Here is a 56,577-nt window from a genome sequence, read left to right as displayed (position 1 = left end):
GGCGACAAGGCTTCGGAGGCCTTCCTGTCCGAGATCGTCGGCGCCGCACCCTGGCCCGGCCAGCGTCACTGGAACATGGAATCGATCTACGAATATGGCGCGCGCGCCGGCTTCTGGCGATTGCTGCGCCTGTTCACCGAGGCTGAGGTGCCGGTCACCTGCTACGGCGTCGCCACCGCGCTGGCGCGTTCGCCTGATCACGTCGCGGCGATGCAGGAGGCCGGCTGGGAGATCGCCTCGCACGGGCTGAAATGGATCGACTACCGCGACCATGCGCCGGAGGACGAGCGCCGCGACATGGAAGCGGCGATCCAGCTGCACTATGAGGTGACCGGGGCACGGCCGACCGGCTGGTACACCGGCCGCACGTCGATCAACACCGTGCGGCTGGCGGCGGAAGAAGGCGGCTTCGACTATGTGTCGGACACCTATGACGACGAACTGCCTTACTGGTTCGAGCATGATGGGCCGGATGGGTCGGCGAAGCCGCAGCTCATCATCCCCTATACGCTCGACGCTAACGACATGCGTTTCGCCACGCCGCAAGGCTTCAACTCGGGCGACCAGTTCTTCGCCTATCTCAGGGATAGTTTCGACACGCTCTATGCCGAGGGCAACGCAGGACGGCCGCGCATGATGAACATCGGCCTGCACTGCCGCCTCGTCGGCCGGCCGGGCCGGGTCGCGGCGCTGAAGCGCTTCGTCGACTACGTCAAATCGCACGACAGGGTCTGGCTGGCGCGGCGCATCGACATCGCCAGGCACTGGCAAGAGACCCATCCGTTCCGGCTACCGGCGCTGCGCCCGTCGAAAATGGAATTCGAGGCTTTCGTCCAGGCTTTCGGCGTCGTGTTCGAGCATTCGCCGTGGATCGCCGAGCGCGCCTACGAGCTGGAGCTCGGCCCGGCGCATGACAGTGCCGGCGGCCTCCATAATGCGTTGTGCCGTGTCTTTCGCGGCGCCAGCGAGGCCGAGCGGCTCTCCGTGCTCAACGCCCATCCCGACCTTGCCGGTAAATTGGCTCAGGCCAAAAGGCTGACAGCGGAATCGGCCAGAGAACAGGCTTCCGCCGGGCTCGACGCACTGACCGATAAGGAGCGCGAGCTGTTCTCAAAACTTAATGCGGCCTACGTCACGTCCTTTGGCTTTCCCTTCATCATCGCGGTGAAAGGCAAGACCAAGGCGGAAATCCTGGCGGAGTTCGAGGCGCGCATCGGCAACAGCCGCGGCGTCGAATTCGACACCGCCTGCAAACAGGTCGAGCGCATCGCACTGCTCCGCCTCAAGGACATGCTTCCGCAATAGGCTTGGCTTCCACAATTGGCTTTGCCTTCCGCAATAGGCTTTGAACTGATGGATATGAAAATGGCCGACCGAACCTATTACGCGCCGCAAGGCGGCCACCCCGGCCAGAGCGAGCTGCTGACCGGCCGCGCCGTCTTCACCGAGGCCTATGCCGTCATTCCCCGGGGGGTGATGCAGGACATCGTCACCAGCGCCTTGCCGTTCTGGGACAAGACCCGCATCTGGGTGCTGTCGCGCCCGCTGTCCGGCTTCGCCGAGACGTTTTCGCAATACATCGTCGAGGTCGCGCCCGGCGGCAGCAGCGATCGGCCGGAACCGGATGCCGGCGCCGAGGCCGCCTTGTTCGTGGTCGAGGGCGAGCTGACCGTTTTGCTGGCTGGCGAGAAACATGTCCTGCAGCCGGGCGGCTTTGCTTTCCTGCCGCCGGCAACCGGATGGACCGTTCGCAACGAGAGCGGCGCTGCTGTCCGCTTCCACTGGATCCGCAAGGCTTACGACGCCGTCGAGGGCATCGATGTCCCGCAAGCCTTCTTCGCCAACGAACGAGACATCGCGCCCACGCCGATGCCGGGCACCGAAGGCAGATGGGCGACGACGCGCTTCGTCGACCCGGCCGACATGCGCCACGACATGCATGTCACCGTCGTCACGCTCGAGCCGGGCGCGGTCATTCCCTTCGCCGAGACCCATGTCATGGAGCACGGTCTTTATGTGCTGGAGGGCAAGGCGGTCTACCGCCTCAATCAGGACTGGGTCGAGGTCGAGGCCGGCGACTATATGTGGCTGCGCGCCTTCTGCCCGCAGGCCTGCTATGCCGGCGGTCCAGGCAAGTTCCGTTACTTGCTCTACAAGGACGTTAACCGGCATGCCAAGCTTGGCGGCGCCGGCGTCGCGAGGCGCGCGCCATGAGCCGCATCGTGGCGCGCCCGCTGACCCGCGAGAACTTCGCTGAATTCGGCGACGTCATCGATATGGGCGGTGACAACCACTATCCGATCAATGGCGGCAGAGCGGAACGTTACCATGGTCTCGCCACCGTCGAAGCGCAGGGGCCGAATGCATGCGTGCTGGTCTCCATGGTGCGCGGCACGCCTTACGATTTTCCGCTGAAGCTCACCATGGTCGAGCGTCACCCGTTCGGCAGCCAGGCTTTCATCCCGCTGTCGCCGCGGCCGTTCCTGGTTATCGTTTGCCATGATGGCGACGACGGTCCGGGTGAGCCGCGCGCCTTCATCACCGCGCCTGGGCAAGGCGTCAATTACCCACGCAATCGGTGGCACGGCGTGCTTACGCCGATCGGCGAGGCCCAGGATTTTCTCGTCGTCGATCGCGGTGGCGACGGCTCCAATCTCGAAGAGTGCCATTTCTCGCACGCTTACGAGATCGATCTCCCCGATGGGACCGCATGATGACCGAAATCTCGCTGATCGACCGACTGCTCGACGTGATCGAGCACGAGATCGTGCCGAAGACGGCCGAAGGCGTCGCCTATGGCAACAAGCTGTTTGGCGCAGCGATCCTGAGAAAGGACGACCGCTCGCTGGTGCTGGCCGAAACCAACAATGAGACGGAAAACCCGCTCTGGCATGGCGAGGTGCACTGCCTGAAGCGCTTCTACGAAATGCCGAAGGCCGAGCGCGTCGATACCAAGGACGCCATTTTTCTCGCCACGCACGAACCCTGCTCGCTCTGCCTGTCGGCGATCACTTGGACCGGCTTCGATAATTTCTACTATTTGTTCAGCCACGAAGATTCGCGCGACAGCTTCGCCATCCCTCACGACTTGAAGATCCTGAAGGAGGTCTTCACCCTCGACCCCGGCGGCTACAATGCCGAGAACGCCTATTGGAAGAGCTTTTCGATCCGCAAACTGGTGCGGTCGCTGCCCGAGGCCGAGCGCCAGCGGCTGGAAACGCGGATCGGCAATATCTCGGCGCGTTATGACGAACTGTCCAGCGCCTACCAGGCGAGCAAGGCCGAAAACGACATTCCGCTGAGTTGACGCGGATTGACCAGCCGATTTCGTTGGCTGGCCCACGACGCACCGGCAGCGGCTCCATCATGTGGCCGCATGAAAACCGTCACAGAATTTCCCCGCAAGGTCGTCGAATTTCCGGACATGGGCATCGTCATGCCGGATGGCTGCCGGCTGTCGGCGCGGGTATGGATGCCGGCCGATGCTGCCGAGGATCGGGTGCCGGCGATCCTCGAGCACCTGCCTTACCGCAAGCGCGACGGCACGATCTTTCGCGATCAGCTGACGCATCCCTATTTCGCCGGCCAAGGCTACGCCTCGATCCGCGTCGACATGCGCGGCAATGGCGATTCCGAAGGGCTTATGGATGACGAATATTCCGAGCAGGAATTGCAGGACGCCTGCGACGTGATCGCCTGGGCGGCGGCGCAACCCTGGTGCAACGGCAATGTCGGCATGATGGGCATCTCCTGGGGCGGTTTCAACTGCCTGCAGACGGCAGCCAAGCAGCCGCCGGCACTGAAGGCGGTCATCAGCCTGTGCTCGACCGTCGACCGCTACGCCGACGACATCCACTACAAGGGCGGCTGCCTGCTGATCGAGAATTTCGGCTGGGCCTCGACCATGCTGTCCTATTCGTCGCGGCCGCCGGATCCGCTGCTGGCCGGCGACGACAGGTGGCGCGACCTGTGGCTGACCCGGCTGGAGAACCAAGCGTTCCTGGCGCCGCTGTGGCTGAGGCACCAGCACCGCGACGCTTATTGGAAGCGCGGCTCTATCTGCGAGGACTATTCCGCCATCCGAGCCGCCGTGCTGTCGATCGGCGGCTGGCATGACGGCTATCGCAACACCATTTCCCATCTCGCCGCCAATATCGAGGCGCCGGTCAAAGGCATCGTCGGCCCGTGGATCCATAAATACCCGCACTATGCGGCACCCGAACCGCGCATCGGCTTCCTGCAGGAGGCGTTGCGCTGGTGGGACCGCTGGCTGAAGGACATCGACACCGACGTCGAGGCCGACCCCGCCTATCGCGCCTATGTCATGGATAGCGTCCGCCCCGCACGCTGGCATCCCGAGCGGCCGGGCCGCTGGGTCGCGGAACCGGTGTGGCCGTCGCCTGATATCAAGATGCAGGAAGTCGAGCTGATCCCAGAAAGCAGCAAGCCGGTCATCGTCGCTTCGCCGCAAAGCTGCGGCCTCGCCGGCGGCGAATATTTTCCCTTTACCTTCGGCCCGGAACTGCCCGGCGACCAGCGCCCCGACGATGCGCTGTCGGTGTGTTTCGACCAGCCGGTGCTCGCCGAGGCGATCGACATTGTCGGCGCGCCTGAGGTGCGGGTCCAGGTCTCGTCGGACCGGCCGCAAGCGAACATCGCGATCCGGCTGTGCGACGTGCATCCCGACGGCGCATCGGAGCTGATCTCCTACGGCGTGCTCAACCTGACGCATCGCAATTCGCACGAATTCCCCGAGGCTCTGGTGCCAGGCGAAACCGTCGGCGCCCGGGTGGTGCTCGACCAATGCGCCTATCGCTTGCCATCAGGTCACCGCCTGCGTATTGCCGTTTCGAACGCCTACTGGCCGATGATCTGGCCTTCGCCGGAGCCGGTCCGGCTCGACCTGTCGGCGGCAACGCTGAAGCTGCCGTTGCGCTCGCTGGCGCAAGGCGATGAAGTCACGTTCCCCACTCCCGAGGCAGCCGCGCCCTGGGCAACCGAAAAGGTCCGCGCCGCCAATTCAGAACGTCATATCGATCGCGACGAAAAGACCGGAATCGTCACGCTTTCCATGGTCGACGATTTCGGCGAGGTGCGCGATCTGGAGCATGGCCTCGCCAATGGCAGCATTGCCCGTGAGACATGGGCGATCCATCCTGACAATCCGCTGTCGGCCTCGGGCAAGACGCACTGGACCCAGACGCTGTCGCGAAATGGATGGTCGGTGCGCACCGAAACATCAGCCGAGATGCGGTGCGACGCGCAAAACTTCATGGTTAGCGCCAGAATCGAAGCCTATGAAGGTGAGAAACTGGTTTTCGAGCGCAATTTCGAAGAGAAAATCCCGCGCGCTCTGCTTTGAGCGCTTATGCGGATTGGTCCAATTGCGACGTACGATTTACGCCACGGCATGTCGCATTCGGTCTTGCTTACGGCGTTCCCTTGCGGTCATTATTCTCCTCACAAGAAACCATAAAAAACGACCATAAGGTCCCAACAGAGTGAGGAACTCAACATGTCGAACGAACTTGAATTTCTTAGCCGGCGCGTCGCATCCGGCAAACTGAGCCGTCGTGATTTTCTCGGCCGGGCGGCAGCGCTCGGCGTCACCGCGACCTTCGCCAACTCGATGCTTTCAAGTGCGGCACGCGCCGCGGGTCCGGTCAAGGGCGGCACGCTGAAGGCCGGCCTGGTCGGCGGCGAGTCCACCAACAGCCTCGATCCGGCCCTGTTCATGACGCAGGTGCCGTTCGCCTTCGGCAAGATGTGGGGCGAACTGATCGTCGAGCTTTCCCCGGAAGGCACTCTCGAGAACCGCATCGCCGAGGAGATCGGCTCCTCGGACGACGCCAAGGTCTGGACGCTGAAGATTCGTGACGGCGTCGAATTCCACAATGGCAAGACAGTGACCGCCGAGGACGTGGCCGCCACGCTCGAACGCCATTCGGACGAGAAGTCGAAGTCGGGCGCGCTCGGCTATATGAAGGGCATCGAGAGCATCAAGGCCAGCGGCAAGGAAGTCGTGCTGACCTTGAAGGAAGCCAATGCCGACCTGCCCTATCTGCTCAGCGACTACCACTTGATCGTCCAGCCCAATGGCGGCAAGGACAAGGCCGACGCCGGCATCTCGGCCGGACCCTACAAGGTCACCACCAACGAGCCCGGCGTGCGCCATGGCGGCGAGCGCTTTGCCAATTACTGGCAGGCCGACAAGATGGGTCATGCCGACCAGATCGAGATCATCGTCATCAACGACGCCACCGCGCGCACCTCGGCGCTGCAGGGCGGCCAGGTCAACATGATCAACCGCGTCGAGCCGAAGATCGTCGACCTGATCAAGCGTCTGCCGGGGGTCACCATCCGCAACCATGCCGGACCCGGCCACTACGTCTTCATCATGCATTGCAACACGGCGCCGTTCGACAACAACGATCTGCGCATGGCGCTGAAGCTCGCGATCGACCGCGAGGAGATGCTCGACAAGATCCTGAGAGGCTATGGCTCGCTCGGCAACGACTTTCCGATCAACGCGTCCTACCCATTATTCTCCGAGGACATCGAGCAGCGCAAATACGATCCCGACAAGGCCAAGTTCCACTACAAGAAGTCGGGCCATGACGGCGCCGTCCTGCTCAGGACGTCGGACGTCGCCTTCCCCGGCGCTGTCGATGCTTCGCAGCTCTTTCAGCAGAGCGCTGCCAAGGCCGGCATCACCCTCGAGATCAAGCGCGAGCCCGGCGACGGCTACTGGTCGGAAGTCTGGAACAAGCAGCCCTTCTGCGCCTCCTACTGGGGCGGACGCTCGACGCAGGACCAGATGTATTCGACCGCTTACCTGTCGACGGCGGACTGGAACGACACACGTTTCAAGCGTCCGGATTTCGACAAGATGGTGCTGGCGGCGCGTGCCGAGCTCGACGAGGCCAAGCGCAAGGCGATGTATCGCGATATGGCGATGCTCGTCCGCGACGAGGGCGGCCTGATCCTGCCGATGTTCAACCAGTTCATCGACGCGACAGGCGCCAAGGTCGCCGGCTGGGTCGACGATCCGCATCAGGAGCTGATGAACGGATACGCTCTGGCAAAGTGCTGGCTCGAAGCCTGAGCCCGGCCTTGCGGATATGTCCTCACCCATCGTGAAACTGGTGGCCCAGCGCATTGCGCTGGGCATCCTCTTGCTGTTGGCCGTATCGGTCCTGATCTTCGCCGGCACCCAGATCCTGCCCGGCGACGTCGCGCAAGCCATTCTCGGACAGTCGGCAACACCGGAGTCGCTCGCCAATCTGCGCGAGCAGCTCGGCCTCAACGATCCGGCCCTTATCCGCTATTTCCGCTGGCTCGGCGGCGTCGTGACCGGCGATCTCGGCACCGCCATGTCGAGCGGGCAGGATATTGCGACGTCGATCAAGGGACGGCTATGGAACACGCTGTTCCTCGCCTTCTGGGCGGCGGTCGTGGCCGTGCCGCTGGCGATCATCCTCGGCCTGATCGCAGTGCGCTACCGCAATGGCTGGGTCGACAAGCTGATCTCCGGACTGGCGCTTGCCTCAACGTCGTTTCCCGAATTCTTCATCGGCTACGTGCTCGTCTATTTCTTTGCCGTGAAATACCAGATTTTCCCTGGCATCTCGACGGTCTATGACGGAATGCCTTTCGGCGAGCGCATGCAGGCGATCATGCTGCCGGCGGCGGCACTGACGCTAGTAGTTCTGGCTCATATGATGCGCATGACGCGCGCCGCGATCCTCAATGTCATGCAGTCCGCTTATGTCGAAACCGCCGAGCTCAAGGGGCTTTCGGCATTCGCCGTCATTCGCAGGCATGCCTTTCCCAATGCGATCGCGCCGATCATCAACGTCGTCATGCTCAACCTCGCTTATCTCATCGTCGGCGTCGTCGTGGTCGAAGTGATCTTCGTCTATCCCGGCATGGGGCAATATCTCGTCGACCACGTCACCAAGCGCGACGTGCCGGTGGTGCAGGCGGTCGGCCTGATCTTCGCCGCCGTCTACATCAGCTTGAACATCATTGCGGACATAGCGGCGATCATCGCCAATCCGCGTCTCAGACATCCGAAATAGGGGAGCGGGCATGCTCGACATAAAACGCATCCCCATCCCTGCGCTGATCGGCTTGGTGTTGACTGCGCTGTTCGTGCTGGCGGCAATCTTCGCGCCGTGGATCGCGCCGTATGGCAATGGCGAGATCGTCGGCGATGTCTGGGGACCGATGTCGGCGACACATTGGCTGGGCACCGACAATCTCGGCCGCGACCTTCTTTCGCGCATGATCTACGGCGCCCGCGTCACGCTGTTCATCGCGGTGCTGGCCACCGCGCTGTCGTTCTCGCTCGGCGCCATCCTCGGCTTCTCGGCGGCGGTTTTCGGCGGCTGGTTCGATACGCTTATGTCGCGCCTCGTCGATCTCCTGATGTCGATCCCGACGCTGATTATGGGCCTCGTCGTGCTCTCGGTGCTTCCGACCAATCTGGTGACGCTGATCCTGGTCATGGGCATTCTCGACTCGACCCGCGTCTACCGCCTGTCGCGGGCGGTCGCCGTCGACATCAATGTCATGGATTTCGTCGAGGCGGCCAAGCTGCGCGGCGAAGGCAGCACGTGGATCATCTTCCGCGAGATCCTGCCCAATGCGTTGTCGCCGCTGGTTTCGGAACTCGGCCTGCGCTTCATCTATGCCGTGCTGTTCCTGTCGACGCTGTCGTTCCTCGGGCTCGGCGTGCAGCCGCCTAGCGCCGACTGGGGCGGCATGGTCAAGGAAAACAAGGACGGCATCGTCTTCGGCATCGCGGCGGCACTCATCCCCGCGGCGGCGATCGCGATGCTGGCGATTTCCGTCAACCTTGTCGCCGACTGGGTGCTCAACCGCACGACAAGCCTGAAGGGAGGGCGCGGGTGATGGCTGACCAGCGAGCAAAGTCCATGCTGCTCGACATCCGCAATCTGCGTATCGAGGCCACGGTGTTCCCGCCGGGCGAGGCGCCGAAGAACATCGTGCTTGTCCACGACGTCTCGCTGACACTCGAGAAGGGCAAAGTGCTCGGCCTGATCGGCGAGTCCGGTGCCGGCAAGTCGACCATCGGCCTGGCGTCTATGGGCTACGGCCGCGGCGGCGTGCGCATCACCGGCGGCGAGGTCATCCTCAACGGCCGCGACATCCTCAAGGGCGGCAAGGAGGGCTTTCGCAAGCTGCGCGGCTGCGAGGTCTGCTATGTCGCGCAATCGGCTGCCGCCGCGTTCAACCCGGCGCACAGGCTAATGGACCAGGTGGTCGAGGCGACGCTGCTGCACGGCACGGCGACGCGGGCCGCGGCCGAAAAGCGCGCCATCGCGCTGTTCAAGAAGCTCAGCCTGCCGAATCCCGAAAGCATCGGCGAGCGCTTTCCGCACCAGGTGTCGGGCGGTCAGCTGCAGCGCGTGATGACGGCGATGGCGCTGTGCTCCGAGCCCGACCTGATCGTCTTCGACGAGCCGACCACGGCGCTTGACGTGACGACGCAGATCGACGTGCTGGCGGCGATCAAGGACGCTATCCGCGACACGCATGTCGCGGCGCTGTACATCACTCACGACCTTGCCGTCGTAGCGCAGGTCTCGGACGAGATCATGGTGCTGCGCCATGGCCGGCTTGTCGAATGGGGCGGCACCCGCCAGATCATCAAGGAACCGCGCCAGGAATACACCAATGCGCTGGTCTCGGTGCATGAGATCGAGCACCAGGAGCAGAAGCCCGGCACGACACCGTTCCTGTCGGTCAAGAACATCACCGCCGCCTATGGCCGCAGTCATATCAAGGTGCTGAAGAACGTCTCGGTCGACATCTATCCGGGCCAGACGCTGGCCGTGGTCGGTGAGTCCGGTTCGGGCAAGTCGACGCTGGCGCGCGCCATCACCGGCCTTTTGCCACCCGAAGAGGGCACCGTCACCTTCGATGGACGTCCGCTCGCCAACCGGCTTGCCGATCGGCCGAAAGAGGATCTCCGGCAATTGCAGATGATCTACCAGATGGCCGACGTGGCGATGAATCCGCGCCAGACCGTCGGCACCATCATCGGCCGGCCGCTTGAATTCTATTTCGGTCTGCGTGGGAGGCAACGTGACGCCCGCGTCGCCGAGCTGCTCGACAAGATCGAGATGGGCAAGGGTTTCGTCGACCGCTACCCGGCCGAGCTTTCCGGCGGCCAGAAGCAGCGCGTCTGCATCGCCCGCTCGCTTGCCGCCAAGCCGAAGCTGATCATCTGCGACGAGGTCACCTCGGCGCTCGACCCGCTGGTCGCCAATGGCATCCTGAAGCTGCTGCTCGAGCTGCAGAAGGAGGAAAACGTCGCCTATCTGTTCATCACCCACGACCTCGCCACGGTGAAGTCGATCGCCGATTCGATCGCCGTGATGTATCGCGGCGAGGTGGTGCGCTACGGCGCCAAGAGCCAGGTGCTGGCGCCGCCCTTCGATGCCTACACCGACCTTCTCTTGTCCTCAGTCCCCGAAATGGAGATCGGCTGGCTGGAAAAGGCGATCAAGGGACGGCGCATGGCCAGCGCGGGGAATTAGACACCCCGGTGGCGCTGAAGACAAAACTTCTGCTGATCATCCTCGACGGCGTGCCTTATCGCAACTGGCGCCGGCTGATGGGCAATCTCGAAGGCTGGGTGCTATCGGGCGAAGCGCGCGTCTGGAAGATGCGCTCCGTGCTGCCGTCGACCTCGGCCTGCTGCTATGCCTCGATCCACACCGGGGTGGCGCCGCAGGTGCATGGTATCCTGACCAACGAGAACCGGTTCCGCGTCGAGCAACCGGATATTTTCTCGGAGGTCAGCAAGGCCGGTGGCAAGACCGGCGCGGTCACCCATTCCTACTGGTCGGAATTCTTCCGGGCCTATCCTTTCGACCTGGTCGAGGACATGGAGTTCGACGAGCCGGGCGGGCCGATCACGCATGGCCGGTTCCACACCATGACCGGCTACAATGCCCGCAACCAAATGACGCCGAGCGACGTCGACCTGTTCGCGACGCTGACCATGCTGACCAGACGCCACGGCATCGACTACGGCATCCTGCACACTTGCACGCTGGACTCGATGGGCCACCGCTTCGGCCACAACTGCCATGAGATGGACCAAGCCGTCTATGCGATGGACGGCATGCTCGCCGCCTTCCTGCCGCGCTGGCGGGAAGCCGGCTACGAGGTGATCGTCACCGCCGATCACGGCCAGACCGATCGTGGCCATCATGGCGGCCATGACGACGAGATGCAGGATTTTGCGCTTTACTATTTTGGCCCAGGCAAGGGGCCAGAAGCCGATACGCTGCTCGACCAGCTGCAGCTTGCGCCGACGGTGCTTGCGCGCCTCGGCGTGCCGGTGCCGGCCACGATGAAGGCCAGGCCGTTTCTCGACTGAACGGGTGACTGGCCCGCTTGCTTGCGGAGAACATGAAGCCCAGGGGGATGCGCGAGGCCAATGGAGGCTGGATACAGCAGTTAAAGTTCGAGACAGACCTTGCCAAAATGCTTGTGGGACTCGTAGTGCTTGAAGGCATGGACGATCTCCTGCAGCGGAAAACCGCGGTCGATAGCAGGCTTCAAACGGTTGGCCTCTATGGCACGAATCATGTCTTCTTGGTCTGCCCTGCTGCCAATCGAGATTCCGCTGACCCTAATCTGATTGGAAAACAGGGCCGGAATCGAAACTTGTCCGGCAAAGCCAGTCAAGACTCCGATCAGTGCGATGTGGCCGCCCATCCTGCAAGCTGTTATCGACTGCGCCAACGTGCCGGGCCCGCCAACCTCGATCACATGATCGACGCCGCGTCCGTCCGTCAAAACCCTTGCGTTCTGGCCCCAATCCGGCACTGCCTTGTAATTGACGACAATGTCGGCTCCAAACCGCTTGAGCTTCTCCAGCTTCTCCTCCGATGAAGAGGTGGCAATAACCCGAGCGCCCGCAATCTTTGCGAATTGCAGCGCGAACAACGATACACTTCCCGTGCCAAGGACCAGCACCGTATCACCGGGCTTTACCTGGCCGCACACCATAAGGGCTCTCCAAGCGGTGACCCCGGCGCAGGTAAGCGTTGCCGCCTCCCTATGTGTGAAATCGGCCGGTGCCTTTGTGAAAGCATGCGAGGGCATGCACACATATTCGCGGGCATAGCCGTCAACATCATCTCCCAATTCGCCCCTCTTATTGGCAGGCGTCGGATCGCCGGCCAGCCAATCGGGCCAATATGTGCTGACGACGGCATCTCCGACCTTGAACTCGTGAACATCGTCTGAGACCGCAATCACGTCTCCGGCGCCATCGGACAGCGGGATACGGCCATCGGCGCACGGTTTCTTTCCCAGCGCCACCATGCTGTCGTGGAAATTCAACGAACACGCCCGGATCCTGACCAGCAACTCACCCGGGCCTGGTTCCGGACAATCTTCTTCGAGCAGCTTAAGATTTTCCAAGCCACCCGGCGCTTTCAGCCTAATCAGTCTCATGGAAAGCTCCTTCCGACCGCGCAAGGCTTCATGCGCCCCACCAATCGCGTGGATGCTTTGACCGCGTCGACACCGGCATCGGCAATCGATCCACGAGAATCGCGGCCGCAAAGCTGTTGTTGGTCATGACATTCGGCTTCTTCAACTGGGTTGTGGTTGCGATCGGGACCTTAGTCGCCCGGCAGCGGACCCGGTGAGTTACAAAACTGTCGGGACTCCCTGCGCGGCGGTGTCGTCCAATGACGCTCCGTCCGAGGCTGATCGACTGCACCTGACCCGACGCGCATGAGCCGCCTCATGGCCGCCTTTTTGCTTCGCGCCCCTGACTCGGCTTTCGAAATTCCGGGCGGAAAGCGGTGAACCTTTTTGGGCCGATCGGCGACAGAGCAGACAGGAGCCGGGCGGCTCGACCGGCCATGACGGCAGCGACGGAGACCGATCGCGCGCTTGTCGGCCGGTTACGAAATCTTTCAACATATGGCGGCGGAGAAGGCATCCGGTGGCAGACGTCCGCAAATGGATCGAACGCGGTTTTTCCGGACCCCTAGACCGGTGCGCCGGCGACCGATCCCCTGATCACCAGATCGACCGGCCAGACTTCGCCGCGGGCGCCCTCTTCCAATCCGGAAATCCGTGCCGCCAGCCGCTCGGCGATGCGCGCGCCGGCCAAGCGGATCGAAGAGCGCGTCGTCGACAACGGCACCGAAAAATTCTCCGGCTTCAGCCAGGGGAAGACGTCGTCATGGGCGATCAGCGACAGGTCTCCCGGAATGGTCCGGCCGAGATCGCGCACCGCGCGCACGACGCCGAGCGCCATGATCAGGCTGGAGCAGACGATCGCGGTCGGCGCATCGCTTTGCTCAAGTAAGCGCCTGGCGGCGCGGTAGCCGTTCTCCTCGGTCATGGCGAGGGAACAGACATGGCCTTCGCCAAGCACCAGACCGCTCGCCGCCAGCGCCCGGCGAACGCCACGCTCGCGGTGAATGGCGAAGGTCTCGCGGTCGTCGCCGTTGATCAGCGCCAGCCGCCTGTGGCCGAGCTGGACGAGCAGCCGTGCCGCGTCGTGGAAGGCGCCCTCATTATCGATGTCTGTGAAAGGATAGTCGAAATCGAGCCCGTCGCTGCGGCCGTGGACGATGAACGGGATGCCGAGCGTGCTGACCAGCGCCACCCGCCGGTCGGCCGGCCTCGGCGAGGAGATGTAGACGGCGTCGACCTGCCGGTTGGCGACGATGCGCCGATAGGTCGTCTCCTGATCGTCGGCATCGGCCGGTGACAGCACCAGGTCGAGTTCGTGCGAACGGGCGTAATCGCCGAGACCGGACAGGAATTCGACGAAATGCGGGTCGATGTCGACGGCCGTCCCGGTCGGCAAGACATAACCGATCATCCCGGTCTTGCCGGTAGCCAGCCGGCGCGCGCTGGGGTTGGGACGGTAGCCGTGGCGCTTGGCGGCGTCGATCACCCGCCGGCGCGTTTCCTCGTTGACTTCCGGGTAGCCGTTGAGCGCACGGCTTACCGTTGTTTGCGAAAGCGCCAGCATGTGGGAAAGCTGTTTGAGGTTCACCGGAGGCCTCCAAACCTCAAAGCGCTTTTAACAATAGATTGTCGGCCCCGCCACGGCAGCGCTGCTGCATCTAAGACCATAAGCACTGTTTCTGACCGGTTTGAAGCAAAATTTGCTGCTGCAGCGCCAAAAAGCATGCTGCGTCGCAATTTAGTTGCTCCTCATGCCGGCAGAATTGATCGATTAGCTTACCTCCCTCTTGACTCCTGATCCATTCAATGGCGTGATCGAAAGCACCAAAGCGCTTTGGAAGACTCTTCGAAAGGTTGCGGTTCCTTTCCGACTGAGTCACAGTCCTGCAGCGTCGGCGGACGGAATGGAGGTTCCGTCCGGTGTTTGTCACCACTGGGAGGGAATATCGATGAAGAAAATGCTTCTGCTGAGAGCCGCGTTTGTCGCGCTCGTCCTGGGCGGGCCGGCGCAAGCCGAACTGAAGTTCAAGCCGGGCGAAGACCCCCGCTTCAACTGGGCGAACTACGAAGAGCTCAAGAAGGTCGACCTCAAGGGCGAGACGCTGTCGATCTTCGGGCCATGGCGCGGCGAGGACGAGGGCCTCATCCGCACCGTTCTCGACTATTTCTCGGAAGCCACCGGCGCCGAGATCAAATACTCCTCGTCGGAAAATTACGAACAGCAGATCGTCATCGACACGCAGGCCGGCAGCCCGCCCAACATCGCCGTGCTGCCGCAGCCCGGCCTGATCCAGGATCTGGCGTCCAAGGGCCTGCTGACGCCGCTCGGCGACGACACCGCTAACTGGATCAAGGACAATTACGGCGCCGGCCAGTCATGGGTCGATCTCGGCACCTTCAACGACAAGGACGGCAAGCCGGGCTTCTTCGCCTTCCCCTACAAGGCCGACGTGAAATCGCTGGTCTGGTACTCGCCTGACAATTTCGAGGAAGCCGACTACGAGGTGCCGAAGACGCAGGAAGAGCTCGCCGAGCTCGAAAAGAAGATCATCGCCGACGGCGGCACGCCATGGTGCATCGGGCTCGGTTCGGGCGGCGCCACGGGCTGGCCGGCGACCGACTGGGTCGAGGACATCATGCTGCGCACCCAGACGCCCGAGACCTACGACAAGTGGGTGAAGAACGACATTCCGTTCAACGATCCCGCGGTGGTCAACGCCATCGACATTTTCGGCAAGATCGCGACCGACGACAAGATGGTCGACGGCGGCGCCAAGGCGGTTGCAGCGACCGACTTCCGCGACAGCCCGAAAGGCCTCTTCTCGGTGCCGCCGAAATGCTATTTGCACCACCAGGCGTCGTTCATCCCGACCTTCTTCCCGGAAGGCACTGAGATCGGCCAGGACGCCGACTTCTTCTACTTCCCACCTTACGCTTCCAAGCCCGACCTCGGCACCCCGGTGCTCGGCGCCGGCACGCTGGCCATGATCACCAAGGATAGCAAGAGTGCCCGCGCGTTCATCGAATTCCTGAAGATGCCGCTCGCCCATGAGATCTGGATGGCCCAGGGCGGTTTCGTCACGCCTCTCAAATCGGTCAACAAGGACGCCTATGCCAGCGACGCGCTGAAGAAGCAGGGCGAAATCCTTGCCGAAGCCTCGACCTTCCGCTTCGACGGGTCCGATCTGATGCCGGGCAAGATCGGCGCCGGCGCCTTCTGGACCGGCATGATCGATCTCGTCGGCGGCAAGTCCGCCCAGGATGTAGCCACCGACATCCAGAAGAGCTGGGACGCGATCAAATAGGCGGTCCCGGCTGAACGTGCGGATTACCGATCCTGAATGGATCCGGGCCTTAGTGGCCGGATCCGACCGGCGGCCCGCCGCAGCATTCTTTGTTTGTGAGCACATTCCGGCATGACGCGCGACCAGCAAGAGTAGAACCTGCCTTGCGTCCGGTCGCATTCCAAACAACTGAATCGGCCCATGATCCCGTCGCCAAAGCCATTCTCGACCGGCGGGTCAAGCGCAGAGGGAGGGACCTGTGGCGGCTCAGATTTTCTCGGCCATATTCGTCATCGTCGTCGGCGTCGGCGGCTGCGTCGCCTATTTTTGGGGCGCTAACAAGCTGGTGGACATCATCTTCCCGTCGCGCGGCGTTTCAGGTGTTGCGGCCATCGACAATCTGCGCCGGCAGGGGATGATCCGGCCGTGGCTGTTCGTCGGCCCGGCCATGATCATCCTCACCATCTACCTGATCTACCCGGTCGTGGAGACGCTGAGGCTGTCGTTCCTCGATCGTGGTGGCAACAATTTCGTCGGCTTCGCCAACTATGAATGGGCGTTCGGCGACCGCGAGTTCCGCAACGCCATCTTCAACAACATCATCTGGCTGGCGGTGGTGCCGGCCACCTGCACCTTCCTTGGGCTGATCATCGCCGTCCTCACTGACAAGATCTGGTGGGGCACCATCGCCAAGAGCCTCATCTTCCTGCCGTTGGCTATCTCGTTTGTCGGCGCCAGCGTCATTTGGAAATTCATCTACGAGTATCGCGGCGCGGGCCAGACGCAGATCGGCCTGCTCAACGCCATCATCCAGTATTTCGGCGGCCAGCCGCAGGTCTGGATATCGCTGCCGTTCTGGAACAATTTCTTCCTGATGATCATCCTGATCTGGATCCAGACCGGCTTTGCCATGGTCATCCTGTCCTCTGCCTTGCGGGGTATCCCCGAAGAGACGCTGGAAGCGGCCGTCATCGACGGCGCCAATCCGTTCCAGATCTTCTGGAAGATCATGGTGCCGCAGATCTGGGGCACGATTGCCGTCGTCTGGACCACCATCACCATCCTGGTGCTGAAGGTGTTCGACATCGTGCTGACGATGACCAACGGCCAATGGAACAGCCAGGTGCTGGCCAATCTGATGTTCGACTGGATGTTCCGCGGCGGCGGTGATTTCGGCCGCGGCGCCACCATCGCCATCATCATCATGATCGCAGTCATTCCGATCATGGTCTGGAACATCCGCCAGGCGAACAAAGAGACGGGAGGGCATTGAGATGGCTGTGGCGACCGGAAAATCATTTGCCAGCCGTTTCGGCGTCCATATCGCGGTCTTCATCTTCGTCGCGATCTGGACCGTGCCGACGCTCGGCATTCTCGTCTCGTCGCTGCGCGACAAGGATCAGATCATCGCCTCGGGCTGGTGGAACTCGTTCGCCAGTTCCACCCAGACGGAAGCGGGCCGGCTGCCACCCGCCTCGGCGCAAGTCGAGAAGGACGGCAAGTTCGTCCTCGAGGGCAACATCTTCGGCGACGATCCGGCCCGCGACATCAGCGCCTTCGGCGTCAAGTCGTCGGCGCCGACGCAGTATCCCGCCGGCACGACAGCCGATCTCGGCGACGGCGAGACCTTGCAGCTCAACGCCGACGGCAGTTTCGTCATGACCTCAACCAAGCCCTTCGAGGGCGAGCGCGGCCAGCGCGTCTACTACGCCTCGTCGGCGCCGCCGAAATTCACCACCGACAATTACAATACGGTGCTGTTTTCGGAAGGCATCGGCCGCTCCTTCATGAATTCGCTGACCGTCACCATTCCGGCGACGGTCATCCCGATCCTGATCGCGGCATTCGCGGCCTATGCGCTGGCCTGGATGCGCTTTCCCGGCCGGGCGTTGCTCATCGCGGTCATCATCGGCCTCTTGGTCGTGCCGCTGCAGATGTCGCTGATCCCGCTGCTGAAGCTCTACAACGGCGTCGGCAGCTTCTTCGGCGTGCCCTCGAAAACCTATCTCGGCATCTGGCTGGCGCATACCGGCTTCGGCCTGCCCTTCGCCATCTATCTCCTGAGAAGCTACATTGCCGGCCTGCCGCGCGAAATCATGGAATCGGCGCGCATCGACGGCGCCAGCGATTTCGAGATCTTCGTCAAGATCGTGCTGCCGCTGTCGTTCCCGGTGCTGGCCTCCTTCGCCATTTTCCAGTTCCTTTGGGTGTGGAACGATCTGCTGGTTGCGATGGTTTTCCTCGGCACCGAGGGCGACCAGATCGTGCTGACCGCCAAGCTCAACGCGTTGCTCGGTTCGCGCGGCGGCGACTGGGAGATCCTGACGACATCGGCTTTCATCACCATAGTCGTGCCGCTGATCGTGTTCTTCTCGCTGCAGCGCTATTTCGTCCGCGGGCTGCTCGCCGGCTCGGTGAAGGGAGGTTGAGATCATGCAATCCGCTGTGAAAGCGACGTTGAGCCCAGAACTCGCCGTCGACCGCGACTGGTGGCGAGGTGCCGTGATCTACCAGATCTATCCGCGCAGCTATCAGGACTCGAACGGCGACGGCATCGGCGACCTCAGGGGTATCATTGACAGGCTGCCCTATATCGCAGCACTCGGCGTCGATGCCATCTGGATCTCGCCGTTCTTCAAGTCGCCGATGAAGGATTTTGGCTACGACGTGTCGGATTATTGCGACGTCGATCCGATGTTCGGCACGCTGGCCGATTTCGATGCCTTGACCGCCGAGGCGCACAGGCTCGGGCTCAAGGTGATGATCGACGAGGTGCTGTCGCATACCGCCGACATCCATCCGTGGTTTAAAGAAAGCCGCTCGAGCCGAGCCAACCCGAAGGCGGATTGGTATGTCTGGGCCGACGCCAAGCCCGACGGCACGCCACCCAACAACTGGCTGTCGATCTTCGGCGGCTCGGCCTGGCAGTGGGACACCAGCCGCCAGCAATATTACCTGCATAATTTCCTGGCCGAGCAGCCCGATCTCAACTTCCACAGCCGCGCGGTCCAGGATGCGTTGCTCGATGTCACCCGCTTCTGGCTGGAGCGCGGCGTCGACGGCTTCCGCCTCGACACCATCAATTTCTACTTCCACAGCCAGGGCCTGGAGGACAATCCGCCGCTGCCGCCCGAAGAGCGCAACGACCAGACCGCCCCTTCCGTCAACCCTTACAACTACCAGGACCATCTCTACGATAAAAGCCGCCCCGAAAACCTCGGCTTCCTCGAACGCTTCCGCGCGCTGCTCGACGAATATCCGGCTGCGGCCGCGGTCGGCGAAGTCGGCGATTCGCAGCGCGGGCTGGAGGTGGTGGCGGCGTATACCGCCGGCAGCAAGCGCGTGCACATGTGCTATTCGTTCGACTTCCTGGCCCCCGAAAAGATCAGCGCGGCAAAGGTGCGTTCGGTGCTGGAAGCCTTCGGCAAGGTCGCCAGCGACGGCTGGTCGTGCTGGGCCTTCTCCAACCATGACGTGATGCGCACTGCCTCGCGCTGGGCGGCGGGCGAGGCTGACCGGACCGCTTATCTCAAGGTGATCTCGGCGCTGCTGATGTCGCTGCGTGGCTCGGTCTGCATCTATCAGGGCGAGGAACTTGGCCTGGGCGAAGCGGAATTGCAATTCGAGGACCTGCAGGACCCCTACGGCATCCGCTTCTGGCCGGAATTCAAGGGTCGCGACGGCTGCCGCACGCCGATGGTCTGGAATGGCGACGACAGCAATGGCGGCTTCTCCAAGGCAAAGCCATGGCTGCCCGTGCCCGCCAAGCACCTTTCGCAAGCGGTCGATGTGCAGCAGGGCGACGACAGCTCGCTGCTCGAACATTACCGGCGCTTTCTTGCCTTCCGCCGTCTGCATCCGGCGCTGGCCAAGGGCGATATCGACTTCATCGAAAGCCAGGGCGATACGGTCGCCTTCACGCGTCGCGAGGGCAATGAGCAGATCGTCTGCGTCTTCAATCTCGGCAGCCGACCGGCCGAAATCGATCTCGGCGGACGCTCGCTGCAACCCTTGCCGGGGCACGGGTTTTCGGGACAGACTGGCGTCGGCTCTATCCGTCTCGGCGGCTACGGCGCCTGGTTCGGGCGTATCAGCTAAATTTGCGATTCACTGGAGGGAATCATGGCCGATGTCACGCTAAGGCAAGTGAAGAAATCATACGGCAATCTCAACATTCTCCACGGCATCGACCTCGACATAAAGTCGGGCGAGTTCATCGTCTTCGTCGGCCCTTCCGGCTGTGGCAAGTCGACCTTGCTGCGGTCGATCGCCGGGCTTGAGGAAATCACCTCCGGCGAGCTCAAAATCGACGGCGAGGTGGTCAACGACGTGCCACCGTCGAAGCGCGGCATCGCCATGGTGTTCCAGTCCTATGCGCTTTACCCGCACATGACCGTCTACGACAACATGGCGTTCTCGATGAAGATCGGTAAGGAGAGCAAGGCCGAGATCGACAAGCGGGTGCGCCAGGCGGCGGAAATCCTGCAGCTGACCAAATATCTCGACCGCCTGCCGAAGGCGATGTCGGGCGGCCAGCGCCAGCGTGTCGCCATCGGCCGCGCAATCGTGCGCAACCCTAAAGTCTTCCTGTTCGACGAGCCGCTGTCGAACCTCGACGCGGCACTGCGCGTCGCCACCCGCATCGAGATCGCCAAGCTCAAGGAGTCGATGCCGGCTACAACGATGATCTACGTCACCCACGACCAGGTCGAGGCGATGACGCTGGCGGACCGCATCGTCGTGCTCAAGGAGGGCCATATCGAGCAGGTCGGCACGCCGATGGATCTCTACAAGAAACCCGGCAATCTGTTCGTTGCCCAGTTCATCGGCTCGCCGGCAATGAACATCCTGCCGGCGACGATCGATAAATCAGGCGACCCGACCGTCGTCAGTCATGTCGGCGGGCGCAAGGCGACGGTGCCGATCGCCACGCCGGCCTCAGCGAAGGGCGCTTCGGTGAGCTTCGGCGTGCGGCCCGAGGATCTGATGATCGCCACCGGGACGGACTACCTTTTCGAGGGAACGGTGGATTATGTCGAGCAGCTCGGCGAGGTTCAGCTCGTCTATGTCGACATCGGCCGCGCCGACCTGCCGCTGGTGACCAAGCTGCCCGGCAATGTCGAGGTCAAGCGTGGTGCTGCGCTGCGGTTGAATGCCGATGCCGGCGATCTGCATATTTTCGATGCCGACGGGCATTCCTTCACACTCCACAAGGCGGAAGCAAAGGCAGCCTGACGGCGGCAGCCAAACTGCTGGATACACGCAATTTGGCGATGGCAAAAACAAGATCGGCAGGCAAGGCCCGCCGCTCTTGTGCATTCAGCTCGCTGTTAGCGGCCGAACAAGTTCCGGTCGCTGCCCTCCGGGGCGGACTTCTGTACGTCGCCCGACGAATTGAGCAGCTTGTAGACCGGCGAGCCGGTATTGCCTACCGAGGACGTCTGCGTGTTGTCGACGTTGACGGTCGCCTGCTTGTTGATGTCGGTTCCGCCAACGTTGTCGTTGCGGGCATAGGCGCTGCCGGCAGCAATCAAAAGTGCGGCAGCGGTAAGAACGATCTTCTTCATTTCAGTACTCCTGGATTTTCTTTTTTCCATCAGCGGCCGGCCTGGTCTTGATAAAAGACAATGCCGCGGCCGCTGCTGGGATCGACATTAGTTGTTGCCGAAAAGATTACGGTCGCTGCCATTGACGGGCTTCTCGTCAGCCGGAACCGGATTCTGCGCCGAAGCCGAATTCTGAATCGAAGCGGTGTACGAGCTGTTGTCGACCGCAGCGGCCGGCTGGTTGGCGCCGTTCGATCCAAAATTGTCGCTGCCGGCAAAACCGCTGCCGGAGATGGCCAGAATGGCGGCGGTGGCAAGAATGATCTTCTTCATTTCTAGTACTCCTGAATTTTCAGATCCCGAGCGGCGGGCCTGGCCGCCGCTCTGTCTTGTTTGACCACGATCTTTTCCGAAAACCGGTTTCCACTTTTCGGGATCATGACCTGGGATCAGCTGTTAATTGTTGCCGAAAAGGTTGCGGTCTGCGCCCTGGACAACGGGCTTTTCAGCGTGAGTCGGCTTCTGAATGGAAGCCGTGTACAAGCTGTCGACCGCAGCGGCCGGCTGGTTGGCGCCGTTGGACCCATAATGGTCGCTGCCAGCGGCAAAGGCGTTGCCGGTGATGGCCAGAACGGCGACGGCAGTAAGAGCAATCTTTTTCATTTTTGGTACTCCAGTATCTTTAGTTTTCCGTCCGTCTAGCGGCGTGTCTTGGGAGGAATTCTCGTCGTTCGGACAGCCCCGATGTGGGAAGGCTATTCGGCAGATTCCAATCACGAAGTTGTTCCGTGTGGACCAAGAATCTACACCTTGAAATTGTACCAGAGGCTTCTAACGGCACCGCCTTACGTTTTGTTTTCAGACGGTTATGCCAAAGGGCGCCGTTCGACCATTGACGGATTGCCGAACCTGCGTTCACAGCGTCATGCACGCATCGTCAACAGAAACGAACCGTTCGGTTCGATTTTAGAAGCGGCTTAAAAAGCCGGTGCTGAGTTGTTGTCGAATCGTTAACCACTTTGGCGCCTGCAATGGGTAAATCCGGCATGCTTTCAGAACCGGCAGCGCTCGCAGCCGGGTGCAATTTCATCCCCCTCAAATCCCGGCCCACAGGTTTCGCCGGTCGTGTCGCGCCGCATGGATACGATGTCGCTTTCATGCCGACAGTCAGCCGGCCGTCATGATTAGATCACGCCATCTCAGGTGCCGCTTGGTGACGACGAAGCGGAGAATTGGGAAGCCGGTCAGAACCCGGCGCTGCCCCCGCAACGGTGGTGGAGTTCAAGTCGCAACGGGAGACCACTGGGCCACAAGCCTGGGAAGGTGTCGCGATGAGTCCGCAAGGACACTCCAGAGCCCGGAAACCAGCCCGAGATTTCTAGACTCGACTGATCGCGGTGGGCGGTCAAGAGGTGGATGATGCATGCCCGGCCCTGTCGCCGGCTGGCGGCCGATCCTCCCTCCATCACCACCAGTTCAGCTTTGGAGCGATGTGCGTCCATTCGGACGCACAAAGTAGGCTCCCGGACTTTGAATTGCGCATGGTGCTTTCCGAAATCGATTCCGATTTCGGGCCGATGCGACGGCTATGAGGACAGGACATGGATGCGCGCAACGACATGCTGAGGCTCTTGCACGGCCGCAGGGAAGGCTACTCGCTCGAGCAGCCCTTCTATACCGATCCCGATTTCTTCAAGCTCGACATGGAGCTGATCTGGTATCGCGACTGGCTGTTCATCGGCCACGATTGCGAGTTGCCGAAGCCGGGCAGCTACATCACCGCGCAGATCGGCGACTATCCGCTCGTGCTGGTTCGCGACCAGCAAGGCAAGATCAATGCGTTCCACAATTCCTGCCGGCATCGCGGCAGCCGCGTCTGCAATGCCGACAAGGGTACGGCGGCAAAGCTCGTCTGCCCCTATCACCAGTGGACCTACGAGCTGGACGGCCGGCTTTTGTTCGCAAGGCAGATGGCGGAGGGCTTCGACAAGGGCCAGTTCAGCCTAAAGCCAGTGGCTTGCGAAAGCGTTGGCGGCTACATCTTCATCTGCCTGGCCAAGGAACCCGCCGATTTCGCGCCGATGCGCGCCATGATCGAGCCCTACCTCCTGCCGCACCGGCTGCGCGAGGCAAAGATCGCCTTCGAATCGACCATCGTCGAGAAGGGCAACTGGAAGCTCGTCTGGGAGAACAACCGCGAGTGCTACCATTGCGCCGGTAACCATCCGGAACTGTGCAAGACCTTCCCGGAAGCGCCGACCGTGACTGGCGTGCAGGGCGCCGACAGCGATCCGGAGATGCTCGCGCACTGGGCGAAATGCGAGGCGGCGGGCTTGCCGAGCAGGTTCCGCATCGATCCGGCAGGGCAGTATCGTGCCACCCGCGCGCCGCTGCTGCGCGATGCCGTCAGCTACACGATGACGGGAAGACGCGCGGTGAAGAAGAACCTTTCCGACAGCGTTTCGACCGAGCGCATCGGCTCGCTGCTGCTCTACCACTATCCGACGACCTGGAACCATATTCTCGGCGATCATGCCGTCACCTTCCGCGTGCTGCCGATCAGCGCCACGGAAACGGCCGTCACCACCAAATGGCTCGTCCACAAGGACGCGGTCGAAGGCGTCGATTACGATCTCGCCGAACTCACCCATGTCTGGACCGAGACCAACGATCAGGACCGCCGCATCGTCGAGGAAAACGCCTTCGGCATCCTGTCGCCGGCCTACGAGCCCGGCCCCTATTCTGAACTGCATGAGGGCGGCGTCATCCAGTTCGTCGAATGGTACGCCTTCTTCATCGGGCCGCGGCTTGCCGAGGACGGCCGGGCGGCGTTGCGCAGCGTCGCCTGAGAAAGGTCAAGGGTATGAATGCGATGACAGACCTTGGCCTCTACCGCCATCTCGACGAGATGGCGCCCTGGAACGACAGGCTCCAGGTGCTGGAAGTGATCGGCGTCAGCGACGAGGCGCCGGACGTGAAGACCTTCACCTTCCGCTCCGACAACCAGACCTGGTTCCGCTACAGACCGGGGCAGTTCGTGACGCTGGAATTGCCGACCACCGAGGGCCCGCTGATGCGGACCTATACGCTGTCGTCCTCGCCGTCGCGGCCGTTCTCGATCGCGGTGACGGTGAAAGCGCAGGCCGGCAGCCTCGGCACGCGCTGGATGTTCGACAATCTGAAACCCGGCGTTCACGTGAAAGCCTATGGGCCGACCGGCGACTTTTCGCTGCACAGCCACCCCGCGGCTAAGTATCTGTTCATTTCGGCCGGCTCCGGCGTGACGCCGATGATGTCGATGCTGCGCTGGCTGAACGATTGCGCGCCATGGACCGATGTCGGCTTCGTCAACTGCGCGCGAAAGCCCGAGGAGATCATCTTCCGCAAGGAGCTCGAACTGCTCGGCAGCCGCATGCCGGGCCTGACGCTCGGCTTCATGATCGAGGAGCGGTCCAGCCGCGAAGGCTGGTTCGGCCACATGGGCCGGATCGACGCGATACGGCTGCCGCTGCTGGCGCCCGATTTTCGTGAGCGCGAAATTTTCTGCTGCGGTCCCGACCCGTTCATGCGCGCCGTGCGGCAGATGCTGGAGGCGGCCGGCTTCGAGATGGCCAATTACCATCAGGAAAGCTTTGCGGCCCCTGCGGTGGAGGAAATACCGGCTCCATTCGGTTTGCCGGCAAAGGGTGGGCCGGCAGAGGGCGGGGTCGAGGCGCCTGCCGAGGCCGCAACGCCGATCCGCTTTTCGCTTTCGGATGTCGATGCGGACTGCGTTGCCGGCCAGACCGTGCTGCAGACGGCGCGCGCATCGGGCGTGCGCATCCCGGCGGCCTGCGAGTTCGGTCTGTGCGGAACCTGCAAGGTGAAAAAGGTCTCGGGCACAGTCGAGATGAGCCACAATGGCGGCATCCTCGATCACGAGATCGACGACGGTTTTATCCTCGCCTGCTGCTCAAGGCCGCTGTCGGCGCTGGAAATCGACGCCTGACCGACGGGCGCTCAGACCCCGTAGCGCTCGGTGCGGATGAGGCTTGCCGGAACGCCGGCATCGATCAGCGCCTGGGCGGCGGCCGACACGAAGGCATTCGAGCCGCAGACAAAGGCGAACCTGGGCGGCGCGGGCAGCCGTGCCATTGATTGCTCCATCATTCCGGCATCGACCCGCCGCGAATAGTCCGCCGGGCGCCGGGCCGGCTCGCGAGTCAGCGCCAACACCAGATCGAAGCCGTCACGGCGATCGTGGAAGTCGATCAGCTCGTCGCGAAAGATCACCTCGTCCCAGACCCGTGCGGAAAACACCAGTGCCACGGGCACCGCCGATCTGCGCGCGGTGCGATGGCGGATCATCGCCGTCAGCGGCACCACGCCCGAGCCGCCGCCGACCAGCAGAAGCGGGCCGCCGTCGCTGTCGGACCAGACGAAGTGGCCGCCGAGCGGTCCGCGCAGTTCGACCTCGTCGCCGACCGCCGCGACATCGTGGAAGAACGGCGAGACCTCGCCATCATCAAGCCTTTCGATCGCCAGTTCGATCGTTTCGCCGGCTTCCGGCGCCGAGGCGATCGAGTAGGAGCGACGCGCCTGATATCCGTCCGGCGCCGTCAGCCTGACATCGACATGCTGCCCGGCACGATAGCCGAAGGGCCGCGACGGCTCGAGGAAAAAGCTGGTGACGCGCGGCGTGCGCTTTTCGATGCGCCGGATGGTGACGGTCTGCCAGGGCGACTGCGCCGCCGGCCCGTCGCTCATGGATCGCCCGTATAGCGCTGCTCGCGCCACGGGTCGCCATAGATGTGATAGCCGCGCAATTCCCAGAACCCCGGCTCGTCACGTTCGGTGAACTGCAGCCCGTTCAGCCATTTGGCCGACTTCCAGAAATAGAGATGCGGAACCAGCAGCCGCGCCGGGCCGCCATGGTCCGGCGTGATCGGCTTGCCTTCGTAAAGCAGAGCCACCATCGCCTTGCCGGCGGTGAGATCCTTCGTCGGCACGTTGGTGGTGTAGCCGTCAAACGACAGCGCCAGCATGAAGGGGCTCAGTGGCTTAATGCCGGCATCCGCCAGAATATCGTCGACCAGCACGCCCTGCCATGCCGTGTCGAACTTTGTCCATGCGGTCACGCAATGGATGTCGCGGGTCATCTTGGTCAAAGGCAGCGTGTTGAACTCTGTCCAGTTCCACTTCTTGATCGGCCGCGGTCCATGCTTGAGCGTGAACGACCAGTCCTCGGTGCGCACGTGCGGCGTCGGCCCGGCCGACAGCACCGGGAATCCTTGCTCGAGATACTGCCCCGGCGGGATGCGCGCATCCGTGTCCGTCGGGGGCTTTCGTCCTGACGAGAAGCCGCGGGTGACCATCGAGACAATCCGTTTGCTTGAGGCCGTCTGTCGGCCTTCACCAGTCTTCTCGAAGATGCTCTGGCGGGCAACCAGAATCTTGACGGACGTGTCGGGGTCTTGCCTGTCTCGCCTGGCAGGAAGCCTCTTATGCGCCGATCCCGTCTGTCCGCCTGAGATAGCCGTTGGCGATCTCGCGCATCCGTTTGGCGCCGAAGCTCGGGCCGTGGCCGCCGTGGCCGATGCGTATAGGCAGATCGAGCAGCCGCTGCATCGTGCGGCGATAAGCCGGTCGGTCGGAGTCCGGCAGGTCGTCGATCAGCATGGCGTCGTAGATGGCGTCGCCGGCGAAGAACAGGCCGTCGGCCTCGTCGAACAGCGCGATCGAATCGGGCGAATGGCCGGGCAGATGCAGCACGCGGAATTGCCGGTCGCCGAGATCGACCGTGTCGTCCTCGTCAAGTGTTCGCGTCAGCGGCGCTGGCGGAATCTTGTAATCGGCTGCTTTCCAGCCGGGCGCCGGCAGCTTCGAGACGGCGCCGTCGAGATCGTGGAACATATGGGCGTAGGTGACGGCGTCATCCATGCTGTAGAAATGCGCGGCACTCATCCTGGGTCCGGCCCGCAGCGGGAATTCGTGCAGCGAGCCGACATGGTCGAGATGGATATGGGTGGCGACGACGACCAGCGGCTTCCCGGCCGGCGTGTCGATCTCCGGCGCCAGCGGGCAAATCCCCATGCCGGTGTCGACAAGCAGGTCGACGTCGCGGCCGCGCAGATGCCAGATGTTGGCGCGTACGAAATCATGCACGAACGGCTCGGTCAGCATCGTCGTTTGGGCGTCGATGACGGTCTTGCTGAACCAGTCATCCATCAGGCAAAGGCCGGCATCAGACGAACGGTTTTCCAACCTTGTATTTTTCGGGAACCAGTCGCTTCAGATAGGCCATTCCTGCATCGGAGAGCTGGTTGACCTCAGGCAGCATGAAATCGTCGGGCATGTGGCGGGTCTTGCCGGCGACGTTTTTCAGCTGCACCTTGTTCAGCACGGTCTTCTTGCCGTCATATTGCAGCGCCACCGAGCCGCCGCCCTGTTCGGCGACAGCGACCGCAAAGACGCCGGCATCAAAGGCTTCCTGCGCATCGACGGCGTTGATGGCGCCGACATAGCCGCGCGGCATGTAGCCGAGCGCATCGACGCGCGCCCGCTTGCCCGGTAATCCTTCGGCCAGCGCGCGCTCGAGGGCGGCGGGCAGGTCGCTGCCCGACAGCTTGACGTTGCCATGCGCATCGCGCTCCAGTTTCTCCGGCGGGACAAGACTTTCGACCAGCGCTTTGCCGTCGGCGGTGCTGACGCCTTCGGACACTGCAACGATGCAGCGCTTGTGGCGATCGAGCGTGGCGCGCACATCGTCGATGAAGGCCGCGGCCGAAAACGGACGCTCCGGCACATAGACGAGATGCGGGCCGCTGTCGGGGTCAAGCTGCCATGCGGCAGCGGCGGCAGTGAGGAAGCCGGCATGCCGCCCCATGACGATGCCGACATAGATGCCCGGCAGAGCACGGAAGTCGAGGTCGACCGAGAGGAAGGCGCCGGCGACGAACTCGGCTGCCGAAATGAAGCCGGGCGAGTGGTCGTTCTCCTCGAGATCGTTGTCGATGGTTTTCGGCGCATGGACGAAAGCCATCTTGCCGCCGGCGGCGTCGGTCAGGATCTGCTGCGTGCCCGACGTGTCGTTGCCGCCGATATAGATGAACGCGTCGGCGCCGGCCTTCTTCAGGCCGTTGAGGATGATCTCGCAATAGGCGTCATCCGGCTTATCGCGCGTCGAGCCAAGCGCGGCGCTCGGCGTTGCCCCGATCAGCCGCAGCCGGTCCTCGGCGATGGCCGAGAGATCGACATAGTTGCCGTCACGGATGCCGCGCACGCCATGGATCGAGCCTAAAACCTTGGCGCCGGGATGGCGCTTGCGGATCTCGAGCGCGGCGCCCACCATCGTCTGGTTGATGACGGCAGTCGGGCCGCCGCCTTGCGCGATCACAAAAGTTCCGGACATTTTTTACTTCTCCCGAGCACTGGAATTGCAGGCACATTCGCCTGTCTTGCGAGATCACGCAACGGGAGAGTCGAGCGGCCGCGCCGGCCGCTATGATTTCAGACGACGACGACCGGGTTCTTCCTGGAGACGCGGCTGTAGAGGTCGATGATGTCCTGGTTGATCAGCCGAACGCAGCCCGACGACATCGCTTGGCCGATGCTCCACCATTCGGGCGAACCGTGGATGCGGTAGCCGGTGTCCTGGCCGTTCTGATAGATGTACAGCGCACGCGCGCCGAGCGGGTTGTCGAGGCCGCCGGATTGCCCGGCCTGCCATTTCACCAGTTCCGGCTTGCGGGCGATCATCTCGGCCGGCGGTGTCCAGGTCGGCCATTCCTTGCCGTACTGGATGTTGGCGCGGCCGGACCAGCGAAAGCCTTCCTTGCCGATGCCGACGCCGTAGCGGATCGCGTCACCGCCGGGCTGCACCAGATAGAGCAGCCGCTCCTGCGAATGGACGACGATGGTGCCGGGCTGCTCGCCGGTCGGGTCGACGACAATCTGGCGACGGAACTCCGGCTTGACCTTGAGGTAGGGCACTTCCGGCAGAGTGAAGCCGCCGTCGGTGACGGAGGCATACATCACACCAGGGCTGGTGATGTTCTTATCGACGCTGATGCTCGGACGGATGGGGGTGATCGCGCCGGTGGTGACGCCGTCGAGTTGCAGCGCCGACAGGTCGAGCGTCTGGCTGCAGCCGGCGACGCCAAGCAACGCCAACGCACCCGCGCCCGACAACACGGCGCGGCGGGAAAGCTGGATTTCGGAAATCTCGATTTCGTCGCCATTGTACGGCGGCATCAGACCTTGCGGCAACTCACGCATGTACCCAAACCCTACGCTGTCGGCGGGAAACACGGTCCGGCCGAATAAAGAGCATTTTCACCAATCATGGTTGAAAATGCGTGAAGACGTCTTGCCCTGCCTTAACTTCCTGGCCGAGCCGTCGCGTGCCGTATATTTTCGATGTCGCCTCTTTACATCTTTGCGAGCCCAAGGATTTATCCTCTTCTTTGAGCTCAAGGAGACGAACATGTCCTTCGAAAACTGGGTCGCCTTTGCCGCCGCCTCGACGATCCTTCTTATCATTCCCGGCCCGACCATCCTTCTGGTCGTGTCGTATGCTCTGGGCCAGGGCTGGCGTACCGCGCTGCCGATGGCGGTCGGCGTGGCGTTTGGCGATTTTACGGCGATGACGCTGTCGATGCTGGGCATCGGCGCGCTGTTGGCGACGTCGGCCACCGTGTTCACCGCGCTGAAGGTGGTCGGCGCCGGTTATCTGATCTATCTCGGCATAAAGCTATTTCGCGCCGGTGGCACGCTCAAGGCCGAGCCGCGCCTGGATGCGGTGTCGTCGGCCAAGATGATGGCGCATGCCTGGCTGGTCACTGCGCTCAACCCGAAAAGCATCACCTTCTTCGTTGCCTTCCTGCCGCAGTTCCTCGACCGGTACGCCGATTTCTGGACGCAGATGCTGATCTTCGAAACGACCTTCCTGGCGCTCGCCTTCGCCAATGCCTTCGGCTACGCCCTGATCGCGGCAAGGGCGCGCAACGTCGTGCGTAATCCCCTGGCGATCCGCATCTTCAACCGCACCGGCGGCACGCTGCTGGTCGGCGCCGGCATCGCCACAGTGGCGATGCGCTCGGGCAATTGAGGACATGACATGGCAGTCAGGGATGCATTCGGCCTGACATTTTCGGGTGCGACCGAGGCCGCGTTCTCGTCCTACAGCAAGGCTGTGCGCGAACTGCAATGCTTCATCGGCGATCCGGTCGGCTCGGTCGACCGCGCCATCGCCGACGACCCCGGCTTCGTCATGGCACATGTGTTCAAGGGCTATCTCTTCGGCCTCGCCACCGAGCGTGAGGCGACAGCCGTGGCCAGGACTTGCTATAAGACGTCGCTGCCGCTTGCGGCGACGCCGCGTGAGCAGGCGCATGTCGCAGCACTTGGCCATCTTGCCGCAGGACGCTGGCATGAAGCCGCCCGTCTGCTCGAGGATATCGCCATCGAGTTTCCGCTCGATGCGCTGGCGCTGCAAACCGGGCACCAAATCGATTTCTTCACCGGCAATGCCCGCATGCTGCGCGACCGCATCGGCCGCGCGCTGCCGTCGTGGCAAAGCGGCATGCCGGGCTACCACGCCATACTCGGCATGCAGGCCTTCGGGCTGGAGGAAATGGGCGACTATGCGCGCGCCGAAAAGCTTGGCCGGATGGCAGTCGACATCGAGCCGCGCGACGGCTGGGCGCAGCACGCCGTTGCCCATGTCATGGAAATGCAGAGCCGGCAAACGGACGGCATCGCTTGGATGCGCGCCAACCCCGAAGCGTGGACGAAGGAAAGTTTTCTGCAGGTGCACAATTGGTGGCACCTGGCGCTGTTCCACTACGATCTCGGCGAGACCGACGAGGTGCTGGCGCTCTATGACGGGCCGATCTACGGCGAGCGCTCGACGCTGGCGCTCAACATGGTCGATGCGTCGGCGATCCTGTGGCGGCTGCATCTCGGCGGCGTCGATGTTGGCGCCCGCTGGGCGGCACTTGCCGCCAACTGGGCCAAGGCCAGCCCCGGCAACTATGCCTTCAACGATGCCCACGCGATGATGGCTTTCGTCGGCGCCGGCCTCGAAGCGCCGGCTCGCACTTTGCTCGAAGCGCAGCGCGAGGCCATGCGCGGCAGCGACGACAACGCCGCCTTCACGCGAGACGTCGGCCATCCCTTGACGCTCGCCCTCAAGGCGTTCGGCGCCGGCAATTATGCCGAGACGGTGCGTCTGATACGACCCATCCAGGCGATCGCCCACGGCTTCGGCGGCAGCCACGCGCAACGCGACGTTATCGACCTGACGCTGATCGAAGCGGCGTTGCGTTCCGGCGATCATGCGCTGGCGAGGGCGATTGCCGCGGAACGCGCGCTGGCGCGGCCTGACAGCCCGATGTCGGCGCTGTTTTCGCGGCGCGCGGCCGATTTGTCGGAGAATTGACCGAAGGCGGATCTTGTCTTAAAAACTGCCGAGTCAGATTTTTTCGAGATCCGAAAAAATTAATGGCATTGGGAGGACACCATGTATCTCGGCCTCGATCTGGGCACGTCGGGCGTCAAGGCGCTTTTGATCGATGCCGGGCAGACTATCATCGGCTCCGGCCATGCTTCACTCGACGTCTCGCGGCCGCATCCCGGCTGGTCCGAGCAGAACCCCGCCGACTGGATCCGCGCCTGCGAGGAAGCGATCGCCGAGCTGAAGGCTTCGCATCCAGGACAGCTCGCCGCCGTGAAGGGCATCGGCCTGTCCGGCCAGATGCACGGCGCCACCTTGCTTGATGCCGGCGACCAGGTGCTGCGCCCCTGCATCCTGTGGAACGACACGCGCAGCCATGCCGAGGCGGCCAAGCTCGACGCCGATCCGCGCTTTCGCAAGCTCACCGGCAACATCGTCTTCCCCGGTTTCACCGCGCCAAAGCTGGTCTGGGTAAAAAACAAAGAGCCTGATATTTTCGCCAAGGTGGCAAAGGTCCTGCTGCCGAAGGATTTCCTGCGGCTCTGGCTTTCCGGCGAACACATTTCGGAAATGTCTGACACAGCCGGCACGTCCTGGCTCGATGTCGGCAAGCGAGACTGGTCATCCGACCTGCTTTCCGCGACGTCGCTTGATGAGAAGCAGATGCCGTCGCTGGTCGAAGGCACTGAGAAGGCTGGCGCCTTGCGCAGCGAATTGGCTTCGAAATGGGGGATGCAGGCCGGCATCCCGATCGCCGGCGGCGCGGGCGACAATGCGGCCTCGGCCTGCGGCATGGGCACGGTCGCAGCCGGCCAAGCCTTCGTCTCGCTTGGCACGTCGGGCGTGCTGTTCGCCGCCAACGCCGCCTATCTGCCAAACCCGGAAAGCGCGGTGCATACGTTCTGCCACGCGCTACCCGGCACCTGGCACCAGATGGGCGTCATCCTGTCGGCAACCGATTCGCTCAACTGGCTGTCGGAGATATCAGGGAAAGGCGCCGGCGAGTTGACCGCCGAACTCGGCGATGCGCTGAAGGCGCCGACCGGCGTGTCCTTCCTGCCCTATCTCTCCGGCGAGCGCACGCCCCACAATGACTCGGCCATTCGCGGCTCGTTTACCGGGCTTGCGCATGAAACCAGCGGCACCGTGTTGACCCAGGCCGTGCTGGAGGGCGTGGCTTTCGCCTTCCGCGAGAGTCTCGAAGCCCTGGCCAAGGCCGGCACGACGCTGACGCGGGTGACGGCGATCGGCGGCGGCTCGCGCTCGCGCTACTGGCTGACGGCGATCGCCACCGCGCTCGGCCTGCCCGTCGACATTCCCGCCGACGGCGATTTCGGCGCTGCCTTCGGTGCAGCCCGGCTCGGCATGATCGCGGCGACGGGTGCCGATCCGCTCAGAGTGTGCACGGCGCCGGCCACCGATGCCACCATCGAACCGGTCGCCGCACTAAGCAACGCCTATGCGGATGCTTATCAGCGCTACCGCTTGCTTTACCCAGCCATCAAGGCCGCCACGGCGTGAGTGGTTTCCCACCCCCGCCGAGGCCTGAGATGACCTCATTATGCCGGAACCTTGTCGAGAAAGCCGGTGACGCTTTTCAGGCGGCCATTCTCGATGACGCCGATGTCGGTGCCTTCGATGACAGAATCAGTGCCTTCCGGCCCGAGATTCCACGAAAAGCGGATCGTGTCGCCAAACCCGTCCGGCTTACCCTTGAGCGAGAACCGGAAGCCGGCGAAACGCTGCTGGACGCCATCGATCAGTGCGGCGACGCCGTCATGGCCGTCGCCCTGCATGATCGGATCGCGGTAGCTGACGTCCTCGGTGAAGGCCGCCTCGAGCAAGGCTTGCCGGCGCGCGGCGTCACTTTCGTTCCAGGCGTTGATGTAGTTTTCGGCGATCGTGTTGAGGTCGGTCATGGTCTGTCTCCTTTGTTGACTGGCTTTGACATGACCCTTTTCACCCAGCGCCAGCGCGAAACCAATTACGCCTGAGGTAATCAGGAACAGAACCATGCGAGAGGACAGACAATCATGACCAGCGGCTTTTTCGGCGACATCAAGACGATCAAATACGAAGGACCGGATTCGACCAATCCGCTGGCCTACCGGTTCTACAATCCCGACGAGGTGGTCGCCGGCAAGCGGCTGGAAGACCATCTGCGCTTTGCCGTCGCCTACTGGCATTCCTTCGCCTGGCCGGGCGGCGACCCGTTCGGCGGTCAGACCTTCGAGCGGCCATGGTTTGCCAAGGCCGGCGGCACCGACACGATGGATCTGGCCAAGCTCAAGGCCGATGTCGCCTTCGAGATGTTTTCGCTGCTCGGCGCACCCTATTTCTGCTTCCACGATGCCGATGTACGGCCGGAAGGCAGGGACTTTTCCGAAAGTGCCGCTCGCCTCGACGAGATCGCCGACTACTTCGCCGGCAAGATGAAGCAGACCGGCGTCAAGCTTTTGTGGGGCACGGCCAACCTGTTCTCCAACCGCCGCTTCATGTCGGGGGCCGCCACCAATCCCGATCCGGATGTGTTTGCCTATGCGGCGGCGACGGTAAAGCACTGCATCGACGTCACCAAACGGCTGAAGGGCGAGAACTATGTGCTGTGGGGCGGCCGCGAAGGATATGAGACGCTGCTCAACACCGACCTTGCCCGCGAGCAGGAGCAGGCCGGCCGCTTCCTCAATCTGGTCGTCGACTACAAGCACCGGATCGGCTTCAAGGGCACCATCCTGATCGAGCCGAAGCCGCAGGAGCCGACAAAACACCAGTACGACTATGACGTCGCCACGGTCTACGGCTTCCTGAAACGCTTCGGCTTGGAGAAGGAAGTCAAAGTCAATATCGAGCAGGGCCATGCGATCCTGGCCGGCCATTCCTTCGAGCATGAGCTGGCGCTGGCCAGTGCGCTCGGCATCTTCGGCTCGATCGACATGAACCGCAACGACTACCAGTCGGGCTGGGACACCGACCAGTTCCCCAACAATGTGCCGGAGATGGCGCTGGCCTATTACCAGGTCCTGTTGGCGGGCGGCTTCGAGACCGGCGGCACCAATTTCGATGCCAAGCTGCGGCGCCAGTCGCTCGATCCGCAGGATCTGCTGATCGCCCATATCGGCGGCATGGACGCTTGCGCACGCGGCCTCAAGGCTGCCGCAAAAATGGTCGAGGACAAGGCGCTGTCCGCCCCGCTGGCCGAACGCTATGCCGGCTGGAACTCCGCCGAGGCCAAGGCGATGCTTTCGGGCAAGCGGACGCTGGAGGAGATCGCCGAGCGCGTCGTCAAGAAGAAGATCGAGCCGCAGCCCAGATCCGGCCGCCAGGAACTGCTCGAGAATATCGTCAACCGGTACGTCTGAGGTGTCGCACCGGCGGGTCTTTTGACCGACCCGCCGGCCCGGAACAGCTTTGCGCGAGGGCGGAACCGACGACAAGGTTTTGCCTCGCACGCCCCTCAATCGCCTCGCTCTTGCCTTCAAACAGCCGTCACGAATCTCGTATAGTGTTGTTGGTGGCGGGAACAGAAAGAAGGAGGCGAAACGATATGCAGCACGAACGCGAAATCGACGCCCTGCTCTCATCTGGCGAGGCCGGATCGATCATCGACCGGCTGATGGCGCTGCCGCATCCGAAGCATGGTGCGCGCAGTGCAAACGAATGGGATCGCGCGGTCGCCAGCCGCTTCGAGACCCACCTTGCGAGACAGATGCGCTCGCAGATCGACGGCAACAGCGACCGCCAGGACGCGGCCTAATCTCCCACTATCTCTGGCGCAGCCTGACCGGCGCTTCGCCGAAAGCTCTTGAAAACGCCCTGGAAAATGCCGCGGCGGACGAGAATCCTGTCCGCCCGGCAATATCGGCCATGGCCACGCGCGTGTCGACCACCAGCCGGCGCGCGGCACCCAGCCGCAGCCTGAGGTAATAGGCGCCCGGCGTTTCGCCGATCGACTTGCGAAAAATGCTTTCCAGCGTTCGCGCCGTCACTCCGGCGCGCTTTGCTACCGCGGCAATGGTCAAAGGCTGGTCGACATGGGTTTCCATCAGCCGGATGGCTTGCGCCAGCCTGGGATCGTAGCCGTCGAGGCGGCCGAGCGAGACAAGCGGCTGGGCGTCGGTCGCCGCCCGCGCCTGGTCGTAGATGAAGACACTTGCCACATCGAGCGCGACGGCCATGCCGAGCCGCGTGCGGATCAGATGCAGCATCAAATCGAAGGTCGGCGAAGCGCCACCGGAGGTGAAGACCGGCCCGTCGATGACGTAGCGGTCGGGGCGCACATCGACGCCGGGAAAGGCCGACAAAAAATCCTCCATATCCTCCCAATGGGTGGTGGCGCTGCGGCCTTCCAGAAGGCCGGCGCGGGCGACCAGCCAGGTGCCGGCTTCGACGCCACCGCAAGCGCGTGCGGCGCGCGCCGCTCGGCGCAGGCCGGCAAGCAGGGCCGATGTGGCATAGTTTTGCGTGCCGAAGCCGGCGACGACGACAAGCATATCCGTTGTATCCGCCGCATCGAAGCGGCCGCTGACCGCAACCGGCAGGCCGCATGTGGTGATTGGCGCTTCGCCGGTCACCGAAACCAACCTGAAATCGAACAGCGTCTCGCCAGCAATACGGTTGGCGGCGCGCAACGGATCGACGGCCGATGCGACGCACATGATCGACGAACCGGAAAACACCAGCAGCGTTACCTTGAGCGGCGAGCGCTCGGCGCGAAAGATCGATGGCTTTTCGCTTTTTGTCATACGACCTTCGTAAAACGCAAAACACTTTCCGGCAAGTCAGGCATTGTCGCCCTCCGTTCGATCAGGCCCATGTTTGATTGGACCGTCTGTGCCGATTGGGAGAGTCCGATGCCGCTTGCAATGAACCGTGAGGTTTTCATTACCTGTGCCGTGACCGGGTCCGGCAGCTCGCAAGATCGAAGCCCGCATGTGCCGCGTTCGCCCAAGCAGATCGCCGATTCGGCCATCGATGCGGCAAAGGCGGGTGCGGCTATCGTCCACTGCCATGTGCGCGACCCCGAAACCGGCAAGCCGCGCCGCGACGTTCACCTTTATCGCGAAGTAACCGAGCGTATCCGTGCGGCAGACGTCGACGTGGTGCTGAACCTGACTGCCGGCATGGGCGGCGACATGGTGTTCGGCTCGCCGGAAAACCCGCTGCCGCTGAACGAAAAAGGCACCGACATGGGTGGTGCGACCGAACGCGTGGAGCATGTGCGCCAGTGCCTGCCCGAGATCTGCACGCTCGACTGCGGCACCATGAATTTCGCCGAAGCCGACTATGTCATGACCAACACGCCCGGCATGCTGCGCGCCATGGGCGGCATGATGACGGCGCTTGGCGTCAAGCCGGAGATCGAGGCCTTCGACACCGGGCATCTCTGGTTTGCCAAGCAGCTTGTCGAGGAAAAGGTGCTGGATGCGGATGCTCTCGTGCAATTGTGCATGGGCGTGCCATGGGGCGCGCCTGACGACCTGAACACTTTCATCGCGATGGTCAACAATGTGCCGTCGAGCTGGACCTGGTCGGCCTTCTCCATCGGCCGCAACCAGATGGCCTATGCCGCCGCCGCGGTGCTGGCCGGCGGCAATGTCCGCGTCGGGCTCGAGGACAATCTCTGGCTCGACAAGGGCGTGCTGGCGACCAATGCGCAGCTGGTCGAGCGAGCGGTCAGCATCGTGTCGAGCATGGGCGCAAGGGTCATCGGCCCGGAAGAAGTGCGCAAGAAGCTCAACCTGACGAAGCGAGCGCCGCTTTGAGAAGGGATCCGGTTGGGAGGAGCCGCCGATGAAGACCGTGAAATTCACCGCCATGAAGGACGGCGACCGCGAGGACTACGCCTTCCTGACCGAGCACGAGATCGACTATGCAGCGAAGACCGGCGAACGGCTGCTTGATGCGCTTGTCCAACTCGACGAGGGCCTGTCCGGCTACAAGATCACCCGGCTCGGCCATTCGCTGCAGGCGGCGACGCGCGCATGGCGCGACGGCGCCGACACCGACTGGATCGCCTGCACGCTGCTGCACGACATCGGCGACATCTACGCACCCTACAATCACGACGAATATGCAGCTTCGATCCTAAAACCTTTCGTGCGCGAGCAGTGCACCTGGGTGGTGGAAAAGCACGGTGACTTCCAGCGCCTCTATTACGCCCACCATCTCGGCGGCAATCCCCATGCGCGCGACCGCTTCGCCGGCCATTACTATTTCGACGATTGCGACCAGTTCTGCGAGCGCTGGGACCAGTCGAGCTTCGATCCGGATTACGAGACGTTGCCGATCGACTTCTTCCGGCCCTTCGTGCTCGAAGTGTTCGCGCGCAGGGCCTATGACCCCACCGTGATCCGCGCCGGCGAGCGCGTGCCCCTCATCGAACTGGAAATAGCCAGGACAAGAACCGGAGCCTCCGCATGAGCATCATCACCAAGGCGGCTGCCATCGGCGGCGGCGTCATCGGCGCCGGCTGGGTGGCGCGGCTGCTCTTGAACGGCATCGACGTGTCGATCTTCGACCCCGATCCCGAAGCGGCGCGCAAGGTCGGCGAGGTGATGAAAGGCGCGCGCCGCGCCTACAAGCAGATGCTGCCCGACGGCCTGCCAAAAGAGGGCAAACTGACCTTTGCCAAGACCATTGCCGACGCCGTCGCCGATGCCGATTTCATCCAGGAAAGCGTGCCGGAACGGCTCGATCTGAAGCACCTCGTGCTGGCCGAGATCGACCTTTATGCGCCTGCCAACGCCATCGTCGGCTCCTCGACCTCCGGCATCAAGCCGACCGACATGCAGGTGGCGATGAAGAAGCACCCGGAGCGGCTGGTCGTCGGCCATCCGTTCAACCCGGTCTATCTCTTGCCGCTGGTCGAGATCGTCGGCGGCGAGCAGACCTTTCCCGAGGCGATCGAAGTCGCCAAGGAGATGTACGCCTCGATCGGCATGAAGCCGGTGGTGATCCGCAAGGAGATCGAGGCGTTTGTCGGCGACCGCCTGCTGGAGGCGGCATGGCGCGAGGCGCTGTGGCTGATCAAGGACGGCATCTGCACAGTCGAGGAACTCGACGATATCATGCGCTATGGCTTCGGCCTGCGCTGGGCGCAGATGGGCATGTTCCAGGTCTACCGCGTCGCCGGCGGCGAGGCCGGCATGCGCCATTTCATGGCGCAGTTCGGGCCGTGCCTGAAATGGCCATGGACCAAGTTGATGGATGTGCCGGAGTTCAACGACGAGCTGGTCGACCTGATCGCCACGCAGTCGGACGACCAGGCGCATGGCCTGTCGATCCGTGAGCTGGAAAAGATCCGCGACGATAATCTGGTCGCGATCATGGAGGCGCTGTCGAAGCAGAACAAAGGCAAGGGCTGGGGCGCCGGCGCCTTGCACAAGGATTATACCAAGCAACTCGCCAAGCTTGCGGCAAAAAAGCCCACCGCCTCCAAGGCGGCCGAAAAGGCCAAGGCTGAAAAGGCCAAGGCTGAAAAGCCGAAGAAAAAGAAGAAAGGCTGAGACCATGGATTTTGGGCTCTCCGAAGAACAGAAACTGATCGTCGAGACGACGCGCGCCTTCGTCGAGAACGAGCTTTACCCGCATGAGCGCGAGGTCGAGCGCACCGGCGTGCTGCGCCGCGAGCTGATCGAGGAGATCAAGGCCAAGGCGATCGCAGCCGGGCTTTATGCCGCGAACATGCCTACGGAAGTCGGTGGCGCCGGGCTCGATACGGTGACCTGGCTGCTTTACGAAAAGGAGCTCGGCCGCGCCAATTACGCGCTGCATTGGACCTGCGTGGCGCGGCCTTCCAACATCCTTCTGGCCGGCACGCCGGAGCAGCACGAGAAATACCTCTATCCCTGCATTCGCGGCGAGAAATGGGATTGCCTGGCGATGACCGAGCCGGGCGCCGGTTCCGATCTGCGCGGCATGAAGGCGACCGCGGTGCAGGATGGCGACGACTGGGTGCTGAACGGCACCAAGCATTTCATCAGCCATGCCGATCTTGCCGATTTCGCCATCGTCTTTATGGCCTCGGGTGAAGAGGAGACGCCTCGTGGCAAGCGCAAGAAGATCACCGCTTTCTTCGTCGACAAGGGCACCAAGGGTTTCACGGTGCGCGACGGCTACCGCAACGTCTCGCACCGCGGCTACACCAACGCCATCCTCGAATTCGACGATTGCCGGCTGCCCGGAGCCCAAGTGCTCGGCGAGGTCCACAAGGGTTTCAACGTCGCCAATTCGTGGCTTGGCGCAACCCGCCTGCAGGTCGGCGCCACCTGCCTCGGCCGGGCCGAGCGGGCGCTTGGTCACGCAGTCGAGTATGCGGCGCAGCGCCAGCAATTCGGCCAGCAGATCGGCAAGTTCCAGGGCGTGTCGTTCAAGCTCGCCGACATGGCGACCGAACTGAAGGCGGCCGATCTGATGGTGTTCGAAGCCGGCTGGAAGTACGATCAGGGCACCGTCACCGATCAGGACATGGCCATGGCCAAGCTGAAGGCCACCGAAATGCTCGCCTTCGTCGCCGATGAAGCAATCCAGATCCATGGCGGCATGGGCCTGATGGACGACCTGCCGCTGGAGCGCATCTGGCGCGACGCCCGCGTCGAGCGCATCTGGGAAGGCACCTCGGAAATCCAGCGCCACATTATCTCGCGGGCGCTGCTGCGCCCGTTCGGGGGCTGATCGATGCACAAACTTGAGCGCCTTTTGCGCCCGCGAACGGTCGCTGTCTTCGGCGGCGCGCAAGCCGCTGCCGTCGTCGCGCAGTCGATCAAGATGGGCTTTGCCGGCGAGATCTGGCCGGTGCACCCGATCAAGGAGGAGGTCGCTGGGCGGAAAGCCTATCGCTCGGTGGCTGACCTGCCCGGCGCGCCGGACGCTGCCTTTGTCGGCGTCAACCGGCATCTAACCATCGAGGTGGTCAAGGCGCTGGCCGGACGCGGCGCCGGCGGCGCCGTCTGCTTTGCCGCCGGCTTCCTCGAAACGGAGGCTTATGACGAGCACGGCGAGCGGCTGCAGGCCGAGCTTGTCGCAGCGGCGGGCCAGATGCCGATCATCGGGCCGAACTGTTACGGCCTGATCAATTATGCCGACGGCGCGCTTTTATGGCCCGACCAGCATGGCGGCATCAGGCTGGCCGAGGGCGGCCGTGGCGTCGCCATCATCACCCAATCGTCGAACATCGCCATCAACATGACGATGCAGAAGCGCGGCCTGCCGATCGCCTTTCTGATGACCGCCGGCAACCAGGCGCAGACCGGCCTTTCCGAAATGGCGCTCGGCCTGATCGAGGACGACCGTGTCACCGCGCTCGGCCTGCACATCGAGGCCTTCGACTCGGTGGCCGGCTTCGAAAGACTGGCCGCGCGGGCACGGGAGCTTAAAAAGCCGATCATCGCCATGAAGGTCGGCCGCTCCGAGCAGGCGCGGCAAGCGACCGTCTCGCACACCGCATCGCTGGCCGGCTCCGATGCTGCCTCCGGCGCCTTCCTGAAGCGGCTCGGCATCGCCCGCGTCGATTCCATCCCGGCCTTCATCGAAGCGCTCAAGCTCCTGCACGTCACCGGCCCCCTGCCCGGCTATCGGCTGTCGTCGATGAGCTGTTCGGGCGGCGAGGCGTCTGTCATGGCCGACAGCGCCGAAGGCCGCTGGGTGAATTTCCCGGCGCTGACCGACACGCACCGCGCCCACGTCAAATCGACGCTCGGGCCGCTGGTTGCGGTGGCCAACCCACTCGACTACCACACCTTCATCTGGAACAACGAGCCGGCGATGACCGCCACCTTCACCGCCATGGTGTCGGGCGGTTTCGACCTCAACATGCTGGTGCTCGATTTCCCGCGTCCCGACCGCTGCTCGGACACCGACTGGTGGACGACCCTGCGCGCCTTCGAATCGGCGCTGAAGACCAACAAGGCGCAGGGCGCGATCGTGTCCTCGCTGCCAGAGAACCTGCCCGAGGAATACACCGCTGGGCTGATGGCACGCGGCATGGTGCCTCTGTTCGGCATTTCCGAAGCCATGGACGCCGCCCAGGCGGCAGCCTTCATCGGCTGGGCCTGGCGCGAGCCGCAGGCGCAGCCGATCGACACCTCCGCTTCCGGGGCGCCTGCCGGCGACCATGTCACGCCTGATGAGGCCGAGGCGAAAGCGCGGCTGATCGAGGCCGGGCTCCCCGTGCCCAGAGGCGAACGCGCCGGCAATGCGGTCGAGGCGGTCATCTCCTCGATGGCGCTTGGTTTTCCGGTTGCGCTGAAGGCTTTGGGCGTCACCCACAAATCCGAGCTTGGCGCGGTGCGGCTCAACCTCAGGGATGCCGAATCCGTCAGCACCGCGGCCCATGATCTCGATGCGCTCGGCACCGGCCTCTATGTCGAGCGCATGGTGCGCGACGGCGTCGCCGAGCTGCTCGTCGGCTTCACCCGCGACCCGATGTTCGGCGCGGTGATGACGCTCGGCACCGGTGGCGTGCTGGTCGAACTGCTGCGCGACAGCGTCACGCTGATGCTGCCTGCGACGCGCGACGACATCGAGGCGACGTTGCGCGGGCTCAAATTGTTCCCGCTGCTCGAAGGCTATCGCGGCCGGCCCAAGGCCGATGTCGCGGCGGCCATCGAGGCCATCGCGGGAATTGCCGCCTTCGTGCAGCAGAATGCCGGCGAGATCGAAGAACTCGATATCAACCCACTGATCGTTTGCGCGCAAGGCAAAGGCGCCTGGATCGCCGACGCGCTGCTGGTGCTTGGGGAGAAAAAGAATGTCTGACGTCATCACCACCCGCCGCGAGGGCACGATCCTCGAAGTCACGCTCGATCGGCCCAAGGCCAATGCCATCGACCTGAAAACCTCGCGGCTGATGGGCGAAGCGTTCAAGGCGTTCCGCGACGATCCGGATCTGCGGGTCGCCATCGTCAAGACTGCCGGCGACAAGTTCTTCTGCGCCGGCTGGGACCTCAAGGCCGCGGCCGGCGGCGATGCGGTCGACGGCGACTATGGCGTCGGCGGCTTCGGCGGACTGCAGGAATTGCGCGATCTCAACAAGCCGGTCATCGCCTGCGTCAACGGCATGGCAGTCGGCGGCGGCTTCGAGCTGGCGCTGTCCTGCGACCTCATCTACGCGTCGGATCATTCTTCCTTCGCGCTGCCCGAAATCCGTGCCGGCACGCTGGCTGACGCGGCAACGATCAAACTGCCGAAGCGCATCCCCTATCACGTCGCCATGGACCTTTTGCTCACCGGCCGCTGGATGGATGTCGCCGAGGCGCACCGCTGGGGCCTGGTCAACGAGGTGCTGCCGAAGGAGAAGCTCGAGGACCGCGTCTGGGAGATCGCACGGCTGCTGGCCGGCGGCCCGCCGCTGGTCTTTGCCGCGATCAAGGAAACGGCACGGGTCGCCGAATCGCTCACCTTCCAGGATGCGATGAACCGCGTGACGCGCCGCCAATTGCCGACGGTTGACGCACTGTACGGCTCGGAGGACAATCTCGAGGGTTTTCGCGCCTTTGCCGAGAAGTGCGAGCCTGTGTGGAAGGGGAAGTGAAGGTATTGCGGATATGGTGGCGATCCTTCCCACCCCCCTCTGCCCTGCCGGGCATCTCCCCCGCAAGGGGGGAGATCGGCAGCTTCAGGCCCCGCGCCTTTCCAGCGACGTAGAAGATTGGCGAAAGCCTTCGCGACATCCGATCTCCCCCCTTGCGGGGGAGATGGCCGGCAGGCCAGAGGGGGGTGCTCAGGCGCTGTCATCAAAATCCGGTCAGCACTCATGACCGACTACAAAAAACTGATCGACGCCGAAACCTGGGCCTTTATCGAGCGGACTAACTCTTACTATCCGCCGGACGCTATCGACTATACGATCGACCAGCAGCGTGAAATCTACGACCGCATGTGCCGGGAGTTCTCTGCCAGCTATCCCCAAGGCGTTACGGCGGAAACCACCGCCATTGCCACGCCCTCTCATCCCATCCCGATCCGCATCTATCGCACGCCGGCGCCGGAAGCAGCGGCGATGGTGCTTTATTTCCATGGCGGCGGCTTTATCCTCGGCGGGTTCGACAGCCATGACGACCTCTGCGCCGAGCTTTGCAGCCGCACCGGCTATGAGGTGATTTCGGTCGACTACCGGCTGGCGCCGGAACATCTTCATCCGGCCGCCTTCGACGATGCCATCAGCGCCTTCGAATGGGCGGCGGCGACTTATAAGCGCCCAATCCTGCTTTGCGGCGACAGCGCCGGCGGCAATATTGCCGCCGCGGTCAGCCATGCGACGCGCGGCCATGCGCGAAGGCCGATCGGCCAGGTTCTGATCTATCCCGGCCTTGGCGGCGACCGCTCGCAAGGCTCTTATGTGACTCATGCCGAGGCGCCGATGCTGACCGTGCGCGACCTCGACTTCTACACGAATATCAGGACAGGCGGCGAGGATCGCACCGGCGATCTCACGCTGTCGCCGCTGGCCGACGCCGATTTTGCCAATCTGCCGCCGACCGTGCTGATCACCGCCCAATGCGACCCGCTGTCGTCAGACGGCGAGGCCTATCGCGACCGCGTCGTCGCCGCGGAGGGATACGCCTTCTGGTTCGAGGAGCCGGGGCTGGTGCATGGCTATCTCAGAGCCCGGCACACGGTCGGCCGCGCCCGCTCGAGCTTTACCCGGATCGTCGACGCGGTGTCGGTTTTGGGAAGGCGCGAGTGGATCTGGTGAGGGGTCTACCGCACCGTGACGCCGCGCGGCCGGCGCTGCGGCCCGGAAAAGATGCAGCCGCCGAGAAACGTGCCTTCCAGCGCCGCGTACCATGATCGAATCGACGAGGAAGATGCCGTCGAGCGACTGGCCCGGCTCCTGGTCGATGACGATCTTCTTGCCGGCCTCGGCCAGTTCCGCCGCGGCGACGAGACCGGCAAGGCCGGCGCCGACAATCACATCGGCATCGTCAGCCATTTTGTTTGACTAGGGTCTTTTTTCAAAACCGGTTCCGCACCTTTCGCTGACGCGGGTTTGGGGTCATGGTCAGCCTAAACCGTCTCCCAGCCTTCCTTTTCGCCGGCGCGGAAGATGGCGTCGATGGCCTTCTGGTTGAGCACGGATTCTTCCAGCGTGAAGACGCGGTTCTTGCCGCCCTGCGCCGCCCGCGCGAACGCCTCGACCTCCAGCCGGTATTGCTGCATGCCGGGGAAGCGGAACACTTGCGCCTCGCTGTGGTTCTGGTTGTGCAGCTCGATGCGATGATGGTCGTAGATGCCGGCGTTGAACGGCGAAAGCACCTCGATGAAGCCCTTCTCGCCATGGAACACCATCACCTGCCGCGCCGCCATCTGCGTCGACAGATAGAACGACAGTTCGAAGTCGCCGAAATCGGCGCGGATCGAGGAGTAGATATCGGTGCCGAATGTCTTGTCGCGCTCGATCGTCGCCTGGACGCGCAGCGGCTCCTTGCCCGTCGAAAAGCGCGTCGACACCGTCGGGTAAACGCCGATGTCGAGCAGCGCGCCGCCGCCGAGGTCGAGCTGGTTGCGCATGTTCTTGGGATCGACATTGTAATAGGAGAACGCGCCCTGGACATGGCGCAGCCGGCCGATGGCGCCGTTGGCGATCAGTTCGCGCACCTTGATCCATTGCGGGTGGTAGACGACCATGAAGGCTTCGCAGACCAGCACGTTTTCGGCGTCGCGCAGCTTGATCAGCGGCGGAATGTCCCTGGCATCGAGCGCCAGCGGCTTTTCGACCAGAACATGCTTGCCGGCCTCGATCGCCTTGGCGGTCCATTCGACATGCTGCGCGGTCGGCAACGGGATGTAGACGCCGTCGACGTCCTTGGATGCGAGCAGCTCGTCATAGGAACCAAAGGCATGGGGCGCGCCGAAACGGTCGGCCAAGGCACGTGCTTTCGACAGGTCGCGGCTGGCGATCGCCGACAGCACGCCGTTCTCCGCCTCGACCATTGCAGGCAAAAGATGCTCGCGGCCGATCTTGGCCGTCGACAAAACACCCCATCGGAACATCATGCTTCTCCCTCTTTAGATTGCAGGCGTCGAGGTTTGCCCCAAATCCAGGGAAAAGCCAATGACCAGGCGCTAACCCTGATATTCAGCGGCGCCTGCCCGTCCGCGTCATGTCGAAGTCGACGACATTCGAATAGATCGGCGTGCCGACATCCATGCCGTAGCGCGACCGCAGCACCTTGCCGGTGACATGGAATTTTATGGTGCCGGCCCTGAGGCCAGCGAGCTCGGCGGTGAACTTTTCCGGAAAAGTCTTGCCGCGCGCCGTCAGCCGGCCGGTGACGAGAGCTGACGTGTCGCCGGTGCGTTTCACGCTGGTCGAGCGGAACTGGATTTCCGGGTTGTTGGCGGCGTCGAACACCGCGTCGGAGCGAAGGAAGGCGTCGACGCGGCTCTGGCCGGTGCCGACGCTTTCGGGAAAGATGGTGATATTGACCTGGGAGCGCCCGATATTGCTGTTGTCGATGCGGATGCTGCCCTTGAAGCGGGCGAAGGCGCCGGCGAGCCCGCCGCCGCCGGCCGTGCCGACGGAGAAACGGATGCTGGAACCGGCTGGGCTGATCGTGTAGCTGCCGGCAGCGTCGCTGAGCGCCACCGCCGCGAAAACGGGCATGGCAAGGCAGGTGGCGACCGCTGCAAATCCGAAGATGCGGGCGTGCATGGGGTGACCCTTTCTTTGGAGGCAACGCTTTTCTAGCGCCCTCGCCCCATCAACGAATGAGCCGTCCACCCTATTCCGCGTTGTGATCCGACGAAGGCGTGATCATGCGCGTCAGCACCGCGTCCTTCAGCCAGAAATGATGGCGCAGCGCCGCAGCCATGTGCAAGGCGACAAGCCCGATACCGGCATAAGCGAGATACCAGTGCGCTGAGCTCCAGAAGCTTTCCGCCGGGTCCGATTCCGCGAGTGGCAGGTCCGGCATGACGAACAGGTTGAACGGCACGCTCGGGATCTCCAGCATCGACACTGACACCAGCGCCCAGCCCGACAGCGGCAGCGCGAGCTGAAACGCATAGAGCGCGAAATGGACGAGCGGCGCCACGCGGCGCTCGAAAGGCCCGACCGAGCGGGGCAGCGCCGGCACCGCATTGCCGAGGCGCCAGGCGATGCGCAGGATCACTAGGCCGAGCAGCAGAAAGCCCAGGGATTTGTGCAGCTGAATCAGCTCGAATGCGGTGCGCTGGCTGGATACCCGCACCATGACGACGCCGAGCACGAACTGGCCGGCCAGTGCAGGACGATCGCCGCCCAGCCATAGCGGGCGGTGTCGTTTGTGATCGACGCAGGCATTGTCGATGAACGCTGGCGAGTCCTGCTTTCATCCAGTCACCTTGAAAAAATCGACGAACGCTCGCAGCGCCGGCCGCATCTGGCGGCGGCTCGGATAGTAGACGAAGAAGCCGTCGAAGGGCGGGCACCAGTCCTCCAGCACGCGAATGAGTTTGCCGGCGGCGATGGCATCGCGAACATAATCCTCGAACACGAAGGCAAGGCCGGCGCCGTCGGCCGCCGCATAGGCGATCAGATGGTCCTCGTCGAGGATCAGCGGCCCTTGCACCGCCATCTCGATCTCCTCGCCGTCCTTCTCGAATTCCCAGCGGTAGAGAATGCCGCTGGAGAAGCGGAAGCGGAGACAACGGTGACCGGCGAGATCGTGGGGGTGGCGCGGTCTGGGCATGGTTGCGAAATAGGATGGCGCGCCGACGACGGCGCCGCGAAGGTCTGGCCCGATGCGCACCGCGATCATGTCGCGCTGCAGGCTCTCGCCCAGCCGCATGCCGGCGTCGAAGCCGCCTTCGACCACGTCGGTGAAGCGGTCTTCGATGACGATCTCCAGCACGATGTCCGGATAGGCCGAGGCAAAGGCGCCGAGCCGCGGCGTCAGCGCCAGGTGGGCTGCGGTGCGCGGCACGGTCAGCCTGAGGTTGCCGGCCGGCCGGTCGCGCGCCTCGACCGCCGATTCCAGCGCGAGATCGATTTCCGACAGCGCCGGCCTCAGCCGCTCGAGCAGCTGCGCGCCTGCCTCGGTCGGGACGACGCTGCGCGTGCTGCGCGCCAGCAGCCGCACGCCAAGACGCGCTTCCAGGCTGGAAACCGCGTGGCTGACGGCCGATGGCGCGATGGCCAGTTCCTTGGCCGCGCCGCGAAAGCTGCCGCACTGGGCGACGGTTGCCAGCACCGCAAGTTGAGAGAGATGTGTTCGCTTCATTGATCTATTTTTTAGAACAGCCCGTGCAAGTAAGAGCCGATTATCGATCGCAGTGCAAGGCGCTATCTCTGCCGCATCACAACAAGGAGACGCGTGATGCAAACCCGCAAGCTTGGAAATGAACTTGACGTCTATCCGGTCGGCCTCGGCTGCATGGGGATGAGCTTCGTCTACGGCGGCCAGCCGGAGGCGGACGCGATTGCCACGCTACGCCGGGCCGTCGACATCGGCGTCAATTTCTTCGACACGGCCGAGGTGTATGGGCCTTACGAGAACGAGATCCTGCTCGGCAAGGCACTGAAGCCAGTGCGCGATCAGGTGACGATCGCGACAAAATTCGGCTTCAAGATTCTTGAGGAAGGCAACGGCGTCGAGCGCATGGCCGGCGTCGACAGCCGTCCCGAACACGTCAAGGCGGTGGCCGAGGCGTCACTCAAGCGGTTGGGCACCGAGGTGATCGACCTCTACTACCAGCACCGTGTCGACCCCAACGTGCCGATCGAGGACACGGTCGGCGCCATGGCCGAGCTGGTGCAAGAGGGCAAGGTGCGGGCGCTCGGTCTGTCGGAGGCAAGTGCGGCGACCATCCGCCGGGCGCATGCCGTGCATCCGATATCAGCCGTGCAGAGCGAATATTCGCTGTGGAGCCGCGATCCGGAAGAAGAGGTGTTTGCCGTCTGCCGCGAACTCGGCATCGGCTTTGTCCCCTACAGCCCGCTCGGCCGCGGCCTGCTGACCGGCACCATCAGCAAACCAGAGGTTCTCGGCGCCGACGACTGGCGCCGTGGTTTGCCGCGCTTCCAGGCCGACGCCATGGCGGCCAATGCGGCGGTCATTGCCACGCTGGAGACAATGGCGGCGGAGAAGGGCGTGACGTCGGCGCAATTGGCGCTGGCCTGGGTGCTGCACCAGGGCGATTTCATCGTGCCGATCCCCGGCGCCCGCAAGATCCGCCATCTCGAGCAGAACGCGGCAGCGGCACAGATCGCGCTGAGCGAGGACGAGGTGGCCGCCATCGGCGACGCGCTGTCGCCGGAGAAGGTCACCGGCAAGCGCTACACCGAAGAGATGCTGGCGCTGGTCAACGGGTGAACGGTGATCGACGGAGTAATCGAAACGGGGCGTTTCGGCGCCCCTTCGAGCGCCGCGCAATGCAAAAATAATTGCGAGACGTGGGCGCGAGGCACCCCCCTCTGTCCTGCCGGACATCTCCCCCTCAAGGGACCCTCAAGGGGGGGATTTGATCTCTCCCACTTTCGCCAACTGGCAACGCCGTAAGATGGCTTGACGGCGAAACAGCCATTCTCCCCCCTTGCGGGGGGAGGTGTCCGGCAGGACAGAGGGGGCGCTGTCCGCCAACGCCTGCGGAGATAGGCTCACCACGGCACAACAGTGATCGCCATGTGCCCGCACCCTCAGCCGCGCAGCACGCCGCCGGTTTGCTTGTGCACATTCTCGACGATACGCTTTGCCAGCGCTTCGAAATCCTCGTCGGTCAGCGTTTTTTCGACGGGCTGGATCGACACCTCGATGGCGATCGATTTCTTGGCCGCGCCGAGTGACGCCCCTTCGAACACGTCGAAGACCGAGACGTTGGTGATCAGCTTCCTGTCGGCGGCAAGGGCGGCGCGGGTCAGCGTGCCGGCTTCGACTGCCTTGTCGACGACGAAGGCGAAGTCGCGCTTGACCGCCTGGAAGGCGGACAGTTCCAGCTTCGGTTTTGTCCGCGTCGGCTTGGCCTTCGGCTCGGGCACGGCGTCGATGAACACTTCGAAGCCGCAGAGCGGCCCGGAGACGTCCAATTCCTCCAGCGTCTTCGGATGGAATTCGCCGAACGTTCCCAAAATGACTTTAGGTCCAAGCTTGATGGTGCCGGAGCGGCCGGGATGATACCAGGCCGGGCCGCCGGCCTCGACCTGCAGCCGCTCAACCGGCGCGCCGCAGGCTTCAAGTGCTGCGATCGCATCGGCCTTGGCGTCGAACACGCCGACCGGACCGGCATTGCCTCCCCAATTGCGGCCGGAGCCGTCGAGCTTGGCCGTACCGCGCCGCACGCCGGCGGCGACGGGCCGCTGCTGGTCGGCGCCGTCGCCCTCATAGGTGCCCGACACTTCGAACAACGCGACGTCGCCGATGCCTCTGTCGGCATTGCGCTGGGAGGCGGCGATCAGGCCGGGCAGCAGCGACGGCCGCATGTCGGACATGTCGGCGGCGATCGGATTGGCGAGCTTGAGCGCTGTCTGGCCGCCGCCGAACAGTTCGGCATGTTTTGCCGGAATGAAGGACCAGGTGACGGCCTCCATCATGCCGCGCACCGCCAGCGCCCGCTTGGCGGCGCGGGTGCGGACCTGCAAGACAGTCAGGATCTTGGCATTGACGGCACCATGCGCGCCGAGCGGCTGCGGTGCGATATTGTCGACGCCATGGATGCGCATGACTTCCTCGACCAGATCGGCCTTGCCGTCGACGTCCGGCCGCCAGGACGGCACCGCTACATTGACGACATCACCCGCGCCTTCCGGCTTGAAGCCGAGGCGGACAAGAATGTCGAGGCTTGTCGAGCGCAGCACCTCGATGCCGGTCAGCCGCTTCACTTCCGACAGCGGGAAGGAAACGATCTTCTCGACATAGCCGGCATAGCCGGCCACCTCGATTTCCGTCGGTGTGCCGCCGCACAAGTCCAGCACCAGCTTGGTCGCCAGCTCCACCCCGGGAACCATGAATTCAGGGTCGACGCCGCGCTCGAACCGGTAACGCGCATCGCTGATAATGCCGAGCGTCCGGCCGGTGCGGGCCGTGGTGATCGGATCCCAAAGGGCCGATTCGATCAGCACGTCGGTGGTGTTCTCGTCGCAGCCCGAATGCTCGCCGCCCATGATGCCGGCAATCGATTCGACGCCGTCCTCGTCTGCGATCACGCACATGTCAGGCGTCAGCATGTATTCGCGGCCGTCAAGCGCCAGCACCTTTTCACCGTCACGCGCCCGCCGCACGGTGAGATTGCCAGCGACCTTGTTCGCGTCGAACACATGCAAGGGCCGGCCGCGGTCGAAGGTGACGTAGTTGGTGATGTCGACCAGCGCGCTGATCGGCCGAAGCCCGATGGCGATCAGCCGCTGCTGCAGCCATTTCGGCGACGGACCGTTCTTCACGCCTTTCACCAATCTCAGCGCGAAGCCGGGGCAAAGCTCAGGGGTTTCGATCGTCACCTTCACCGGGCACATGCCGCTGCCGGCATGCGGCATGACCGCGCCGCCGACGAGGCGGCCGAGTCCGCTCGCCGCCAGATCGCGGGCGATGCCATAGACGCTGGTCGCGTCCGGCCGGTTCGGCGTCAAATTGATCTCTATGACCGGATCGTCGAGATGCGCATAGGCGGCGTAGCTGGTGCCGACCGGCGCATCGGCCGGCAGATCGATGATGCCGTCATGCTCTTCGGAAAGCTCGAGCTCGCGCTCGGAGCACATCATGCCATGGCTTTCGACGCCCCTGATCTTGCCGACCGTCAGCGTCACGTCGATGCCCGGAATATAGGTGCCGGGTGCTGCAAAGGCGCCGATCAGGCCCGCGCGGGCGTTCGGCGCTCCACACACGACCTGCACGGGGGCCTTGCCGTCGCCGGTATCGATCGTCAGGAGGCGCAGCCGGTCGGCGTCGGGATGCTGCACGGCCGTCAGCACCTTGGCGATGACGAAAGGCTTCAGGCTCGCCCTGTCGTCGACATGCTCGACTTCGAGGCCGATCGAGGTCAGCCGCTCGACGATCTCGGCCAGCGAGGCGTCGGTCTCGAGGTGGTCCTTGAGCCAGGAGAGGGTGAGTTTCATGACTGTGTTCCGTCTGATGGTCTGGGCACGCTGGTCTTCAAATGGCGCGGCAAGTCGTCCGGCATGTGCAGGAAGGGCAGTTGCTCACGCACATGGGCGTGGTGCGTCGGCTTGAAATAGGCCGGCATGTCCATGGAGCCGAGCACGAAATAGATATGGTCGGCCAGCCGCTCGTCGACATAGGCGATCGGCGAGCCGCAGACGCCGCAAAAGGAGCGCGTCACCGACCCGTTCTCGAACATCTTCAGCGCCTTGCCCGTGAAGGCGACCTGCTCGGTCATGAAGCCGACGAAAGCCGACACCGGCGCGCCGCTGGCCCGCCGGCAATCGCCGCAATGGCAATAGCTGACATGGTGCGGTTCGGCCGAAGCCTCGAACCGCACGGCGCCGCAACGACAGCCGCCGGTGTGGGCCGCTGTCATGCGCTTAAGCCTGCGAATAGCGTCGGCATGTCGAGCGGCCGGAAGCCGTAATGCGACAGCCAGCGCACATCGGCGTCGAAGAAGGCGCGCAGGTCCGGCATGCCGTATTTCAGCATGGCTATGCGATCGATGCCCATGCCCCAGGCAAAACCCTGATACTCGTCGGGATCGAGCCCGCCGTATCTCAGCACATTGGGGTGGACCATGCCGCAGCCGAGGATCTCCATCCAGTCGGAGCCTTCGCCGAAGCGCACCTCGCCCGGCCGCGAACGGTCGCACTGGATGTCGACCTCCATGCTGGGTTCGGTGAACGGGAAGAAGGACGGCCGGAAGCGCATCTTGACCTGCGGCACCTCGAAGAAGGCCTTGCAGAACTCCTCCAGCACCCATTTCATGTTGGCGACATTGGCTGATCTGTCGATCACCAACCCCTCGACCTGATGGAACATCGGCGAGTGGGTGGCATCTGAATCCTGCCGGTAGGTTTTTCCGGGAATGACGATGCGGATCGGCGGCTTCTGCATCTCCATGGTGCGGATCTGCACCGGCGAGGTATGGGTGCGCAAAAGCTTGCGCTCGCCCTTCTCATCCGGCTGGAAGAAGAAGGTGTCGTGCATCTCGCGCGCCGGATGGCCTTCCGGGAAATTCAGCGCGGTGAAATTGTAATAGTCGGTCTCGATATCGGGGCCTTCGGCAATGGCAAAGCCGAGGTCGCCGAAGATAGCGGCAATCTCGTCGCTGACCTGGCTGATCGGATGGATGCGGCCGCGCTCGGCCGGCGATTGCCGCACCGGCAGCGTGACGTCGACCTTTTCCGCCGCGAGCCGTGCGGCGATCGCCACGTCCTTCAGTTCGGCGCGGCGCGCGGTAAGCGCCTCGGTGATGCGGTTCTTGAGGCCGTTGATCGCCGGGCCCTTTATCTGGCGCTCTTCCGCGCTCATCGAGCCGAGCGTCTTCAGCATTTCGGAGACCGAGCCCTTCTTGCCGAGCGCTGAAACACGCACGGCTTCGATCGCCTGCTCGTCGGCGGCCGACGCAATGTCGCTCATCAGGGAATTTTCGAGAGTTTCCATGTCACTCATGTTTCAGACTCGATTGGAGGCAAAGAAAAACCCGCGCCAGCCCTGCCAGCGCGGGTTTCCCAAATCAAGTGTCGAAGTGCTTGGGAAGGCGCTGGTTAGGCTACAGCGCTTTCAAAAGCGTTCGGCGTGGTGTTCTTGAGGTATTCGAGCGCGACCTTGGCCTTGGCCACAAGTGCGGCAAATGCCTGCGGCTCGTGGATGGCCATGTCCGACAGGATCTTGCGATCGATCTCGATGCCGGCCTTGTTGAGACCGTCGATGAAGCGGCCATAGGTCAGGCCATGCTCGTGGGTCGCGGCATTGATGCGCTGGATCCACAGAGCGCGGAACGAGCGCTTGCGGTTCTTGCGGTCGCGGTAGGCATACTGCAGCGACTTTTCCACCGCCTGCTTGGCGATGCGAATGGTGTTCTTGCGGCGGCCATAAAAACCCTTGGCGGCTTTCAGGACCTTCTTGTGCTTGGCGTGCGAGGTGACGCCTCTTTTTACGCGTGCCATGTCATGATCTCCTTAAAACGTTGTCCAGACCGAATGCCTTAGAGGCCGTTCGGCAGAAAATTCTTGATGACCTTCTTGCCATCCGGTTCAGCCAGAACCATCGTGCCGCGGGCATTTCGAATGAACTTGTTGGAACGCTTGATCATGCCGTGACGCTTGCCGGCCGCAGCCGACAGGACTTTACCCGTACCTGTGATCTTGAACCGCTTCTTAGCGGCTGACTTGGTCTTCATCTTGGGCATTTTGCTACTCCGTTTATGTGCGCATCATCGCGCTTTTTGTTCGCTTCAGGCCGACCAAAGCCCGAAAAGCAAATGAAACCGCCACGGCATGCCCTGCCGGGCGGTTTTTGGGAACGGCGGTGCTATACGTCAAAGCGGGCCGGCGCGCAACACCCTGTGCCTATGGGAAACGGAACAGCACCGGCAGTATGCCCGATTGCTGGGCGCCGTCGATCGATTCGAAAAACGGCATGGCAACGAGGAACACCAGTCCGTCCAGCAGCGTCGTCCGCAGCAGGCGCGGCTTGAAGCTGCCGGTGTCGCCTTCCTGATACAGCGAAAGCTTCGGGAAGAATCGCGGCACCAGCGCCATATAGGCCTGGAATGGAGTTCCGAAGGCCTCCTTCAGGAACTTCTCTTCGCGCAGGATGACGACATGAAAGGCGGCGGCGCAAATCACCGCGAAGCCGATCGCCGCAGTGATCGAGCCCATCTGCGCGCCGACGCCGGCGGCAGCTATCGAGGAGAAGACATAGAGCGGATTGCGGGTGATCGAATAGGGTCCGCCGGTAACCACCTCTGAGGATTTGCGTCCGCCGATATAGAGCGTCGACCACAAGCGCCCGACAATGCCGAGAAAGATCAGCAGGACGCCGACCATTTCGATCGTTTCATGCGGCACGCTTTCGGGAGGAAAAGCAGATTGGCCAAACAACAGCGCCGCGAACATGACGACCACGAGGGCGGTAAGCACCATCCTGCGCGCGTGCTGATATCTGCCCAGCGCACGCTTGGCCTGCGCTTGTTCGGCCCGCGCCGATTTAACTTCATTAAGCATGTCGGAAATCCGATCGTCGAGGAATTTCGCCAGCGATCGCAGCGTCTGGCCAAGAAAACAGGCGCCCCCGCCGATCGCCGGGACGCCTTTGCAGGATGACTCAGGCGTATTTAATGCTGTCGCCTCCTTTGCCTGCCCATCCCGCTCAATACAGCCAGAAGAGGACGGGAATTACACCGCTTTCCTGTCCGGACTCGATGAGTTCGAAAAACGGTATGGAGGCCAGGAACATCAAGCCGTCGCGCAGCGTGTGATTGAAGATGCGCGGTGTGAAGGTGACCTGGGCCTGATCGCGATAAAGCCGGGGATTGGGAAAAAACCGCGGCACCCGTGCGATGTAGTCCTTGTACGGTGCCCCGAGCACAGTCGTCAAATGCCGTTCCTCGCGTAGCGTGACGATGTAGAACGCGGCCGCGCACAAAACCGCCGACGCCACCGAGACGATCACGCTGCCGGTCTGGGCGCCGATGCCGGCGGCCGCTACGGTGGAGAAAAAATACAGCGGGTTGCGCATCACCGAATATGGGCCGGTAGCAACCACTTCGGCCGACTTGCGGCCGCCGATATAGAGGATCGACCAGAGCCGGCCGCCGATCCCGATCAGTATCAGGGCGATCCCGTACTGCCCCTCTATGCGTTCGTGGCCTAGTTCATCGTGCGTGGAGCCGCCGAAGATCAGCAAAGCGCAAAAAGCACCGATCAGCAGCGCCAGCAGGACGCGCCGGCGCCGCTGATAGCGGCCCATTTCGTCGAACGACTTTTCAATCGGAGAACGTGCCGCAGCGGCCATGGGACAATCCTTTCGCCGCGAGGACCGGCAACCAGAATCCTTGTCGATGCAACTTGCGGAGAAATCATGGCGAGGACAAAGACAAAAACAAAAGGCCGCCGAAGCGGCCTTTGCTTTTGACGGGATCGCTTTAGCGGGGCGCCAGCACCATCATCATCTGGCGGCCTTCGAGCTTCGGTTCGGCTTCGACCTTGGCGATCGGCGCCACTTCCTCGCGAACTTTGTTCAAAAGCTGCATGCCGAGCTCCATATGCGCCATCTCGCGGCCGCGAAAGCGCAATGTCAGCTTGACCTTGTCACCTTCCTCGAAAAACCGCCGGACCGCTTTCATCTTGGTCTCGTAGTCATGGCTGTCGATGTTCGGGCGCATCTTGATCTCCTTGATCTCGATGACCTTCTGGTTCTTGCGCGCCTCAGCCGCCTTCTTTTGGTTGGCGTATTTCAGCTTGCCGAGATCGAGAATTTTTACGACGGGCGGCACTGCGTTGGGCGATATCTCGACCAGATCGAGCCCAGCCTCTTCGGCGAGCAGCAATGCGTCGTTGATGGAGACATCGCCATGGTTGTGGCCTTCGGCGTCGATAAGTTGGACCCGGGGAACCCGGATGTCACGGTTGGAGCGCGGGCCCTCTTTGGTGGGCGCCGTTGCTTTGAAAGGTCTGCGAATGGTCGTGGTCTCCTTGAGCCGTTTCGTTCAGGATTTTCAATTCGGATTGCGAACGCGCCAATGTGGTGAGCGCGCGGCCGGAGTCAATAGCACAGCGTTCACAGGAAATCACCTGTTCCCTGACTTCTGCCTGTACCAAACGAAGAAAGTTGCCGAGCACTTTTCGTTGAACCGCCAGCTGTGTCAAAAGACCTGCGTGAGGAGTGAGCCATGACCGCACCGGTTTTTCTCGACGTCGACGGAACCAGCATCGCTGTCAGGCGCGCTGCGGGTGCCGCGCCAGGCATCG

Annotated in this window: 55 protein-coding genes, 2 pseudogenes and 1 riboswitch (2 of these 58 only partly in view); of the genes and pseudogenes, 32 read left to right on the top strand and 25 right to left on the bottom strand. The window is 63.1% G+C overall.

Annotated elements, in window-relative coordinates; all coding sequences use genetic code 11:
• The 10 genes from puuE to NKH36_RS01365 form a co-directional block, all read left to right on the top strand.
• Positions 1–1,305 carry the 3' portion of an allantoinase PuuE gene (puuE, locus tag NKH36_RS01410; protein WP_352959791.1) on the top strand. 129 nt of this gene lie to the left of the window's left edge, so the window shows 1,305 of its 1,434 coding nt (coding positions 130–1,434); its start codon lies off the left edge, out of view; its stop codon occupies positions 1,303–1,305.
• Between the two features lie 60 nt (positions 1,306–1,365).
• Positions 1,366–2,214 (top strand): bifunctional allantoicase/(S)-ureidoglycine aminohydrolase, encoded by an 849-nt coding sequence (locus NKH36_RS01405; RefSeq protein WP_502911939.1) that lies wholly within the window; start codon positions 1,366–1,368, stop codon positions 2,212–2,214.
• On the top strand, positions 2,211–2,714 hold the full coding sequence (locus NKH36_RS01400) for an ureidoglycolate lyase (protein WP_352959789.1): 504 nt from the start codon (positions 2,211–2,213) through the stop codon (positions 2,712–2,714). The genes NKH36_RS01405 and NKH36_RS01400 overlap by 4 nt, the downstream gene beginning before the upstream one ends.
• Positions 2,714–3,307, top strand: a complete 594-nt coding sequence (locus NKH36_RS01395; RefSeq protein ID WP_352959840.1) for a nucleoside deaminase — start codon at positions 2,714–2,716, stop codon at positions 3,305–3,307. The genes NKH36_RS01400 and NKH36_RS01395 overlap by 1 nt, the downstream gene beginning before the upstream one ends.
• 69 nt (positions 3,308–3,376) lie before the next feature.
• Positions 3,377–5,362, top strand: coding sequence for a CocE/NonD family hydrolase (locus tag NKH36_RS01390; RefSeq protein WP_352959788.1), 1,986 nt, complete (start codon positions 3,377–3,379; stop codon positions 5,360–5,362).
• A gap of 153 nt (positions 5,363–5,515) precedes the next feature.
• Positions 5,516–7,105, top strand: coding sequence for an ABC transporter substrate-binding protein (locus NKH36_RS01385; protein ID WP_352959787.1), 1,590 nt, complete (start codon positions 5,516–5,518; stop codon positions 7,103–7,105).
• Positions 7,106–7,121: 16 nt separating this feature from the next.
• Positions 7,122–8,081, top strand: a complete 960-nt coding sequence (locus NKH36_RS01380) for an ABC transporter permease (protein ID WP_352959786.1) — start codon at positions 7,122–7,124, stop codon at positions 8,079–8,081.
• Positions 8,082–8,091: 10 nt separating this feature from the next.
• Entirely contained in the window at positions 8,092–8,916 is an 825-nt protein-coding gene (locus tag NKH36_RS01375; protein ID WP_352959785.1) for an ABC transporter permease, read from the top strand.
• Complete coding sequence (locus tag NKH36_RS01370) at positions 8,916–10,568, top strand: ABC transporter ATP-binding protein (RefSeq protein WP_352959784.1); 1,653 nt, start codon at positions 8,916–8,918, stop codon at positions 10,566–10,568. The genes NKH36_RS01375 and NKH36_RS01370 overlap by 1 nt, the downstream gene beginning before the upstream one ends.
• 8 nt (positions 10,569–10,576) lie before the next feature.
• Positions 10,577–11,416: an alkaline phosphatase family protein gene (locus NKH36_RS01365; RefSeq protein WP_352959783.1), complete on the top strand. Its 840-nt coding sequence runs from the start codon at positions 10,577–10,579 to the stop codon at positions 11,414–11,416.
• A gap of 80 nt (positions 11,417–11,496) precedes the next feature.
• On the opposite strand, the gene NKH36_RS01360 is transcribed toward NKH36_RS01365, so the two are convergent.
• Both NKH36_RS01360 and NKH36_RS01355 read right to left on the bottom strand, forming a co-directional pair.
• Positions 11,497–12,501: a zinc-dependent alcohol dehydrogenase family protein gene (locus tag NKH36_RS01360; protein WP_502911945.1), complete on the bottom strand. Its 1,005-nt coding sequence runs from the start codon at positions 12,499–12,501 to the stop codon at positions 11,497–11,499.
• A 544-nt stretch (positions 12,502–13,045) separates the two neighbouring features.
• A complete protein-coding gene (locus tag NKH36_RS01355; RefSeq protein ID WP_352959781.1) occupies positions 13,046–14,068 on the bottom strand; it encodes a substrate-binding domain-containing protein in 1,023 nt (340 codons plus the stop codon).
• Between the two features lie 361 nt (positions 14,069–14,429).
• Between NKH36_RS01355 and NKH36_RS01350 the strand changes: the two genes are divergently transcribed.
• From NKH36_RS01350 to NKH36_RS01330, 5 genes are all read left to right on the top strand, one after another.
• Complete coding sequence (locus NKH36_RS01350; protein WP_352959780.1) at positions 14,430–15,785, top strand: ABC transporter substrate-binding protein; 1,356 nt, start codon at positions 14,430–14,432, stop codon at positions 15,783–15,785.
• Between the two features lie 238 nt (positions 15,786–16,023).
• Positions 16,024–17,037, top strand: a complete 1,014-nt coding sequence (locus NKH36_RS01345) for a carbohydrate ABC transporter permease (RefSeq protein WP_352959779.1) — start codon at positions 16,024–16,026, stop codon at positions 17,035–17,037.
• A gap of 1 nt (position 17,038) precedes the next feature.
• Positions 17,039–18,193 carry a carbohydrate ABC transporter permease gene (locus tag NKH36_RS01340; RefSeq protein WP_095493944.1) on the top strand — a complete coding sequence of 385 codons (1,155 nt, stop codon included), beginning with the start codon at positions 17,039–17,041 and terminating at the stop codon, positions 18,191–18,193.
• 4 nt (positions 18,194–18,197) lie between these two features.
• Complete coding sequence (bglA, locus tag NKH36_RS01335) at positions 18,198–19,862, top strand: beta-galactosidase BglA (RefSeq protein ID WP_352959778.1); 1,665 nt, start codon at positions 18,198–18,200, stop codon at positions 19,860–19,862.
• Positions 19,863–19,886: 24 nt separating this feature from the next.
• Positions 19,887–20,999 carry an ABC transporter ATP-binding protein gene (locus tag NKH36_RS01330; RefSeq protein ID WP_352959777.1) on the top strand — a complete coding sequence of 371 codons (1,113 nt, stop codon included), beginning with the start codon at positions 19,887–19,889 and terminating at the stop codon, positions 20,997–20,999.
• Between the two features lie 95 nt (positions 21,000–21,094).
• On the opposite strand, the gene NKH36_RS01325 is transcribed toward NKH36_RS01330, so the two are convergent.
• The 3 genes from NKH36_RS01325 to NKH36_RS01315 form a co-directional block, all read right to left on the bottom strand.
• Entirely contained in the window at positions 21,095–21,331 is a 237-nt protein-coding gene (locus NKH36_RS01325; protein WP_352959776.1) for a DUF680 domain-containing protein, read from the bottom strand.
• Positions 21,332–21,418: 87 nt separating this feature from the next.
• Positions 21,419–21,643, bottom strand: a complete 225-nt coding sequence (locus tag NKH36_RS01320) for a DUF680 domain-containing protein (protein ID WP_352959775.1) — start codon at positions 21,641–21,643, stop codon at positions 21,419–21,421.
• A gap of 123 nt (positions 21,644–21,766) precedes the next feature.
• Complete coding sequence (locus NKH36_RS01315; RefSeq protein ID WP_352959774.1) at positions 21,767–21,973, bottom strand: DUF680 domain-containing protein; 207 nt, start codon at positions 21,971–21,973, stop codon at positions 21,767–21,769.
• A 521-nt stretch (positions 21,974–22,494) separates the two neighbouring features.
• Positions 22,495–22,697: riboswitch (cobalamin riboswitch) on the top strand.
• A gap of 214 nt (positions 22,698–22,911) precedes the next feature.
• Between NKH36_RS01315 and NKH36_RS01310 the strand changes: the two genes are divergently transcribed.
• Both NKH36_RS01310 and NKH36_RS01305 read left to right on the top strand, forming a co-directional pair.
• A complete protein-coding gene (locus tag NKH36_RS01310) occupies positions 22,912–24,159 on the top strand; it encodes an aromatic ring-hydroxylating oxygenase subunit alpha (protein ID WP_352959773.1) in 1,248 nt (415 codons plus the stop codon).
• Between the two features lie 23 nt (positions 24,160–24,182).
• Complete coding sequence (locus NKH36_RS01305; protein WP_352959772.1) at positions 24,183–25,298, top strand: FAD-binding oxidoreductase; 1,116 nt, start codon at positions 24,183–24,185, stop codon at positions 25,296–25,298.
• Positions 25,299–25,309: 11 nt separating this feature from the next.
• On the opposite strand, the gene NKH36_RS01300 is transcribed toward NKH36_RS01305, so the two are convergent.
• The 5 genes from NKH36_RS01300 to NKH36_RS01280 all read right to left on the bottom strand — a co-directional run bounded on the left by NKH36_RS01300 (position 25,310) and on the right by NKH36_RS01280 (position 29,566).
• Positions 25,310–26,056: an FAD-binding oxidoreductase gene (locus tag NKH36_RS01300; RefSeq protein ID WP_352959771.1), complete on the bottom strand. Its 747-nt coding sequence runs from the start codon at positions 26,054–26,056 to the stop codon at positions 25,310–25,312.
• The gene (locus NKH36_RS01295; protein ID WP_352959770.1) at positions 26,053–26,664 is read right to left on the bottom strand and encodes a molybdopterin-dependent oxidoreductase; all 612 of its coding nucleotides are present in this window, start codon (positions 26,662–26,664) and stop codon (positions 26,053–26,055) included. Before NKH36_RS01295 ends, NKH36_RS01300 begins: the two co-directional genes overlap by 4 nt.
• A gap of 127 nt (positions 26,665–26,791) precedes the next feature.
• Complete coding sequence (locus NKH36_RS01290) at positions 26,792–27,517, bottom strand: MBL fold metallo-hydrolase (RefSeq protein WP_352959769.1); 726 nt, start codon at positions 27,515–27,517, stop codon at positions 26,792–26,794.
• 16 nt (positions 27,518–27,533) lie between these two features.
• The gene (locus NKH36_RS01285; RefSeq protein WP_352959768.1) at positions 27,534–28,700 is read right to left on the bottom strand and encodes a diphosphate--fructose-6-phosphate 1-phosphotransferase; all 1,167 of its coding nucleotides are present in this window, start codon (positions 28,698–28,700) and stop codon (positions 27,534–27,536) included.
• Positions 28,701–28,798: 98 nt separating this feature from the next.
• The gene (locus NKH36_RS01280) at positions 28,799–29,566 is read right to left on the bottom strand and encodes a L,D-transpeptidase (RefSeq protein ID WP_352959767.1); all 768 of its coding nucleotides are present in this window, start codon (positions 29,564–29,566) and stop codon (positions 28,799–28,801) included.
• Between the two features lie 208 nt (positions 29,567–29,774).
• Here NKH36_RS01280 and NKH36_RS01275 point away from each other — a divergent pair, with 208 nt between their 5' ends.
• From NKH36_RS01275 to xylB, 3 genes are all read left to right on the top strand, one after another.
• Complete coding sequence (locus NKH36_RS01275) at positions 29,775–30,398, top strand: LysE family translocator (protein WP_352959766.1); 624 nt, start codon at positions 29,775–29,777, stop codon at positions 30,396–30,398.
• Between the two features lie 9 nt (positions 30,399–30,407).
• Positions 30,408–31,730 (top strand): tetratricopeptide repeat protein, encoded by a 1,323-nt coding sequence (locus NKH36_RS01270; RefSeq protein ID WP_352959765.1) that lies wholly within the window; start codon positions 30,408–30,410, stop codon positions 31,728–31,730.
• A gap of 81 nt (positions 31,731–31,811) precedes the next feature.
• Positions 31,812–33,266 carry a xylulokinase gene (xylB, locus tag NKH36_RS01265; RefSeq protein ID WP_352959764.1) on the top strand — a complete coding sequence of 485 codons (1,455 nt, stop codon included), beginning with the start codon at positions 31,812–31,814 and terminating at the stop codon, positions 33,264–33,266.
• Between the two features lie 38 nt (positions 33,267–33,304).
• On the opposite strand, the gene NKH36_RS01260 is transcribed toward xylB, so the two are convergent.
• A complete protein-coding gene (locus NKH36_RS01260; protein WP_352959763.1) occupies positions 33,305–33,664 on the bottom strand; it encodes a nuclear transport factor 2 family protein in 360 nt (119 codons plus the stop codon).
• Between the two features lie 114 nt (positions 33,665–33,778).
• Here NKH36_RS01260 and xylA point away from each other — a divergent pair, with 114 nt between their 5' ends.
• Positions 33,779–35,104: a xylose isomerase gene (gene xylA / locus NKH36_RS01255; RefSeq protein WP_352959762.1), complete on the top strand. Its 1,326-nt coding sequence runs from the start codon at positions 33,779–33,781 to the stop codon at positions 35,102–35,104.
• Between the two features lie 185 nt (positions 35,105–35,289).
• A complete protein-coding gene (locus tag NKH36_RS01250) occupies positions 35,290–35,499 on the top strand; it encodes a hypothetical protein (protein WP_095484432.1) in 210 nt (69 codons plus the stop codon).
• A gap of 7 nt (positions 35,500–35,506) precedes the next feature.
• On the opposite strand, the gene NKH36_RS01245 is transcribed toward NKH36_RS01250, so the two are convergent.
• Positions 35,507–36,487: a GlxA family transcriptional regulator gene (locus tag NKH36_RS01245; protein ID WP_352959761.1), complete on the bottom strand. Its 981-nt coding sequence runs from the start codon at positions 36,485–36,487 to the stop codon at positions 35,507–35,509.
• 108 nt (positions 36,488–36,595) lie between these two features.
• Here NKH36_RS01245 and bcoG point away from each other — a divergent pair, with 108 nt between their 5' ends.
• The 7 genes from bcoG to NKH36_RS01210 all read left to right on the top strand — a co-directional run bounded on the left by bcoG (position 36,596) and on the right by NKH36_RS01210 (position 44,439).
• Positions 36,596–37,507, top strand: coding sequence for a 3-dehydrocarnitine:acetyl-CoA trimethylamine transferase BcoG (gene bcoG / locus NKH36_RS01240; RefSeq protein ID WP_352959760.1), 912 nt, complete (start codon positions 36,596–36,598; stop codon positions 37,505–37,507).
• Between the two features lie 28 nt (positions 37,508–37,535).
• Positions 37,536–38,165 carry an HD domain-containing protein gene (locus tag NKH36_RS01235; protein ID WP_352959759.1) on the top strand — a complete coding sequence of 210 codons (630 nt, stop codon included), beginning with the start codon at positions 37,536–37,538 and terminating at the stop codon, positions 38,163–38,165.
• Positions 38,162–39,250, top strand: a complete 1,089-nt coding sequence (locus tag NKH36_RS01230) for a 3-hydroxyacyl-CoA dehydrogenase NAD-binding domain-containing protein (protein WP_352959758.1) — start codon at positions 38,162–38,164, stop codon at positions 39,248–39,250. Before NKH36_RS01235 ends, NKH36_RS01230 begins: the two co-directional genes overlap by 4 nt.
• A 4-nt stretch (positions 39,251–39,254) precedes the next feature.
• Entirely contained in the window at positions 39,255–40,418 is a 1,164-nt protein-coding gene (locus NKH36_RS01225) for an acyl-CoA dehydrogenase family protein (RefSeq protein WP_352959757.1), read from the top strand.
• A gap of 3 nt (positions 40,419–40,421) precedes the next feature.
• Positions 40,422–42,500 carry an acetate--CoA ligase family protein gene (locus NKH36_RS01220; protein ID WP_352959756.1) on the top strand — a complete coding sequence of 693 codons (2,079 nt, stop codon included), beginning with the start codon at positions 40,422–40,424 and terminating at the stop codon, positions 42,498–42,500.
• Positions 42,493–43,275 (top strand): carnitinyl-CoA dehydratase, encoded by a 783-nt coding sequence (locus NKH36_RS01215; RefSeq protein ID WP_352959755.1) that lies wholly within the window; start codon positions 42,493–42,495, stop codon positions 43,273–43,275. Before NKH36_RS01220 ends, NKH36_RS01215 begins: the two co-directional genes overlap by 8 nt.
• A 222-nt stretch (positions 43,276–43,497) precedes the next feature.
• A complete protein-coding gene (locus NKH36_RS01210; protein WP_352959754.1) occupies positions 43,498–44,439 on the top strand; it encodes an alpha/beta hydrolase in 942 nt (313 codons plus the stop codon).
• 96 nt (positions 44,440–44,535) lie between these two features.
• On the opposite strand, the pseudogene NKH36_RS34775 reads toward NKH36_RS01210, so the two are convergent.
• The 5 genes and pseudogenes from NKH36_RS34775 to NKH36_RS01185 form a co-directional block, all read right to left on the bottom strand.
• Positions 44,536–44,676: pseudogene (locus NKH36_RS34775) on the bottom strand (FAD-binding protein); the annotation flags it as partial.
• Between the two features lie 74 nt (positions 44,677–44,750).
• Complete coding sequence (locus tag NKH36_RS01200) at positions 44,751–45,737, bottom strand: Gfo/Idh/MocA family protein (RefSeq protein WP_352959839.1); 987 nt, start codon at positions 45,735–45,737, stop codon at positions 44,751–44,753.
• Between the two features lie 85 nt (positions 45,738–45,822).
• On the bottom strand, positions 45,823–46,398 hold the full coding sequence (locus NKH36_RS01195; RefSeq protein WP_352959753.1) for a YceI family protein: 576 nt from the start codon (positions 46,396–46,398) through the stop codon (positions 45,823–45,825).
• A gap of 70 nt (positions 46,399–46,468) precedes the next feature.
• Positions 46,469–47,028 (bottom strand): annotated as a pseudogene (locus NKH36_RS01190) (cytochrome b).
• A gap of 28 nt (positions 47,029–47,056) precedes the next feature.
• Entirely contained in the window at positions 47,057–47,947 is an 891-nt protein-coding gene (locus NKH36_RS01185) for a LysR family transcriptional regulator (protein ID WP_352959752.1), read from the bottom strand.
• Positions 47,948–48,043: 96 nt separating this feature from the next.
• On the opposite strand from NKH36_RS01185, the gene NKH36_RS01180 reads away from it, so the two are divergent.
• On the top strand, positions 48,044–49,039 hold the full coding sequence (locus NKH36_RS01180) for an aldo/keto reductase (RefSeq protein WP_352959751.1): 996 nt from the start codon (positions 48,044–48,046) through the stop codon (positions 49,037–49,039).
• 323 nt (positions 49,040–49,362) lie between these two features.
• Here the strand turns inward: NKH36_RS01180 and pheT are convergent, their stop codons facing one another.
• The 6 genes from pheT to NKH36_RS01150 form a co-directional block, all read right to left on the bottom strand.
• The gene (pheT, locus tag NKH36_RS01175; protein ID WP_352959750.1) at positions 49,363–51,771 is read right to left on the bottom strand and encodes a phenylalanine--tRNA ligase subunit beta; all 2,409 of its coding nucleotides are present in this window, start codon (positions 51,769–51,771) and stop codon (positions 49,363–49,365) included.
• Positions 51,768–52,193 carry a GFA family protein gene (locus tag NKH36_RS01170; protein ID WP_352959749.1) on the bottom strand — a complete coding sequence of 142 codons (426 nt, stop codon included), beginning with the start codon at positions 52,191–52,193 and terminating at the stop codon, positions 51,768–51,770. Before NKH36_RS01170 ends, pheT begins: the two co-directional genes overlap by 4 nt.
• Positions 52,190–53,275, bottom strand: a complete 1,086-nt coding sequence (pheS, locus tag NKH36_RS01165; protein WP_352959748.1) for a phenylalanine--tRNA ligase subunit alpha — start codon at positions 53,273–53,275, stop codon at positions 52,190–52,192. The genes NKH36_RS01170 and pheS overlap by 4 nt, the downstream gene beginning before the upstream one ends.
• Positions 53,276–53,370: 95 nt before the next feature.
• Entirely contained in the window at positions 53,371–53,772 is a 402-nt protein-coding gene (rplT, locus tag NKH36_RS01160) for a 50S ribosomal protein L20 (protein WP_006201247.1), read from the bottom strand.
• Between the two features lie 38 nt (positions 53,773–53,810).
• Complete coding sequence (gene rpmI / locus NKH36_RS01155) at positions 53,811–54,014, bottom strand: 50S ribosomal protein L35 (RefSeq protein WP_006201248.1); 204 nt, start codon at positions 54,012–54,014, stop codon at positions 53,811–53,813.
• Positions 54,015–54,174: 160 nt separating this feature from the next.
• Positions 54,175–54,750, bottom strand: coding sequence for a methyltransferase family protein (locus tag NKH36_RS01150; protein WP_352959838.1), 576 nt, complete (start codon positions 54,748–54,750; stop codon positions 54,175–54,177).
• Here NKH36_RS01150 and NKH36_RS01145 point away from each other — a divergent pair.
• On the top strand, positions 54,697–54,930 hold the full coding sequence (locus NKH36_RS01145) for a hypothetical protein (protein ID WP_352959846.1): 234 nt from the start codon (positions 54,697–54,699) through the stop codon (positions 54,928–54,930). The genes NKH36_RS01150 and NKH36_RS01145 overlap by 54 nt on opposite strands.
• A gap of 46 nt (positions 54,931–54,976) precedes the next feature.
• On the opposite strand, the gene NKH36_RS01140 is transcribed toward NKH36_RS01145, so the two are convergent.
• Both NKH36_RS01140 and infC read right to left on the bottom strand, forming a co-directional pair.
• Positions 54,977–55,621 (bottom strand): methyltransferase family protein, encoded by a 645-nt coding sequence (locus NKH36_RS01140; RefSeq protein ID WP_352959747.1) that lies wholly within the window; start codon positions 55,619–55,621, stop codon positions 54,977–54,979.
• 130 nt (positions 55,622–55,751) lie between these two features.
• A complete protein-coding gene (gene infC, locus NKH36_RS01135; protein ID WP_077374810.1) occupies positions 55,752–56,288 on the bottom strand; it encodes a translation initiation factor IF-3 in 537 nt (178 codons plus the stop codon).
• Between the two features lie 210 nt (positions 56,289–56,498).
• Here infC and NKH36_RS01130 point away from each other — a divergent pair, with 210 nt between their 5' ends.
• Positions 56,499–56,577 carry the 5' portion of an alpha/beta hydrolase gene (locus NKH36_RS01130; RefSeq protein ID WP_352959746.1) on the top strand. The gene runs 692 nt beyond the window's last position, so the window shows 79 of its 771 coding nt (coding positions 1–79); the start codon lies at positions 56,499–56,501; its stop codon lies beyond the right edge, outside the window.

Source organism: Mesorhizobium sp. M1312 (assembly GCF_040318115.1).
GTDB lineage: Bacteria > Pseudomonadota > Alphaproteobacteria > Rhizobiales > Rhizobiaceae > Mesorhizobium.
Note: the sequence above shows the minus strand (reverse complement) of the source record. Positions and strands in the feature narration are given on the sequence as shown.

Coding starts and splice junctions, on each gene's coding strand:
- NKH36_RS01405 (WP_502911939.1), top strand. CDS start 1,366: ATGGCCGACCGAACCTATTACGCGCCGCAAGGCGGCCACCCCGGCCAG.
- NKH36_RS01400 (WP_352959789.1), top strand. CDS start 2,211: ATGAGCCGCATCGTGGCGCGCCCGCTGACCCGCGAGAACTTCGCTGAA.
- NKH36_RS01395 (WP_352959840.1), top strand. CDS start 2,714: ATGACCGAAATCTCGCTGATCGACCGACTGCTCGACGTGATCGAGCAC.
- NKH36_RS01390 (WP_352959788.1), top strand. CDS start 3,377: ATGAAAACCGTCACAGAATTTCCCCGCAAGGTCGTCGAATTTCCGGAC.
- NKH36_RS01385 (WP_352959787.1), top strand. CDS start 5,516: ATGTCGAACGAACTTGAATTTCTTAGCCGGCGCGTCGCATCCGGCAAA.
- NKH36_RS01380 (WP_352959786.1), top strand. CDS start 7,122: ATGTCCTCACCCATCGTGAAACTGGTGGCCCAGCGCATTGCGCTGGGC.
- NKH36_RS01375 (WP_352959785.1), top strand. CDS start 8,092: ATGCTCGACATAAAACGCATCCCCATCCCTGCGCTGATCGGCTTGGTG.
- NKH36_RS01370 (WP_352959784.1), top strand. CDS start 8,916: ATGGCTGACCAGCGAGCAAAGTCCATGCTGCTCGACATCCGCAATCTG.
- NKH36_RS01360 (WP_502911945.1), bottom strand. CDS start 12,501: ATGAGACTGATTAGGCTGAAAGCGCCGGGTGGCTTGGAAAATCTTAAG.
- NKH36_RS01350 (WP_352959780.1), top strand. CDS start 14,430: ATGAAGAAAATGCTTCTGCTGAGAGCCGCGTTTGTCGCGCTCGTCCTG.
- NKH36_RS01340 (WP_095493944.1), top strand. CDS start 17,039: ATGGCTGTGGCGACCGGAAAATCATTTGCCAGCCGTTTCGGCGTCCAT.
- bglA (WP_352959778.1), top strand. CDS start 18,198: ATGCAATCCGCTGTGAAAGCGACGTTGAGCCCAGAACTCGCCGTCGAC.
- NKH36_RS01330 (WP_352959777.1), top strand. CDS start 19,887: ATGGCCGATGTCACGCTAAGGCAAGTGAAGAAATCATACGGCAATCTC.
- NKH36_RS01325 (WP_352959776.1), bottom strand. CDS start 21,331: ATGAAGAAGATCGTTCTTACCGCTGCCGCACTTTTGATTGCTGCCGGC.
- NKH36_RS01320 (WP_352959775.1), bottom strand. CDS start 21,643: ATGAAGAAGATCATTCTTGCCACCGCCGCCATTCTGGCCATCTCCGGC.
- NKH36_RS01315 (WP_352959774.1), bottom strand. CDS start 21,973: ATGAAAAAGATTGCTCTTACTGCCGTCGCCGTTCTGGCCATCACCGGC.
- NKH36_RS01310 (WP_352959773.1), top strand. CDS start 22,912: ATGGATGCGCGCAACGACATGCTGAGGCTCTTGCACGGCCGCAGGGAA.
- NKH36_RS01305 (WP_352959772.1), top strand. CDS start 24,183: ATGACAGACCTTGGCCTCTACCGCCATCTCGACGAGATGGCGCCCTGG.
- NKH36_RS01300 (WP_352959771.1), bottom strand. CDS start 26,056: ATGAGCGACGGGCCGGCGGCGCAGTCGCCCTGGCAGACCGTCACCATC.
- NKH36_RS01295 (WP_352959770.1), bottom strand. CDS start 26,664: ATGGTCACCCGCGGCTTCTCGTCAGGACGAAAGCCCCCGACGGACACG.
- NKH36_RS01290 (WP_352959769.1), bottom strand. CDS start 27,517: ATGGATGACTGGTTCAGCAAGACCGTCATCGACGCCCAAACGACGATG.
- NKH36_RS01285 (WP_352959768.1), bottom strand. CDS start 28,700: ATGTCCGGAACTTTTGTGATCGCGCAAGGCGGCGGCCCGACTGCCGTC.
- NKH36_RS01280 (WP_352959767.1), bottom strand. CDS start 29,566: ATGCGTGAGTTGCCGCAAGGTCTGATGCCGCCGTACAATGGCGACGAA.
- NKH36_RS01275 (WP_352959766.1), top strand. CDS start 29,775: ATGTCCTTCGAAAACTGGGTCGCCTTTGCCGCCGCCTCGACGATCCTT.
- NKH36_RS01270 (WP_352959765.1), top strand. CDS start 30,408: ATGGCAGTCAGGGATGCATTCGGCCTGACATTTTCGGGTGCGACCGAG.
- xylB (WP_352959764.1), top strand. CDS start 31,812: ATGTATCTCGGCCTCGATCTGGGCACGTCGGGCGTCAAGGCGCTTTTG.
- NKH36_RS01260 (WP_352959763.1), bottom strand. CDS start 33,664: ATGACCGACCTCAACACGATCGCCGAAAACTACATCAACGCCTGGAAC.
- xylA (WP_352959762.1), top strand. CDS start 33,779: ATGACCAGCGGCTTTTTCGGCGACATCAAGACGATCAAATACGAAGGA.
- NKH36_RS01250 (WP_095484432.1), top strand. CDS start 35,290: ATGCAGCACGAACGCGAAATCGACGCCCTGCTCTCATCTGGCGAGGCC.
- NKH36_RS01245 (WP_352959761.1), bottom strand. CDS start 36,487: ATGACAAAAAGCGAAAAGCCATCGATCTTTCGCGCCGAGCGCTCGCCG.
- bcoG (WP_352959760.1), top strand. CDS start 36,596: ATGCCGCTTGCAATGAACCGTGAGGTTTTCATTACCTGTGCCGTGACC.
- NKH36_RS01235 (WP_352959759.1), top strand. CDS start 37,536: ATGAAGACCGTGAAATTCACCGCCATGAAGGACGGCGACCGCGAGGAC.
- NKH36_RS01230 (WP_352959758.1), top strand. CDS start 38,162: ATGAGCATCATCACCAAGGCGGCTGCCATCGGCGGCGGCGTCATCGGC.
- NKH36_RS01225 (WP_352959757.1), top strand. CDS start 39,255: ATGGATTTTGGGCTCTCCGAAGAACAGAAACTGATCGTCGAGACGACG.
- NKH36_RS01220 (WP_352959756.1), top strand. CDS start 40,422: ATGCACAAACTTGAGCGCCTTTTGCGCCCGCGAACGGTCGCTGTCTTC.
- NKH36_RS01215 (WP_352959755.1), top strand. CDS start 42,493: ATGTCTGACGTCATCACCACCCGCCGCGAGGGCACGATCCTCGAAGTC.
- NKH36_RS01210 (WP_352959754.1), top strand. CDS start 43,498: ATGACCGACTACAAAAAACTGATCGACGCCGAAACCTGGGCCTTTATC.
- NKH36_RS01200 (WP_352959839.1), bottom strand. CDS start 45,737: ATGTTCCGATGGGGTGTTTTGTCGACGGCCAAGATCGGCCGCGAGCAT.
- NKH36_RS01195 (WP_352959753.1), bottom strand. CDS start 46,398: ATGCACGCCCGCATCTTCGGATTTGCAGCGGTCGCCACCTGCCTTGCC.
- NKH36_RS01185 (WP_352959752.1), bottom strand. CDS start 47,947: ATGAAGCGAACACATCTCTCTCAACTTGCGGTGCTGGCAACCGTCGCC.
- NKH36_RS01180 (WP_352959751.1), top strand. CDS start 48,044: ATGCAAACCCGCAAGCTTGGAAATGAACTTGACGTCTATCCGGTCGGC.
- pheT (WP_352959750.1), bottom strand. CDS start 51,771: ATGAAACTCACCCTCTCCTGGCTCAAGGACCACCTCGAGACCGACGCC.
- NKH36_RS01170 (WP_352959749.1), bottom strand. CDS start 52,193: ATGACAGCGGCCCACACCGGCGGCTGTCGTTGCGGCGCCGTGCGGTTC.
- pheS (WP_352959748.1), bottom strand. CDS start 53,275: ATGAGTGACATGGAAACTCTCGAAAATTCCCTGATGAGCGACATTGCG.
- rplT (WP_006201247.1), bottom strand. CDS start 53,772: ATGGCACGCGTAAAAAGAGGCGTCACCTCGCACGCCAAGCACAAGAAG.
- rpmI (WP_006201248.1), bottom strand. CDS start 54,014: ATGCCCAAGATGAAGACCAAGTCAGCCGCTAAGAAGCGGTTCAAGATC.
- NKH36_RS01150 (WP_352959838.1), bottom strand. CDS start 54,750: ATGGTGCTTACCGCCCTCGTGGTCGTCATGTTCGCGGCGCTGTTGTTT.
- NKH36_RS01140 (WP_352959747.1), bottom strand. CDS start 55,621: ATGGCCGCTGCGGCACGTTCTCCGATTGAAAAGTCGTTCGACGAAATG.